The organism is Stenotrophomonas rhizophila, from assembly GCF_020857975.1.
Lineage (GTDB): Bacteria > Pseudomonadota > Gammaproteobacteria > Xanthomonadales > Xanthomonadaceae > Stenotrophomonas > Stenotrophomonas rhizophila_C.
Map to the genome: position 1 here is coordinate 339,956 of NZ_JACWUO010000001.1, position 57,671 is coordinate 397,626.

The following is a 57,671-nucleotide window of genomic DNA, read 5'->3' on the forward strand; positions in this document are numbered from 1 at the left end:
GGTGGGGTAGTCGGCAACGTGCACATCGGTGGCGGTCAACAGCCGCGCGTCGGCCGCGGCAACCCCGGCCGCGGGTGCGCACGCCGACAGCAGCGGCACGCCAAGCGCGCCCACACCGGTGGCAAGGAAACTTCTGCGGGTAATCATCTGCGCCCTCCCAAGCGTACTCGCCATGTCCGCCAGGCTTACCCGGCGGCGATGGCCTTGCAGGTAATGTCGCCGTAACCGGCGAAACGGATCAGTGCCTGTTGGCCTACGGCGATGTCGTGGATGCCGGTGGCGTTGCCGCTGGCGATCAGGTCGCCGGCCTTGAGCGGCCGGCCACGCTGCGCCGACCGGCCCAGGGCGAACGCGTAGGCGGTACGCAGACCGCCGGGCAGCGCGGTGGCGCCACCGGTGCCGACCACCGCGCCGTCGATGCGGGTTTCGGCCCGCAGCTGCGCATCGTCCAGCGCGGTCCAGCCGGGGATTTCCGCGCCCAGCACCAGGCCGTTGTTGTTGCCGAAATCGGACACCACCACGCGCGGGCCGAGCTGGTTGATCGTGGCCAGCGGGCTGCTGGCCACTTCCACGCCGATGAACAGCCTGGCCGGCAGGGCTTCGGCTTCTTCGGCGGTCCAGTGCAGCTTGTCGGCCGGCGCATCTTCGCTCAGCTGGATCACGAACTCGGCCTCGACCGCGCCGAAGCCGCCGACGAACACCGGAATGTCCACTGTTCCACCGGTAGCATTCCAGAGCCGGCGCGCGAAAATCGGGCCCAGCAGGCGGTCGTCGCCGGCGCTGTCGCGCTTCTCGGCGGCGATGTAACCGACCTTCCAGCCCACCACCTGGTCGTCCCACAGGCCGATGGCCTGATCCTGCACGCGGTAGGCGGTGACCAGGTCCGGCGGGATGATGCCGGGGAAATCAGGCAGCGCGCGGCCTTGCTGGCGGGCGCTGACGAAGGCGCGGGCGATCTCGCCCAATCCCTGGTCTGGCAGGTCCTGTATGCCGTGATCGTTGCTCAAGCGGATCTCCCGGAGAAATGTTGCACTGCCAATCGACAGCACGTGGATGAGCTGTATATGGTAAACCGGTGTCATTGGCAATGTGCAGCGCATCAGACCGCTGCGGCCGGGCACCATGACCCTCTGGATGACCCAAAGGACACCGCCGATGCCCCGTGCCGTCTCGTTGCTGTTGCTGGCCTGCCTGCTGGCCTGCCCCCCGTCGTTGTTGCAGGCCGCCGAACGCAGCGTGCCGGCGACCGAGCCCGGGCCGGGCGACCCGGACCGCATCGCGCTGTGGCCGGCCGGCCAGGTGCCGGGCCAGACCGGCGCCCCACGGGTGCCGCGGGTGATCGAGCGCAGCGATGACCCGGCCCTGCCGGACCGCTACATCGACGACGTCGACGCGCCCTACCTGGTCGCCTACCGGCCGCCGCATCCGGACGGCACCGCGTTGCTGGTGATTCCCGGCGGCGGCTACCAGCGCATCGTGCTGGACAAGGAGGGCACCGCCCTGGTGCCGGCCTTTGTCGACCGCGGCGCGGTGACCCTGTTCGTGCTGCGCTACCGGCTGCCCGCCGGGCGCAGCGACCGCCAGGCCGCCCTGGCCGATGCCCAGCGCGCGCTGCGGCTGATCCGCAGCCAGGCCGCGCGCTGGCAGCTGGACCCGGGCCGCATCGGGGTGATCGGCTTTTCCGCCGGCGGCCATGTCGCCGCCCGGCTGAGCACCGGTTTCGACCTGCCGGCCTATCCGGCAGGCGATGCCATCGACGCGCACAGCGCGCGGCCGGACTTCGCCCTGCTGCTGTATCCGGTGATCGACATGGGCGCCCATGCACACGGCGGTTCGCGCGCCCGCCTGCTCGGCGAGCATCCCGATGCGGCGCTGGCCCGGCAGTTCTCGATGCAGGACCAGGTCCGCGCGGACATGCCGCCCACCTTCCTGGTGCATGCGCAGGACGACAGCGTGGTGTCGGTGCACAACAGCCTGGTTTATTACCAGGCGCTGCTGCGCAGCGGCGTGGCCACCGAGATGCACCTGTTCGCGCACGGCGGGCACGGCTTCGGCGTGCGTATCGACCCTGCGCTGACCACCGCGCAATGGCCGGCGCTGGCACTGCGCTGGATCCACGCACAGGCCCCGGAGCCACGCCGATGAGCGGGGCACCGGCCGACCTGCAGCGCCGCCGCTTCCTGCAGGACAGCGCGCGTCATGCGCTGCTGCTGGGAGCGGCCAGCCTGCCGCTGCTGCCGGCCTGGGCCGGCGTGCCCGGGCCGCGGCATACCGCCGCGCCCCTGGCCAAGGTACGCAGCGGCCGCCTGCGCGGCCAGCGCGAGCAGGGCGTGAACGTGTTCCGCGGTATTCCCTACGGCGCCGACACGGCCACCCGCCGGTTCCAGCCGGCCCTGCCCGAAGCGGCCTGGCACGGCGTGCGCGACGCGCTGGAATACGGCAGCGCCGCCCCGCAGACCGGCACGGACGGACCGGGCAGCGAAGACTGCCTGTTCCTCAACGTGTGGACCCCGGCCCTGCGCGATGGCGGCAAGCGGCCGATCGTGTTCTACATCCACGGCGGCGCCTACAACAACGGCTCGGGCAGCGACCCGCTGTACGACGGCGGCGCGCTGTGCCGGCGTGGCGATGTGGTAGTGGTCACCGTCAACCACCGGCTCAACGTGTTCGGCTACCTGTACCTGGCACAGCTGGGCGATGCGCGCTTCGCCGATTCGGGCAACGTCGGCCAGCTCGACCTGGTCCAGGCCCTGCAGTGGGTGCGCCAGCACGCGGCCGAGTTCGGCGGCGATGCGCACAACATCACCGTGGTCGGCCAGTCCGGCGGCGGCGCCAAGATCGCCACGCTGATGGCGATGCCGGCCGCGCGCGGCCTGTTCCAGCGCGCCTGGACCATGAGCGGCCAGCAGGTCACCGCCGCCGGCCCGCGCGCGGCCACCCAGCGCGCGCAGATCGCGATGCAGGCCGTTGCCGCGGCCGACGTGCAGGCCCTGCTGGAGCTGCCGATGGAGGCGCTGCTGGCGGCAACGCGTGCGCGTGATCCGTCGCGGGTGGAAGACACCGGGCTGTATGTCGGCCCGGTACTGGACGGCGGCGTGTTGCCGGTGCATCCGTTCTGGCCGGAGGCCCCGGCGCAGTCGGCCGGGATCCCGATGGTGATCGGCAACACCCGCGACGAGACCCGTGCCTTCCTCGGCAACGACCCGGCCAACTTCGCGCTGAGCTGGGAGACCTTGCCGGCCAGGCTGGAGAAGCAGCAGTACGTGGACCTGCTGCCGGCGGTGGTGATCGCCGAATACCGCCGCCTGTACCCGCACTACACGCCCTCGGAGGTGTTCTTCGCGGCCACCACCGCCGGCCGCTCCTGGCGTGGCGCCGTGGAAGAGCTGGAGGCGCGGGCACGCCAGGGCGCACCGACCTGGGCCTACCAGCTGGATTGGGGCTCGCCATTGGATGGCGGCAAGTTCGGCGCCTTCCACACGCTGGACATTCCGCTGGTGCTGGACAACACCCGCCAGCCCGGTTCGCGCACCGGCGACGGCGAACAGGCCGGACGCGTCGCGGCGATGATGAGCGCGGCGCTGATCGCCTTCGCCCGCCACGGCGACCCCAACCATGCCGCGCTGCCGGCGTGGCAGACCTATTCGCTGGCGCGCCGCCAGACCCTGCTGTTCGATGCACAGCCGCGCCAGGCCGACGACCCGCGCGGCGGCGAGCGGCGCCTGTACCAGCAGGCACCGTTCATCCAGCGCGGCACGTTCTGAGTGGGATGGGCAGGGGCGTGGGCGCGCCTGCATTGATAGTTTTGATCAACTATTTCCGCGATTTTGATTGCTACTTCGCGGATCAGCTGGCGATCCACGTGAATCCCGTCAAACACGGTGTTCACCGCGATCGCCTAGACTGGGCGCATGCAAGAGCACTGCACTCCGTTTCCCCCGTTCCATGGCCGTGACCGACTGATCGCCGCGATCGACCATGCAGTCCAGCACGAGGACACCCACCAGATCGCCGCCACGCTGCGCACGGCGCTGCGCGAGGCGATCGCCGACAGCCGCATCCAGCTGCCGGCCTGCGTCCACCACCCGATCAGCGACCACTACGCGCGCCGCGAGCTGTACCGCAGCCCGGCCCATGGCTACAGCATCGTGGCGATGAGCTGGGGCCCGGGACAGGGCACCCCGCTGCACGACCACAGCGGCCTGTGGTGCGTGGAAGGGGTGTGGCTGGGCCAGCTGGAGATCACCCAGTACCAGTTGCTAGAGCGCGACGGCGAACGCTTCCGGTTCCGTGCCGAGCCCGCGATCGTGGGCGACTGCGGCAGCGCCGGCAGCCTGATCCCACCGCACGAGTACCACACCATCCGCAACACCAGCGATGAGGAGCTGGCCATCTCGGTGCATGTCTACCAGGGCGAGATGACCTGCAGCGCGGTGTTCGAGCCAGAGCAGGACGGCCACTGGTACCAGCGCCGCGTGCAGGCCTTGGAAACCGACGCGGCATAGCACCGCGCGCCGGCCGGTTGGCAGGCGCGTACGCAGGGCAGCCGCGCCACCGCGCGCGTTGGCGGCCGGGCACGTATCGACGCGATCCCGGCCGGCGCGCATCATACCGCCGATTGTCGGGAGACCCTTCGATGCCGCTTTACCCGTTCCTGCAGGTCAATGTGTTCAGCGCCGATCCCCTGCTCGGCAATCCGCTGGCGGTGGTGCTGGACGCGGCCGGCCTGGAGGACGCGCGCATGGCCGCGTTCGCGCGCTGGACCAACCTGAGCGAAACCACCTTCGTGCTGCCGCCGACCGACCCGCGCGCGGACTACCGGGTGCGCATCTTCACCACGCTGGAAGAGCTGCCGTTTGCCGGGCACCCGACCCTGGGCAGCTGCCATGCCTGGCTGGCCTGCGGTGGCGTGCCGCAGGGCGAAGAGATCGTGCAGGAATGCGGCATCGGCCTGGTGCGGATCCGGCGCAGCAATGCGGGGCTGGCGTTCCTAGCCCCGCCGCTGTTGCGCGGTGGGCCGCTGGATGCGCCGCTGCGCGAACGCGTGCTGCGTGGGCTGGGCCTGCCAGCGGAGGCGGTGGTGGATGCGCGCTGGGCCGACAACGGCACCGGCTGGCTGGCCGTGCGCCTGCGCGACCGCGCGGCGGTGTTGGCGGTGCAACCCGACTACGCGCAGCTGGAAGGGCTGAAGGTCGGCGTGTTCGGCCCTTGGCTGGCCAGCGACGGGACGGCGGCGCAGTTCGAGAGCCGCGCCTTCATCGCCGGCGATGGCACCCCGGAGGATCCGGCCACCGGCAGCCTCAATGCAGGCATCGCACGCTGGCTATTGGAAGAAGAGCAGGTGCCGGACCGCTATGTGATCAGCCAGGGCACCGTGCTGGGCCGCGCCGGGCGCTTGCAGGTGGAGCGGGTGGGGGAGGCGTTGTGGATCGGCGGCGACTGCGTCACCTGCATCGAGGGCGCGGTGCGCTTGTAGCCTGCGTCCGGACGCAGGCTGCGTTGGGGGGCCTGCCGGCATCGCGCGTTGTGGCGCTGTCGGCGGTCGATCGGGAGGCGCCCCACCCGGGATTCATTGCCGCCCGTTGGTAGGGTCGCATCCTGATCGACTGCACGCGGCGGCCGGCGGCACGAGGAGGCATGACCCGTGCCGCGAGTTGCGGCCCCTTCGCCGCGACCTCGGCTCAGTCCAGCGCCACCGTGTTGTTGCGTTGGGTCACCTCGCTGCCGCCATCGGCCAGCATCACCCGCACCCGCAGGCCGCGATGGTTGCCGGCCGGCAACGGCAGGGCCACGGTGGCGGTCTTGGGCAGCAGGTCGCGCGGCGCGGCCAGTGCGGATACCTCGATGCGCGCCAGCTCGCGCCCGGTGGCATCTTCCAGCACCGCCGTCCCCGGCCCGGTGCCGACATGGCCCAGGCTGTGCACGGTGACCTGCAGCTGCCGCCCGTCCACGCGCACGTCGCCGCGGCCGATGCCCAGGTCCGGGCGCTGTTCCACCGGCGGCCCGGCCCGCACCAGTTCGAACTCGTACACCTGGCGCCGCGCCGGGGCGAAGCGCAGCGTGGTGGCTGCACTGCGCTCCAGGGCCAGCTCACGCACGCTGGGCTTGCCGTCGATGCGGTCATCGCCATCGCGATCGATGCCGCTGGTCATCCGCCATTGCCCGGCGGTGACGTTCCACGTACTCATCTGCGCATCGACCGCCCGCTTGCCCAGGTTCCAGCCGATCACCTTGAAACGTTCCGGCGACGGCGCATGCACCAGCAGCGCCACCTGTTCGGCCGCCTCGGGCCGGTCGAAGCGCCAACTGACGGTATGCCCGGGCCAGCTCTGGTTGCGCTTGAGCGCAATGCCGCCCAGGCGCGCGCGCTGCAGGAATTCGCTGGGCGCTTCGACCCGGTCGGACCACCAGTGGCCCTCGGTGTTCATGTACTCGCGCTGCGCCTTGGCCTGGATGCCGTCGGCATGCAGGGCCTCAAGGTAGGTCTTGTCGCCGGTGGCCTGCCAGGCCATCAGGCTGGCAAAACCCGTGTTGCCGGCATCGGCGTCGGCAATCAGGCGTGGGTTCCACTGCGCGCCACGACCCAGCACCTCCACGAAGTTTTCGCCCAGGTTGGCCAGCGCGCCCGGGCCGCCACGTTCAACGCGGTAATCCAGCGCCTTGAGGTACCTGGCATCGCCGCTCCAGCGCCATGCGGCCCAGAAGGTGTGCATGACATCGCCAGCGCCGGAGCCCGTGTTGAGCTCGCCACCGCGGGTCTTGCCGGTGGCCCAGTGGATCTCGTTGGGCAGGGTCCAGCGGCCCTTGTCGTCGTTGTAGGCGTGGGCCAGGTAGCTGTCGGCCAGGCCGGTGACCAGCTTGCGGCTGGTGGCATCGGCGTTGTACTGGCCAATCAGGAAGGCCGGGTGCAGCGCCGGGAACGAGTACGGCTTCTGCCACTGCCAGTTGGGTTCGCGGTAGACCTTGTTGCCGCCGTACCAGTTGCTGGAGAACAGCAGCCGGCCCTGCGGGTTGGGCAGGATGATGCGCTCATCGAAGGCCTTCACCGTTTCCATCAGCCGCTCCAGGGTGAGCGGGTCGCCCCAGTTGAGGTAGAGCATGGCGCTGTTGGTGTTGATGCCCTCTTCGTAGGCATGCAGCTCATCGGTCTCGATGGTGCTCAGGCCATTGCTGAACATGCCATTGCGGTAGACCGCATCGGACAGCGCGGTGAGCGAGGCATTGAGCCGGTCCGGCTGCACGCCCATCAGCGCCAGCCCCGGCCACTGCTGGGTCAGGTCCGAATCGTCGGAGATGCCGCCGCCGAAGTCGCCATAGGCGATCTGCCGGTGGTCGATCCACCAGTCCACGAAGCGGCGCACGTACTTGAGGTCTTCGGTCTGGGCGAACGCCCACTGCGGCACGCCCTTGGGCGCGACCGGCCGGGTGAACGGCGGTTTGCCCTGGCTGTTGTAGCTGATGTAGTTCCAGTACAGCCGGCCCAGTTCGTGGTCCGGGTCGACCCGCAGCAGGTCGGTGAGGTCGGCATGTACGCGCGCATACAGGCGCTGGCGCTTGGAGGTGGTGTGTTCTTCGACCAGGAAGCCCCAGTTGTCGCGGGCCTGGTTGAAGCGGTCGGCCAAGTGTTCCTGCTTTGCCTGTTCGCGGTCCTTGTAGACCATGCGCAGCTCGGCGCCATCCAGCGAGGCGGCATTGAAGCCGGGCGCGGCCGAGGCGATGGACAGCCACAGGCTGTCGGCGGTGAGGATGCGGTCGCGCAGGTCCAGCCACAGGGTGCGCTTCTCGCCAGGCCTCACCGACACCGACACGTCGATCATGTCGCGCGCCGGCCAGATCGGGTCCTTGATGCGGATATTGAGCGGGATCACGCCGTCATGCGTGGCCGGCAGGTCCAGCGCGGGCAGGTCGATGGCCACGCCATCCAGCCCGTCATGCATGTTCTCCCAGCTGTAGGCCCAGCTGCGGATCAGCGGCTGGGCGGCCGGGGCGTCGCCCACGCCGGAGGGAATCAGCACGTGCACGATCGGCAGCGGATGGGCGGGCAAGGTGTCGGTGCCGCGCCTTCGCGAACCGGCGCCCTTCGGCAGCGCCATCACCGTGCTGCGCTCGGCCGCCGGGTAGCGGCCGTCGATGTAGTCGCGCAGCGTGGCGATGTTGACGTAGTCGGGCAGGGCCTGGCTGTCGATCAGGTAGCGCTGCTTGACCGTGCCGGCGGGTTCGGGGGCATCGCTGACCTGGTAGGCCCAGATTTCCTGGATCGGCGTTTCCTGTTCGGTATTGCGAAAGTGCAGCACGCCACCGCGCTGGGCCGGAATATCGTCGACGCTGCGCACCACGCCCTGCGCGCGCTGCAGCAGGGGCACCGCCGGCTGGCCGTCGCCGCTGGCGCTGAGCTGGCCGAACGCGGCGCCGCGTATTTCGATACGGTTGACCATCTGGCCATCGGGCACGGTCAGGTCCAGCTGCTGCCCGCCCTCCACATAGGTGTTCCAGTCCGGCAGTTGGAAGTAATCGTTGCGGCCGGGCAGGCGCGAGCGGTTGTAGACGCCGGGCCAGGTGGTCTCGGCGATGCCATCGGTGGCCTTCCACATCCACTGCTTGTGGTCGCGGGTATCGGCGAACTCGACCTTGCCGATGCTGGTGGTGGGCGTGGCCAGTACCGGCGGTGCGGCGCTGTCCCAGCCGAAGCGATGCCGCCACGCCCGCAACGGGTCTGCGGCAGCCACGGCGCTGGTGGGCGTTGCATTGCGCGCCAGCGCGGCCATGCCGGCCGGATCGAGCAGGCGGTCGTAGACGCGGATTTCGTCCAGGTCGCTGCCACGCAGGAAGTTGTAGCGGCTCTGCACCTGGTAGGGCGCCATTACCCGGCCGGCCAGGCCGAGCTGGTCCAGCGCGGCGTCATAGTCGGCCGTGGTGTCCTGGCGTGCCACCTCCTTGCCGTCCACGTACAGGCGCACGCCATGGTCTTCATCCCAGCCGAAGGCGATGTGCTGCCAGTGCTGCGGCGCGGGATTGCGGTCCAGCGCGAACGACACCCGCGTGCGCGCCAGGTTGGCGTCGGTGACGAAGGCGTCGAAGCCGTGGCCGTTCCAGTCGATGCGCAGCCAGGCCATGTCCCAGCTGCTGTGGTCGGCATAGCCCACGCGGAAGATCACGAACGGCGCTTCACCCACCGCGTAGCGCGGGCGCCAGAAGAAGCCCAGGGTGCCGCGCTGGGCCTGGATGTTGCCCGGTGCGTTCCAGGCGAGCACGCCATCGTCTTCCCACTGGATCGCCGCCCCACGCGCGCCATCGGGCACGCGTTTGACCTTGTCGAGGAAGTTGGGGACCGCATCGCCCTGCGCGGTCTCGGCGTTGAAGCCGGCGTCGGCGGATACGTGGAACAGCAGCTGCGGCGTGTCCGCTGCCCAGGCGCCGGCGCTGCCTCCCAGCAGCAACAGCAGGCTGGCCGAAAGGCGGGTGCGACGGGGCGAACGGACAACGTGCAGCGGCATGGCAGGTTCCTTCAACGGCTCAGCGGTGCAACGGTGGCGCGGGGAGCCGGAGCGAATGCGGTGCCGGTGCGCTGGGTGCAGGCACGCAGCCTCCCCGCCACGTGCCAGGCACGCAACGCACGCTAGCAAAGCCGCCGCTCCCCAACATCTTGCGACGCAACAGCGGCGGCACGGTTGCCCGCGCCGCCGCATGCGGGTGGCAGGTCAGAACTTGTAGCGCGCGCCGAGCATGAACTGCCGGCCGGTTTCGGTGTACTGCAGCGGCAGCCGACCGGTAGCCGGCGAGTACACCCACTCGTCGCTGGCTTCGTTGGTCAGGTTCATGCCTTCCAGGCTCAGCTCCAGCTTGTCGTTGATCGCGTAGCGGATCGAGGCATCGATGAAGGTGGTGCCGGTCATGCCGTGATAGCCGTCCAGGTTGAAGCCGGCTTCGGTACCGGTTACCTGGGTCAGGTAATCGTCGCGGTTGGTGGCCGACACGCGCCCGGAGAACACCTTGCCTTCATAGAACAGCGTCGCGTTCCAGGAATTGCGCGACAGGCCGGTGAGGTCGGCCTTCAGCACCGGCTGGCCGCTGGAGTTGATGTACTGGATCTGCGAGTCGACCCAGGTGTAGTTCAGCTGCACGCCCAGGTTGGACCAGTTGCCGGGCAGGAAGGTGAACGGCTGGGTGTAGTTGACCTCCACGCCCTTGAGCTTGCCACCCGGGGTGTTCACCGGCTTGGTATAGGTGAAGTCGCTGTCCGGGCTGGCGCCGGTACCGATCAGCAACGCATCGGGCAGGCCGCTGAAGCTGTACGGATGGGTCTCGCGCGTGGTCTGGATGAAGGTGTCGATGTCCTTGTAGAACAGCCCGACACCGGCCATGGCGCCTTCGGCGAAATACCATTCGAAGCCGAGGTCGACGTTGGTGGCGCGGATCGGGTCGAGGTCCGGGTTGCCGGTGGCGATGGTGCGCGCCGCGCCGGCCACGGCCACGGTGGAGCCCGGGGTCAGGTTGCCCAGGCCCGGACGGCTCATCACCTTGGCCGCGCCCAGGCGGATCAGGAAGTCCGGGGTGATTTCGGCCACCAGGTTGAACGAGGGCAGGGTGTCGTCGTAGGTGCGGCTGGCGGTGGTGGACACCGTGGTGGTGGTCAGCGTGGACAGGCCGGTGGCGGTCTGCTTGGTGCGCACATAGCGCACGCCGAAGTTGCCCGAGAGCGGGATGCTGCCCAGCTCGGTGGAGAACTCACCCATCAAATAGCCGCCGCGGTCCTCTTCTTCCACGCTGCGCACGTTGTTGGCGCGCGGGGCGACGGCGAAGGTGCCGGTGTTGCTGTAGATGTCGAACTGGTCGGCGATGGCGTCCAGGTTCGGCACCACCCAGTTGTTGGGGCTGCCGGTGATGCCCTTCAGGCCTTCCTGCTGGGTCATGTTCCCCGGCACGATCTTGCTGCCGTTGGGGAAGTTGGGCACGGCCAGTTCGCTGGCGCGGCGCAGCTCGACGGTCTTGAACGTGTAGTCCTTGGCCAGCACGCCACCCTTCAGGCGGAAGCCGGGGCTGATGTTCCAGTTGAAGTCGATCTGGCCGGTGTCGAAGTCGTTGTCCACGTACTGCGGGCGCAGGCGGATTTCGGCCAGCTCCCAGCCCGCCGGGTTGGTCGGATCGATGCCGTAGTTCAGCGTCGGCGCACGGCTGTTGCCGCGGTAGTCGTAGCTGTACCCGTCGACGTCGTACTTGTCCATGATGATGGTGGTCTGCACCGGGTTCTCGTGCTTGGAGCGCGAGATGCCGACCTTGCCGGACAGGGTGAACGCATCGCCGAAGCGGTGCTGGCCGTTCAGCGCGATCTGCTTGAACTCGGTGCTCCACTCGTCATGGCGGTTTTCGGTGCGGATGTCGACGTTGTCGAACTCGCCGTAGACCAGCGCGTTGTCTTCGATGACGCCGTTCCTGACGACCATCGCCGGCTTGCCGACCAGGCGCGGAGTGGTGCTGGTGCCGCGGCTGAAGGAGATCGCCTCGATGTAGTGCTCGTCGCGCTCGGCGTCGATCTTGGAATACAGCGCGTCCAGCGAGATCTCGGTGGCGTCGGTGGGCTTCCACTGCAGGGTGCCGGTCACGCCCAGGCGCTTCTGCTCGTGTTCCATCTGCACATAGCGCGGGAAGCGCGGGTGGTAGACGTTGGCGCCGCGCGCGGCGGCGAACGGCGAGGTGGCGCTGAAGTTGTTGTTGCTCGTACCGTTGGCCCAGCGCCCGGTGTTGGAGCCTTCTTCCAGCGCCTGGCGCTCGGAGTAGGCCACCGACAACAACGCACCGAAGGTGCCGTCGGCGAAGGTGTTGGAGATCAGCGCGGCCACGCGCGGGTCGGCCTTCTCGGCCATGGCGTTGTAGCTGGCCTGGCCGCTGGCGGCGAAGGTGAAGCCGTCGTAGTCGAACGGGCGCCCGGTGCGCAGGTCCACGGTGGCGCCCAGCGAGCCTTCCTCGACATCGGCCGAGGCGGTCTTGCGCACCAGCAGCTGCGAGAACAGGTCCGAGGCGAACACGTTGAAGTCGAAGCCACGGCCGCGGTTGGTGCCGCCGCTCTGGTCGCCGGCGCCCACGGTGGTCAGCGCCTCCATGCCATTGATGCGCACCCGGGTGAAATCCGGGCCCAGGCCGCGCACCGAGATGTTGCGGCCTTCGCCGGCTTCACGGGTGATCACCACGCCGGGGATGCGCTGCAGCGACTCGGCCAGGTTCAGGTCGGGGAATTTGCCGATATCCTCGGCGACAATGGCATCGACCACGCCGGCTTCGCCGCGCTTGATGTCCAGTGCCTTCTCCACGCTGGCGCGGTAGCCGGTGACGGTGACCGTATCCAGATCGGTGGCGGCAGTGGCCGGGGCGTCCTGGGCCAGCGCGGTACCGCTCAGCGCCAGGCCGATCGACAGGGCGAGCAAGGTAACCGGTGTCTTTTTCCGCATGTTTCGAGATTGCATGTTTTCCCTCTCCCAAGGTGCTACATGAAACAGCTATCCGGCGACATGTCAGTGCAATGACACCGCTGGTCAGGGCGGACGTTAACAGCCCCTTGGAAACGGAGCATCTTGCACCGCAGCAGATTTTCAATGTCCCGCAGACGCTTGCAGGACAATGGCTTCGACAATCGGGGCGGGTACATGGGAGGCCCTGCGGGGCTAGAATGACACCGCTGGTCAATAGATTCGGCCGTGACCACCCGGGACACGGCCTCCACAAGGATCCACCACCATGAGTCGTGTCGTCTGTTTCGGAGAATTGTTGCTGCGCATGAGCGCGCCGGGCCGCGAGCTGCTGCTGCAGACCCCTCAGCTGGCGGTGCATGCCGGTGGCGCGGAAGCCAATGTCGGGGTCTCGCTGGCCCATCTCGGGCACGCGGTGGCGATGGTCAGCACGCTGCCGGACAACCCGCTGGGCCGGTTCGTCGGCGGTCAGCTGCGCCAGCACGGCGTGGACACCACCCACGTGCAGGTGCGTCCGGGCCGGATGGGCCTGTACTTCCTCACCACCGGGGCGGTGCAGCGCGCCAGTGAAGTGGTCTACGACCGCGCCGATTCGGCCTTCGCCAGCGGCAGCGCGGCCGACTACGACTGGGACGCGCTGCTGGATGGTGCGCAGTGGCTGCACCTGTCCGGGGTCAGCCCGGCGCTCAACCCGGCGATGGCCGAGGCCACCCTGGTGGCGGCGCGCGCGGCCTGCGCGCGCGGAGTGAAGGTGTCCTTCGATGGCAACTTCCGTCCCTCGCTGTGGGCGCGCTGGCAGGGCGATGCCGCACGCATCCTGCGCGAATTGTTCGACTGCGCGCAGGTGCTGTTCGCGGACTACCGCGATATCGGCGTGGTGCTGGGCGGCAGCTTCGAGCAGGCCTCCTTGCACGAACGCGTCGATGCGGCCGCGGCACAGGCCTTCGCCGCGTTCCCGCGCCTGCAGTGGATGGCCTGCACCCAACGCACCCCGCACAGCGTGGACAACCATGCGCTGGGCGCGATGCTGCTGGGCCGCGACGGCACCCGCGCGCTGGCCCCCACCCGCGAGATGGTCGGCATCGTCGACCGCATCGGCGGCGGCGATGCCTTCGCCGCCGGCATCCTGCATGGCATGATGCGCGGCTTCGCACCGGAGGCGATCGTGCGCTTTGGCCTGGCCGCCGCCTGTCTCAAGCATTCGATTCCGGGCGACTTCAACCCTGTCGGCGAAGCCGACGTGATGGCCCTGACGGGCGAGGAGCGATTCGATGTCCGGCGCTGATCCGCGTGTACGCGCAGTCCTGAAACTGGCCCCGGTGATTCCGGTGTTCACCCCGGAGAGCGTGGAAGACGCGGTGCAGGTGGCGCGCGCGCTGTTCAACGGCGGCCTGCCGGTGATCGAAGTCACCCTGCGCACGCCGGTGGCGATGGACGCCATCGCCGCCATGGTCGAGGCGGTGCCCGATGCCGTGGTCGGTGCCGGCACCGTGCTGACCGCCGCGCAGATGGAACAGGTCAAGCAGGCCGGCGGGCGTTTTGCGGTGTCGCCCGGGGTCACCGCGCGGCTGTATGCCGCCGCGCGCGATACCGACCTGCCGTTCCTGCCCGGCGTGGCGACCTCCTCCGAGCTGATGGCCGGCCTGGAGCACGGCCTGGACACCTTCAAGTTCTTCCCGGCGGTACAGGCCGGCGGCACGGCGATGCTGTCGGCGTGGAACGGCCCGTTCGGCGATGTGCGGTTCTGCCCGACCGGCGGCATCAGCGCGCAGACCGCGCGCGATTTCCTGCACCTGCCCAACGTGCTGTGCGTGGGCGGCTCGTGGCTGACCACGCGCGCGCTGCTGCAGGCCCGCGACTGGGCCGGCATCGAGCAGCTGGCGCGCGCTTCGGCGGCTCTGGTCGGCTGAGCCGGCGCGGCCTGCCGCCTCAGTGGCGGCGGGCCGTGGCGCCGACGCGGCGATACAGCGTGCTACGGCTGATACCCAGCGCGCGCGCGGCCTGGGCGACATTGCCATTGCTGGCGCGCAGCGCCGAGCGCATCGCCGCTTCCTCCATCGCCTCCAGGCCTGCTGCGGTGGACGGCATGGCCGCGGCGGGCGGGGCCTGCAGATAGGCCGGCAGCATGCCGGGCCGGATCACCTCGCCAGGCTCACTGAGCGCCACCAGCGTGCGCAGGCACGAACACAGCTGGCGCACATTGCCCGGCCACCCGTACCCGGCCAATGCCGCCAACGCAGCGGCATCGAGTTGTCGGCCCTGGCCGAGCCGGTCCCACAGGCCCCGCACCAGCGCCGCACGGTCGGCATGCTCGCGCAACGCCGGCAGGCGCACGCCGTGATCGGCGATGCGGTAGTAAAGGTCGCTGCGGAATTCGCCGGCGGCCATGGCCTGGTCGAGATCGCGGTGGGTAGCGCAGATCAGGGCGAAATCCAGCTGTACCGGCCTGCCGCCGCCCAACGGTGACAGGGTGCGCTCCTGCAGCACGCGCAGCAGCCGCGGCTGCAGCGCCAACGGCATGTCGCCGATCTCATCCAGGAACAGCACCCCGCCCTGGGCCTGCCGCAACAGGCCGGTGTTGCCGCTCTTGCGCGCACCGGTGAAGGCGCCTTCTTCGTAGCCGAACAACTCCGCTTCGATCAGGCCTTCGGGCAGGGCGGCGCAGTTGACCGCGACGAAGGGCTTGTCGCCACGGGCGCTGCGCCGATGCAGCTCGCGTGCGAAGACCTCCTTGCCGGTGCCCGTCTCGCCCTGCAGCAACACCGGCAACTGCGCGTCCAGCACGCGGCAGGCACGCTCGAGCACCTGCTGCTGCGCCGCGTCGAACAGCGGCGTGGCATCGGCCCGCACGAGGGTCGGGCCGCGCGCCGGTGCCACTGCCGGGGGCCGCACCGCGGAGCGTACCGCGCCACCACCGGCCGCCCCCAGCTGCCCGTATAGCGCGCGCCCCTGGCGGTCGATCAGTGCGCCATCGTCGTGCAGCCGCGACAGCGGGCCATCGAACAGCGCCTCGTAGGCCGCCCGGCCGAGGTCGCCATGGTCCAGCCCGAACAACGCCAGCCCGGCCCGGTTGGCCGCGACCAGGCGGCCATTGCGGAAGCCCAGCACGCCCTCGCGCGCGGTACCGAGCAGGCCGGCGTCATGGTGCAGGCGGACCACCTCGCAATCGCCCAGCCCGGCCTCGAAGTAGCGGTGTTCGATATGCGCCACCGCCTGCCTGGCCAGCACGCGCGCGTGCAGGTGCTGCTGGCGCGCGTCGCCGGAGATGTCGAGCACGCCGACACGCTGGCCGTATGGATCGAAGATCGGTGTTGCCGAGCAGGTCAGGATTCCGTGCGGGGCGAAGTAGTGTTCGCCGCCGCGCACCTCCACCGAGCGGCCTTCGACGATCGCGGTGCCGATCGCATTGGTGCCCACGGTGGTTTCATCCCAGCGCACGCCCGGCATGAGCGCCACGCGCCCGGCCTTGTCGAGGAAGCCCGGGTTGCCTTCAGCATCGAGGATCCAGCCGGCTTCGTCGGTGAGCAGGACGATGCTGCCGGTGGCGGCGATGTCGGCCGCCAGGCCGTCCAGCTCCGGCCGCGCCAGCCGCCACAGCGTTTCCTGGCGCTGGCGCAGTTCGCGCAGGCGCGCATCCGGCAGCGGCTCGACCTCCGGTTGCGCGTCCACCGACAACCCGCCGCGCCGGCAGCGCTGCCAGGACTGCAGGATGGTGTCGGGGACAATGCCAACCGGCGCGGCGCCACGCTCGAAGAACGAGCGGCGCGCGTTGCCGACACGGTGCTGGAGCGGAAGCTGGGACACCTGATTCTCCAGTGTCGCAATCTGCGACAGTTGTAGCGGGGCCTGTTCCGATAAACAGCACACCCGGGACCGCCACGCAACGACCGGGCGTTGTGCGCCGCATCAGTTTGCGCGAGCGCACCCAATCCCCACGCCGGGCAAGGCCATGCGGCACTGCACCACGGCAAACTTGGCATCGTCCTTGCGGCAGGGAACAGACCTTAGGGGCTCGTCCCGCCATCCGGAGCTGCACACATGAATGCCGTCACGTCCGCCAAGCCGCACGCCACCGATCCTCGGTCCATCTTCAAGCCGCGCTACGGCAATTACATCGGCGGGGAGTGGGTGGCTCCGCGCAGCGGGCAGTACTTCGAGAACACCACACCGGTGACCGGCAGGGTATTCACCGAGGTGGCCCGCTCCAATGCCGAGGACATCGAGGCCGCCCTCGACGCCGCGCACGCCGCCCGGGCCGCCTGGGGCCAGACCTCCACCACCGAGCGCGCCAACATCCTCAACCGGATCGCCGACCGCATCGAAAAGAATCTGGAACTGCTCGCCCATGCCGAGACCTGGGACAACGGCAAACCGATCCGCGAAACGCTCAACGCCGACGTGCCGCTGATGGCCGACCACTTCCGCTATTTCGCCGGCGCGGTGCGCGCGCAGGAGGGCAGCCTGTCGGAGATCGACAAGGACACCATCGCCTACCACTTCCATGAACCGCTCGGCGTGGTCGGGCAGATCATCCCGTGGAACTTCCCGATGCTGATGGCGGCCTGGAAGCTGGCCCCGGCGCTGGCCGCCGGCAACTGCGTGGTGCTCAAGCCGGCCGAACAGACCCCGGCCTCGATCCTGGTGCTGATGGAAGTCATCGGCGACCTGCTGCCCAAGGGCGTACTCAACGTGGTCAACGGCTTCGGCGTGGAGGCCGGCAAGCCGCTGGCATCCAACCCGCGCATCGCCAAGATCGCCTTCACCGGCGAGACCACCACCGGCCGGCTGATCATGCAGTACGCCAGCCAGAACCTGATCCCGGTGACGCTGGAACTGGGCGGCAAGTCGCCCAACATCTTCTTCGCCGACGTGATGGCCGAGGACGACGACTTCCTCGACAAGGCGGTGGAGGGCTTCGTGCTGTTCGCCTTCAACCAGGGCGAGGTGTGCACCTGCCCGTCGCGCGCGCTGATCCAGGAATCGATCTACGAAGAATTCATGGCGCGCGCGCTCAAGCGCGTGGCCGCGATCAAGCAGGGCAACCCGCTGGATCCGGACACCATGATCGGCGCGCAGGCCTCTTCCGAGCAGCTGGAGAAGATCCTGTCCTACTTCGACATCGGCAGGCAGGAAGGCGCGCAGGTGCTGATCGGCGGCGAACAGGCCACGCTGGAGGGCGACCTGGCCGGCGGCTTCTACGTCAAGCCCACCGTGTTCAAGGGCCACAACAGGATGCGCGTGTTCCAGGAGGAAATCTTCGGGCCGGTGGTCTCGGTGACCACGTTCAAGACCGAGGAAGAAGCACTGGAGCTCGCCAACGACACGCTGTACGGCCTGGGTGCCGGCGTGTGGAGCCGCGACGCTTCGCGCCTGTACCGCATGGGCCGCGGCATCCAGGCCGGGCGGGTGTGGACCAACTGCTACCACGCCTATCCGGCGCATGCCGCCTTCGGGGGCTACAAGCAGTCGGGCATCGGCCGCGAGAACCACAAGATGATGCTCGACCACTACCAGCAGACCAAGAACCTGCTGGTCAGCTACTCGCCGAAGAAGCTGGGCTTTTTCTGAACGCCGGGTTTGATCCCGATCATGGCGCCGTCATGGGGCTGGCGCCACTGTGTCGTCATTGGTATTCCACGGAGATACACGCATGAACAAGACCATGAAGGCCGCGGTCGTCCGCGAGTTCGGCAAGCCGTTGCGCATCGAGGAGGTGGCGGTGCCGCGCCCCGGGCCGGGCGACATCCTGGTGAAGATCGAAGCCTGTGGCGTCTGCCACACCGACCTGCATGCGGTGGACGGTGACTGGCCGGTCAAGCCGAATCCGCCGTTCATCCCCGGCCACGAAGGCGTCGGCCACGTGGTGGCGGTGGGCGCGGGCGTCAGCCATATCCGCGAAGGCGACCGCGTCGGCATTCCGTGGCTGTATTCGGCGTGCGGCCACTGCGAACACTGCCTGGGCGGCTGGGAAACGCTGTGCGAAACCCAGCAGAACACCGGTTACTCGGTGAACGGCGGCTTTGCCGAGTACGCGCTGGCCAATGCCGACTATGTGGGCCTGCTGCCCAAGGGCGTGGGGTTCATCGAAATCGCGCCGATCCTGTGCGCCGGCGTCACCGTCTACAAAGGCCTGAAGGTCACCGATACCAAGCCCGGCCAATGGGTGGTGATTTCCGGCATCGGTGGGCTGGGCCACATGGCGGTGCAGTACGCCAAGGCGATGGGGTTGAACGTGGCGGCGGTGGATATCGACGATGGCAAGCTCGCCCTGGCCGAACGGCTCGGCGCGACGATCACCGTCAACGCGCGCAACACCGATCCGGCCGCGTTCCTGAAGAAGGAGATCGGCGGTGCGCATGGCGCGTTGGTCACTGCGGTCTCGCCGAAGGCCTTCGAACAGGCGCTGGGCATGGTCCGCCGCGGCGGTACGGTCTCGCTCAACGGCCTGCCGCCGGGCAACTTCCCGCTGGACATCTTCGGCATGGTGCTCAACGGCATCACCGTGCGCGGTTCGATCGTCGGCACCCGGCTGGACCTGCAGGAATCGCTGGAGTTCGCCGAACAGGGCAAGGTGGCCGCCACGGTCACCCGCGATTCGCTGGAGAACATCAACGAGATCTTCGCGCGCATGCAGGCCGGCAAGATCGAAGGCCGGGTGGTGCTGGATATGAGCGCGTAAACAGACGGCGCGCTGCCGATGTGCATCGGCAGCGCCTGTTTCACGGTAGTGTCGGCCGCTGGCCGGCTCCCCGGAGATCCCCGGCATGACCGACATCCCGCTCCAGGTAATGGCCACCCTGCCGGCGCTGCAGCTGATCGAGAAGCTGCAGGCCCGCCATGGCGACCTGCTGTTCCACCAGTCCGGCGGCTGCTGCGACGGTTCCTCGCCAATGTGTTTCGCGCAGGGCGACTTCATCATTGGCGACCGCGACGTGCGGCTGGGCGAGATCGGCGGCGCGCCGTTCTACATCAGTCCTTCGCAGTTCCAGTACTGGAAGCACACCCAGCTGATCATCGACCTGGTGCCCGGGCGCGGCGGCATGTTCTCGCTGGAGAACGGCGAGGGCGTGCGCTTCCTGGTGCGCTCGCGGCTGTTCAGCGAGGCCGAGTTCGCCCAGCTCAAGGATGCCGGCAAGGTCTGAACCGCCGCAAGCGTCCATAATGGCACCGTCCCGTTGCCCAGGATCGCCATGTCCGCGTTGTCGCTTGTCAAGACCGTCGTGTTGTCCGTGCTGTGCGTGGTGGTGGCGTTGTTCGTGCTCGGCATGGTCAGCGGCGCCGCCGGATGGATCGCGCCGTGGCTCGGGCTGGGCGGCGACGGCCAGGCAAGGTTGGCCTGGGACCTGGGCTGGACCATCGCCGGCGGCGTGGCCGCCACCGCCTTTGCCGCCCGCTATGCGCCGGCCTGGCCGTACCTGCACGGCGGCGTGGTGTGGGCGGTGATCGCGGCCGCCTCGGTCTACGCGGCCTGGGACCTGGGCAGCGACTTCCCGTTCTGGTTCGTGGTGGTGCTGCTGGTATCGCTGCCGTTGCAAGCGGCGGGCATCTGGCTGGGAGCGCGGTACCGGCCAAGCTGATCAGCTGCCGGGCAGCACCTGCCGCACCTGGTCGATGCCCTCCCATGGATCCTGCTTCAACCGCTGCGCACGCTGCAGTGCCTTGGCCAGCGGGAATGCGTCGGCGGCGCGGATCCGCGCCAGCTCTTCCCAGCGCAGCGGTACCGCCACGCCGGCACCGGGCCGCGCACGCAGCGACCACGAGCACACGCTGGTGGCGCCACGCGCGTTGCGCAGCCAGTCGATGAAGATCACCCCGTTGCGTTTGGCCTTGCTCATCGTGGCCACGTAGCGCTGCGGCGCCTGTTCGGCCATCGCCTGGGCGAAGGCTTCGCAGAAGTCCTTGGCCTGCGCCCAGTCGGCCTTGGGCTGCAACGGCACCACCACGTGGATGCCCTTGCCGCCGGACAGCCGCACGAAGCTGCGCAATCCGGTTTCCAGCAGCCGGTCGCGCACATCGCGCGCGGCCGTCTTGACCTGCGCCCAGCTGACGCCCGGCCCAGGATCCAGATCGAACACCAGCCGGTCCGGATGCTCGGGGTCGGCTACCGTGGCGCCCCACGGATGCAGCTCCAGGGCGTTCATCTGCACCAGCTGTAGCAGGCCTTCGGCGTCGTCGATATACAGGTAGTCCTCGCGCCCGCTCTTCTGCTCCAGCGGTATCGCCTTCACCGCATCGCCCAGACCGTTGCCGTGGTGCTTCTGGAAGAAGCAGGGCTTGTCCACGCCGTCGGGGCAGCGCAGCAGCGACAACGGCCGGCGCGCCACTTCGGGCAGGATCCAACGCGCCATCTGCCGGTAGTAGTCGGCCACATCGCCCTTGGTGAGCTTGGCCTTGGCGAACACCACCCGCTCGGGATGGCTGATGGCCACAGCCTTGTCTTCCTGCGCAGCAGCCGCCTTGTTCCGGCCGCCCGGCTTGGCCGGCGCGGCCACGGCGGCCGCGCCCAGATCCCCCGGCTGCTTGTCCACGCGCAGGCGCTTGAAGCTGGCCTGGCGTAGCAGGCCTTCTTTCGCCCAGCCGCGGAAGGCAACCTCGGCCACCAGCACTGGCTTTACCCAGTGCACGCTGCGCGCGTTGAACGGCACGTGCGACGGCAGCGCAACGACGGCATCCTTCACCATCAACGGGGCGAGCTGCCTGCTCAGCGCGTCCAACGCGGCGTCATCGAATCCGGTGCCGACGCGGCCGACATAGCGCAACCCGCCCTTGTCCGGCGTGGCCATCAGCAGCGAGCCGAAGCCGCTGCGCGATCCCTTGGGATCGGTATGGCCGACGATCAGGAACTCATCGGTGTTCTCGTGCTTGACCTTGACCCAGTCGCGGGAGCGTGCATTGACGTAGGCGGCGTCCACGCGTTTGCTGATGATGCCTTCAAAGCCCGCCCCACCACTGGCGGCGAACACCTCCGGGCCGTGGTCGCGTACGTGGTCGCTGTAGGCCAGGGTACCCACCGTGCTGCCCAGCAACTCCTTGAGCAATGCCTTGCGTTCCAGCAGCGGGGCACGGCTGATGTCCACCCCGGCGATGCCCGGCATGTCGAATACCACATAGCGCAGCGGTTGTTTGGCGGTGCCGTCGATCACCTTCTGCAACGCGGTGAAATCGCTGTGGCCCTGCGCGTCCAGCACCACCAGCTCGCCGTCCAGGCGCAGGTCGCGCACCGGCAGCCGCTGGATGGCCTGGACAACTTCGGGAAAGTCCGCCGTCCAGTTCAAGCCACCGCGCGAGCGCAGCCCAACCTGGCCATCGGTGACGTCGGCCAGCAGGCGGTAGCCGTCCCATTTGATCTCGTGCAGCCATCGGTCGCCGTCGGGCGCGGTGGCCCGGTGGTCGGTCAGTTGCGGCTTGAAGGCCGGGGGGTAGGGCCGGTCCCGTGCATCCTGCAGTGCCAGCGCGCGTTTGCGCCAGCGCGCGTCGGCCTTGCGCGCGGCCGCCGCCTTGGGGGCCGTCGCCTTCTTGCCGGTGCCGGTACGGACGGCCGCGGTAGTGCCACGCTTGCCTGCCTTGGGCTTGGTGGACGCTGCATCGAGCAGGTCGTCGGCCTCGGCATCGCGCGCGTCCTCGTCATCGCGCTTGATCAGCAGCCACTGGCGCTGTTTGCCCTTCATCGCGGTGCGCACCAGCTTCCAGCCTCCCTTGAGCCGTTCGCCGTGCAGGACCAGGTCGAGCTTGCCGGCAGCGATCGCTTCCAGCGGATCGCCGTCGCAGGCCCAGGTGCCGTGGTCGTAGACATCGACGTGGCCGGCGCCGTAGTGCCCCTCGGGAATGTCGCCGGCGAAGGTCGCATAGGACAGCGGATGGTCTTCCACCTCCACCGCCAGGCGTTTCTCGCCGACGCGCAGCGACGGCCCCTTCGGCACGGCCCAGCTCTTGAGCACGCCATCGGCTTCCAGGCGGAAATCGTAATGGCGCGAACTGGCATGGTGCAGCTGCACCACGAAGATCGGGCGGCGCGCCGGTGCGCCAGCACGCTCGGCGTCGGGTTCGGGGGTGCCGTCGAAACGGCGTTTGCGGCGGTATTCCTGCAGCGACATCGGCGCCTACCCCGCCTTGCGCGTGGCGGCGGCACGCTTGGTGGTCTTCTTGGCCGCCTTCTTGCCGGCCTTCTTTGCCGCAGCCGGCCTGGCCTTGCGGTCGGCGTTTTTCCCGGCCGGCGTACGCTTCTTGGCATCCAGGCTCTTCTGCAGCAGGGACATGAAATCGACCACGTTGGTGGCGTCGTTCTCGCGTGGCGCAGGTTCCTCGTCCACCTTGGTGGTGCCGCCCTTGGCCTTGATCCGCTTCTTCAGCAGGGCCTGCAGGCGTTCGCGGAACTCGTCGTGATAATCCTCCGGCGTCCACGTGCCGGACATCGAGTCGATCAGCTGTTCGGCCATCGCCGTTTCCTTGCTGCTGATGCGGTACTGCGCCAGCGTGCCGGTGGGCAGCTTGTAGTCTTCCGGGTCCACCAGTTCCTGCGGGTAGCGCAGGATCATCAGCACCAGGGCATCGCCGTGGGGCATCACCGCGCACAGGTATTCGCGCGTGCGCACCACCACCCGCGCGATGCCGACCTTGCCGGTCTTGCGCAACGTCTCGCGCAGCAGGACGTAGCCCTTCTCGGCCTTCTTGGCCGGTACCAGCAGATAGGGTTTTTCGTAGTAGCGCGGATCGATGCTGGCCGCATCGACGAAGGTCTCCACCTCGACCGCTTCATGGCTTTCCGGCGCGGCCGAGCGGATGTCGTCTTCTTCCAGCACGACATAGCTGCCCTTGTCGTACTCGTAGGCCTTGACGATCTCCTTCCAGGGCACTTCCTCGCCGGTATCGGCGTTGACCCGTTCGAAGCGGATCGGCTTGCGGTCGCGCGAATCGAGCATGCGGAACTGCAGGTCCACCTTGCGTTCGCCGGACATCAGCGAGACCGGGACATTGAGCAGTCCGAATGACAGGGTACCGGTCCAGATCGGTCGGGCCATGGTCGGGCCACTCCAACGCAGAAGGGAGGGCAGCTGTACCGCGGAGTACGTGAAACAGCCGTGTCCAGCCTGTGCAGACGCTCTTTACACGCTACTGCAGCAGCCCGTGCACGGCTGCGGCCGGCATGTGGTCCAGCGCCAGCCAGGCGTCCTCGACGACGCTGCGCGCCTGCGGCCAGCCCAGCCGTGACTGCCCGCGCATCTGCTCCCAGTGTTCGGCCAACTCGCCATCGGTGTCATCGTTGCCGCGCGGCCAGTCCGCGTAGTGGGTGGTCAGCGCGAACGCATAGGCCGGGTACAGATCGCGCCAGCTATGCCGGCTGTGGCTGCGGCGTTGCTCATAGTCGCTGCGCATGTACTGCAGGTAGTCCTGTGCCACCGCCTGCGGTTCGGCGGCGCGGTCGCGCCGGGCGCTGCGGCCGCTGCGTTCGGGCTGCAGGTAGGCGTTGAACAGCGCCGGTACGGCGCGGCGGTCCAGGCGGGGCATGGCATGACTCCGGCAGCAGCAGGGGCAGGCAGGAATAGCCCCGCTGCCGTTAGCCAACCGTGACAGATCCGTTCAGTGGCCGGGATTCGCGGCGACTTCACCGGCGGCGCGCTGTAGTGGTCTCCCCCAACTGGAGTGGACCATCATGCAACGCGACCCGCTGCGCGAAGCCGCGCCCCCGCTGCCGGGCGAGCAACGCGCCAAACACGACCTGCAGGACGCCGAAGACCGCGGTGCCGGGATGTCCCCGCCCGAGCCGCCGGCGCCCGCCAGCCCCTCCCGCGACCGCAAGGATCTGGCCCCCGGCGCCGGTGGCCCGGCCGGCCATCACCGCCGCGAGGATGAACACCAGCGGCAGCAGCGCAAGCAGCACGCCAGCGACAACCAGGACGAAGCCCTGCAGGAAACCTTCCCGGCCAGCGACCCGACCTCGCCGTTCGTGCCGGCCAAGCCGCCGCGGTAGGCGGCCCTTCGCCAACAACCCGCCGGTCAGCGTTGCACCGGCCTGCCGCTCACGGCAGCCACTGCCATTGCAGGCCCACGCTGAGCCGGCGGTCCGGGCCGGGCTCGAAATAGCGCTGGTTGCCGTCGTTGACGATCACCGAGCCGATGTAACGCTGGTCCAATACGTTGTCCAGCCGCGCAAAGGCGCGCAGGGTGCCCTGCGCGGTACGCCAGCGGCGCGCCGCCTCCAGGTTGAGCAGGGCGTAGCCCGGGGCCGTTTCGGTGGCCAGGTCGTTGACCACGGTATCGCTGCTGCCCACCAGTTCGGCCGCCCACTGCCAGGGCCCCGGCCGGTACTGCAAGCGGGCGTTCCACTGCTGCTGCGGTACCCCGGGCAGGCGGGCGCCGGCGCGCACGCTGCCGCCGGGCAGCGGGTAGTCATCGCGCACGGTGGCCTCGATCCGGGTATAGGCCAAGGCCAGCTCGGCCTGTGCGCCCAGTGGTTGCAGGTAGCTGGCTTCCAGGCCCTGGCGGCGGGTGCGGCCGATATTGCGATAGGTGGCGCGCCCGCCGCTGTTGCTGGCCACCGCCAGTTCGTCATCGGTGTCGGCGCGGAACAGCGCGGCCTCGATCCGCGCGCCGCCGGCCTGCCATTTGCTGCCCAGCTCCAGGCTGCGGCTACGTGCGGCCGACAGGTCCAGCGCCAGCCCGGCCTGGCCATCGGCGCGGTAGCCCAGCTCGTTCAGCGTGGGGGTCTCGAAGCCGCGCCCGGCCGAGGCATACAGCCGCCAGGCCTCGCTGGCGCGGAACACCACCCCGGCCACCGGGGTGGTGGCATCAAAGCGGCGCGCGCCGCTGTCATCGGGGTTGCGCGCGGTGAGGTAGTGGTCGTTGGAGCGGAACCGCACCGTGCTGTGGCGCAGCCCGAGCAGCAGCGACCAGCGCGGCGCCCATTGCCACCAGGCCTGGGCGAACTGGTCCAGGTTCTCGACCCGGTCGCGCTGATCGCGCCGCAGCCGACCGCGGACGCCCAGCGCATCGCCGGCGAAATTCTCGTAACCACGGCGATCCTGCTGCTGTCGGTCGGCATTGGCGCCGATCGTCAGCTCCAGCGGTCGCCCGGCCCAGTCCCCTTGCCAAGCCCAGCGCGCGTCCACCCCGCCATAGCCGCCATCCAGATCGATCACCCCGCCGGCATGCAGCGGGTTGGCCTGCGGCGCCAGCGGGATCGCCAGGTACTGCTCCACGCTGCGCTGGCCGGCGTAGCCCATCGCGCGCCAGGTCTGCGCGCCGTCGGTGCGGGTGAACACCAGCCCGGCCTGGGCCTGGCGCACCGATTTGCGGGTGTTGTACTGGCTGGCCACGGCGGTGGCCTGGCGCGGGTTGTCGCGCACCTGGGCGCGGGTCAGGCCAAGCGGATCCTGCGCATCGGGCGCATCCAGGTAGTTCAGCACCAGATCCAGCTGGCCACCGCCCAGATCGGTGCCCAGCCGCGCGTTGACCGACTCGCGGCGCGCGCGGCTGTGCGCTCGCCAGCCGTCGGTGCGGAAATGGTTGGCGGCCAGGTTGTAGCGCAGCGGCCCCTGCTGGCCGCGCAGCTGCGCGCCGGCGGTGAGCGTGCCGTCAGCGCCAGTATCCAGCCGCAACCGCCACGGGTCGCCCGCGGCGCCGTCGGCGCTCCATACCTGCACCACCCCGCCGGAGGAATTGCCGTACAGCGCCGAGAACGGCCCGCGCAGCACTTCCACCCGCTGCGCGGCGAGCAGGCTGGCGTGCGACAGCTGGCCCTGGCCGTCGGGCATGGTCGCCGGCACCCCGTCGACCAGCACCCGCACCCCGCGCACGCCAAAGGTGGACCGCGCGCCGAAGCCGCGGATCGACAGCTGGGTGTCCTGGGCGTAATTCTGCCGGTCGCGCGCCACCACCCCGGCAATGCCCGACAGCGCCTCGGCGATCTGCGCCTGCCGGCCATTGCCTTCATCGTCCAGCCAGACCGTGGTGATGGAGGCGGGCAGATCCGCGTCGGCCAGCTGCCGTACCCGCGCGGCCTGTACCTGCACCGCCGGCAACCGCGCCACCGCCGCCGGTGCAGCGGCAGCGTCCTGGGCCTGTGCCAGGTTCGGCAGCAACACGGCCGAAAACAGCGCACTGCGGCGGGCCAAGCGGGTCAGGCAACGCATGCGGGCAGGGGTCCTTGGGCGGAAGTGGGCCGGACGCCATGGTACGGAGGCGAACGTGACGGCGGGCGCCACGCGCGCGGCGTGGCTTTGTTAGGATGGCTTGGTTTTGGCTGATTCTGCCGCAACCTGCGTCGCGCCATCCTCCCCCCCTTCCGTCATCCGAATGAGTACCGCCGTGTCCTTCTTTGCAAATGTGGAACTGGTCCCAGGCGACCCGATCCTGGGCCTGACCGAGGCGTACAACGCCGACAGCCGCTCGACCAAGGTCAACCTGGGCGTGGGCATCTACTACGACGAAAGCGGCCGCATTCCGCTGCTGGCCGCCGTCAAGCAGATCGAACAGCAGCTGGCCAACGAAGCCAAACCGCGCGGCTACCTGCCGATCGACGGCCTGCCGGCCTACACCCAGGCCACCCGCGAGCTGGTGTTCGGCAAGGATTCGCCGCTGCTGGCCGCCGGCCGCGTGGCCACCTCGCAGACCATCGGCGGCAGCGGTGCGCTGCGCGTGGGCGCGGACCTGCTGCACAGGCTGCTGCCGCACGCCACCATCGCCATCAGCAACCCGAGCTGGGAAAACCACCGCGCGGTGTTCGGCGCGGCCGGCTTTGAGGTGGTGGAATACAGCTACTTCGACCCGGCCACGCACGGCGTGGACTTCGCGGCGATGCTGGCCGACCTGGGCAAGCTGCAGCCGGGCACCGTGGTGCTGCTGCACGCCTGCTGCCACAACCCCACCGGCGCGGACCTGACCGTTGCTCAGTGGAAGCAGGTGGCCGAGCTGTTGAAGGACCGCCAGCTGTTCCCGTTCATCGACATGGCCTACCAGGGCTTCGACAAGGGCATCGACGAAGACGGCGCGGCGGTGCGCATCATCGCCGAGGCCGGCATCGACAGCTTCGTGGTCGCCAACTCGTACTCCAAGTCGTTCTCGCTGTACGGCGAGCGCGTCGGCGCACTGTCGGTGGTGGCCCCCGATGCCAACGCCGCCAAGGCCGTGCAGTCGCAGGTCAAGCGCATCATCCGCACCATCTACTCCAGCCCGTCCAACCACGGCGCTGCGCTGGTGGCCGGCGTGCTCAACAGCACCGAGCTGCGCCAGGTGTGGGAAGCCGAGCTGGCCCAGATGCGCGAGCGCATCCACGCCCTGCGCCATGGCCTGGTGGAGAACCTGGTCGCCGCCGGCGCACCGCAGTTCGCCTTCATCAACAACCAGGCCGGCATGTTCTCGTACTCCGGCCTGAGCCGTGCGCAGGTGGACCGCCTGCGCGACGAGTACGGCATCTACGCGGTCGGCACCGGCCGCATCTGCGTGGCCGCGTTGAACCAGGGCAACCTGGAATACGTGGCCAAGGCCGTGGCGACCGTCGCCAAGGGCTGATCGTCGCAACCGCAACACCCGGGACGGCCGCACTTGTGCGGCCGTCCTGCTTTTTGGCGACAATACCGCCCTCAAATGTCCCTGGCAGCCCCTCCATGTCCCGTTCGTCGCTTACCCGCTACCTGATCGAAGAGCAGCACGCCGGTCGCATCAATGCCGACCTGCGCCAGTTGATCGCCGTCGTCGCCCGCGCCTGCACCAGCATCTCCATCGCCGTCAGCAAGGGCGCACTGGGTGGCGTGCTGGGCGAAGCCGGCACCGGCAATGTGCAGGGCGAAGCGCAGAAGAAGCTGGATGTGATCAGCAACGAGATCCTGCTCGAAGCCAACGCCTGGGGCGGCCACCTGGCCGCCTGCGCCTCCGAAGAAATGGACCACTGCCAGCCGGTGCCGGACACCTACCCGCGCGGCGACTTCCTGCTGCTGTTCGATCCCCTCGACGGCAGCTCCAACATCGACGTCAACGTTTCGGTCGGCACCATCTTCTCGGTGCTGCGCTGCCCGCCGGGCACCGAACAACCCAACGACGCCAGCTTCCTGCAGCCGGGCACCGCCCAGGTCGCGGCCGGCTACTGCATCTACGGCCCCAGCACGCAGATGGTGCTCACCGTCGGCCACGGCACCCACGCCTTCACCCTGGACCGCGAGAAGGGCGAGTTCGTGCTGACCACCCCGGACATGCAGATCCCGGCCGACACCCAGGAGTTCGCCATCAACATGTCCAACCAGCGCCATTGGGAAACCCCGATGCAGGGCTACGTGCAGGACCTGCTGGCCGGCAAGGAAGGCGCGCGCGGCAAGAACTTCAACATGCGCTGGATCGCCAGCATGGTCGCCGACGTGCACCGCATCCTGACCCGCGGCGGCATCTTCATCTATCCGTGGGACAAGAAGGATCCGTCCAAGGCCGGCAAGCTGCGCCTGATGTACGAAGCCAACCCGATGGGGCTGCTGGTCGAACAGGCCGGCGGCGCGGCCACCACCGGCCGCGAACGCATCCTGGACATCCAGCCGGACCAGCTGCACCAGCGCGTGCCGGTATTCCTCGGCTCGCGCAACGAAGTGGAGCAGGCCACCCGCTACCACCGCGAGCACGACGCCGCGCAGGGCTGACACAGGTCACGGGACCGGTGCGATGCCGGTCCCGTTTCGCTGCACCGGAACGCTAACGTGGCAACGGCGTGACAGCGGCCACAACAGCAGTCACCATCGGGGCCAGATGCCCACGGATGCCCCCATGACAGCCGACCCGCAGCGCGACTTCATCGAAGTAATCCACAACGCCATCCCCGCTGAAACCTGTGCCGCCATCCAGGCCAAGATGCGATCGAGCGCACAACTGCTACCGGGCGAAGTAGGCAGTGGTGTGTTCCCGGAACTCAAGCACAGCAAGGATCTCCGGATCAGCGGCCAGCCCGAATGGCGCCAGGTGGAAACCCAGCTGCAGCAGGCGGTTTTCAGCGGCATTCTGAGTTATCTACGTCGTTATCCACAGGCACTGATCTCGCCGCTGATGTTGCAGGTGCAAGACAGCGACGGTAGGCCACGTCGATTGGCTGCAGAGGATTTCGCAGGCATGGACGATGCATCCCTGTCCGAACTGGCCCGTACCTGCCTCCGCCCCGGTGCCATCAATCTGCAATGGTATGCCGCCGGCGAAGGCGGCTACCCGTACTGGCACTGCGAACTGTATCCGCGCGATCCCGCCGGCGAGACCCTGCATCGCCACCTGCTGTGGACGCTCTACCTCAACGATGATTTCGCCGAAGGCGAAACCGAGTTCCTGTTCCAGCAGCGCAAGATCGCCCCGCGCACCGGCAGCCTGCTGATCGCCCCGACGGCATTCACCCACACCCACCGCGGCAACCGCCCGGTCGGCGGCGACAAGTTCATCGCCACCAGCTGGGTGTTGTTCCAGAACGCGCAGACGTTGTTTGGGAGCAACTGACGTGGACATTCCGCTGCGCCGGGCAGCGCACAGGTAGTGCCGGCCGCTGGCCGGCTCCCGATACATGCCGTGCTCAGCGTGGCGCGCTGGTCCCACAGCATCATGGTCTTCATGGCGCGACCCAGCACCATCGCGATCACGAACGAGCATCAGCGCGACCGGCCTCCGTCGCTTCCGCGAACGCCACGCTTTGCGAGCTGTGCCCTATACAGCACGGTTGCTGCTATGAGACCAAACATCCCCACTGCAAAACCAATAATGTCTTGCTCGACCATGCGCTCGCCATGCCAAATTTTCCCTGCCATCACAATCAGAAAATTCAGCGGAAGTAGGGATAATCCAAGCACGCCAAGCCAGTATATTGGTCTCATAGATATCGTTTTTTCCTTCATGCTGAGCAAGCCAGGAGTGACCCGCTGGTCCAAGTACCGTTGCTCTTGCTCACGAGATTCGTTCCCCGAAATAGAGCTACGAATGTGTTCGGAATGGGTCGCGGGCACCTTTCCGGGAGCCAACTACCCGCTTCCTTCTCAGTACACCTGCACCATCGCACGCAGATAGTCGTCCACCGTCTCGATTGTGGTGTCGACGACCTTGCCGCGCTGCCTGGCCATTGCTGCAAGGTCACTAATCAGCATTGCGTGGCCGGAGTCGTAGGTATTCCATCTGCCCGGCGACAGCTCCACGGCGAAACGATCCTCCGGACGCAGCTTGTCCACAGGCAGCCGCAGCTCTGCCGCTACATGTTCAAGCAATTCGATCACCCGTTCGCGGTCCAGACCCGACCCCGCGTAGTAGTGTTCGAAGCACGCGTGTGGGGACAGGCTCTGCCGCTCGTGCAGCGCAGCGACCATTGCCGGCGCCGGCCGCGTTCGGGCCAACAACCATGCCAGCGGGTTCACCGCATGTCCCTGGATCGTGTGAGCGCAGCACCGATCGCGGCTTCGTCTTCAAGTCAGGACCAATGCTCACGGCTTTTCGATTCCGTTGCTGGTCCGTGATTCGTGCGGAAGCGCATGCTGGTGAAATCGACGTCGCTTTTATGTTCCCGCACACACTTTTTCACCATTTTCTCGATCTCATCAACATTTCCCTGTTGAAACAACACCTTTCGCTTACCGTCAACGTCGGTGATCATCACTACCCCGCGCTCCAGCACGAGAACCTCGGTAGATCCAAGTGTGACTCTGTATTTTGGCGCGAATGTAACACGTGACGCCGCGCGCCATCCCGCAGGGTATATCCGTTTCAACTCTCCGATGAAGGCCATCGAATCGCCCATGCTGGACGCGGTGCAGTTGAAGCCATTTGTTTGGGCGGATTCACCTACTATCTTTAGTAACCCTTCTGGCCGAACTTCCGGAAAGGAATTTGCGGAATTTCCTCCAATAGCGCATCCAGACGCCCAGAGTGAACTTATCAAAACTGGAAGGTATGATGCCAATTTAATCCATGCCATGGCATTTTTATTCCTGAACCGTTGAGTGCCATTTTTGCACTCTGATATGCGTCTTGAGAGTAACAACAGGCCAAAGCCGGCTCATATCGACTTCAGCCATAGGAACCTGAACATTCACCAGCCCATGCGGCGTTCAACAGGAAGCCGCCTTGGAGGCCGCTAGCATAATGGATCTATTTTGTCCTGGTGCTTCTCACGCGCATGTTTGAAAGCAACCGAAGAAGAAGCCAACGGCCAAAGCCCCTTAGTTATGCTTCGTCCCGTCGGGAACTCCGCCAAACCACTCCCCACAGAGCCTCAGGGCTTCCCTACGGGTTTCCTCACTACTTTGTGGCAGCAATGCGTACCTAGATAGGATTGCTGCTCGGCTTTCCCCATCCCCTGCGTTCGCAAGACTCCTCTGCCACTTCTGTGCTTCGGCGACTTCGCCAGAAATGAACTCATGATAGATATATAGTTTTCGCATAGCTGCAAGGTCACCGCCTGTCGCAAGAACTTCCAGCTCCAATCGCTGACTTTCGTTGAGCTCATTGCGTGGGGAGGTCGACGCATCTTGGGCCGATTCGGCAGAATTGTCATTGTGGAAAAGACTCTTCGACGTTATTGCACCTACCATAAAAGAGAATATCGCCAAAACGGACGCATATAGATAAAATTTCACCAGACCTCCTAGTACGACATGAATACACCGGGGTTATTTATATCCTTTGCGCCACCTTCAGTTTTACCCCATATTCCAGAGACCCCCTTGGCATTGAACCACATGTAGTTTGTGGCGCCCGTAGTTGGCGTGTTGTATGCCTTGGAAAATCTCTCCGCAATTGAGTTCTCTCCTTGCGCAGAGCGGCACCCCATAAAGTCTACAGGTTGGCCTGGAACCCATCCGGCATTCTTCAACATTTCTGCAATATCCTCAACATTCATCCTTTCCCCTCCCTTCTTATCATTCTGGACAACGTTGGGGCTCATATGCGCGTAAATTGCCCATCGCCCTGATACGTCAGGCATTGCGGCTGCGCCATCGTAAAAATTTCCGTCCCCCTTGCTAAACAGGTTTAGCTTTTCAAGCCCCAATGGATCTACATTGGAGATCGGGTTATTTCCTGCATATGCGTAAGTATTGATACCACCGTATATTCCAATTGGATCGCTTTGCGCAAATCGACCAATACTAGCGTCGTAGTCCCGGAACCCGTTGTGCCAGAGACTACTCTCCACATCGTAGTATTGCCCTGGGAACCCAATGTTCAATCCACCGATATCGTCCTGAAGCACGCTTCGCCCATACGCATAGTTGTATGCTTTCCAGACAGTCTGTTGGTTTTCGTTGGTCGCGAACTCTGGACGACCTAGGTGGTCCGTATGAACATAGCTAAGCTCACCGTTGCGGGCCAACGCTATCAACTCACCGGCGAACCAAAGGTAACTGGTCCAAGTTCCATTTGTCTGCTCTGCCACGAGTTGATTCTGACCAACATAATAGTACCGGCTTGTACTGCCATTGACCTTGCCCACGCGCTGCCCTTGCGCATTGAGCACATAGTCGGTGACCAGCCCGTTGACGTTGCTCTGGCTCATCCGGTTGAACGCGTTGTAGGCATAGGTCTGGATACGCGATCCACTGACCTCACTGATACGGTTGCCGACGCCGTCATACTGATACTGGCGGCTACCGTCCTGGTTGGTGTAATCCAGGACCCGGTTGCTGCCTGGATCGATGCTGTACTGGGTCAGCTGGTTGCCGGCCTGGTAGCGATCATGATTGCCGCCGGCATCGTAGGAAAGCTGGTTGGTGATGCCGTAACGGGTCAATGAGGTCAAGCGGCTCAGCGCGTCGTAGCCGATCGTCTGGGTCATGTTCGGGGCCACCGAATCGACAATGCTGGTAATCTTGTTGTCGGCGCTGTGCTGATAGTCCCAGTAGCTCAATTTCTGGGAATTTGGCCCCCATACCGACATGGCGGTCAAACGTCCGTCCGCGTCATGATTGTAGCCGCGCGCCAGACCGTTGCCGTACACGATGTAGCCCTTGGCACCTGTCGCTTTCCAGCTTGCCTGGCTCACTACCGGCGTGGTGACACCGCCAATGGTGGCCGACATCGAACCGAGCCGTCCCTCTGCGCCGTATCCATAGCTGACGCTATTTCCATCCGGATAGGCGATGGCATTCAGGCGACCAATCGAATCGTATCCATAGCTGGTGCTGTGGTCGGTTTGAACACCACCGGCAGTTATCCAGTCGCGGCGTGCGAGCAGCTGGCCGTTTGGGTTGTACGCGAATTCGCTGGACGTGCCCGGAGCCGACAAGCCACACAGGCGCCCTTTGCCAGAATTGCATGTATCGTAAGTATAGCCCTGCTGATGGCCGTCGCTGGTGGCCGTGTTCATTCGGCCAAGGCCATCGTATCCATACGACACAACACTGCCGTCGTTTCGGGTCATTGTAGTGGTCAGGCCTGCGGCGTCGTACTGAAGCAGCGTGGTACCGGTGTCTGGGCTTGTCTGTTTCCAGAGCTGTCCGAAGCCGTCGTACTCGTAGCTCGTGGTCAGGCCCCGCGGATCAACTACCTGCGTAACCTGGTCGCCAATATTGTAGGCAAAGACAGTTGTTCCGCCTGCAGCATCTGTCTGCTTGAGCAGGCGACCGCGTGGATCGTACTCAAGATGCGTCACACGGTTCTGCGAATCGGTGATCTGCGTGACTCGGTCTTCCGCATCGTAGGCATAGCGCACGTTCTGTCCGTTGTTGCCCTTGATGGCAATCTGGCGGCCAAGCTCGTCGTATTCATAGCTCACGCTGAAAGTCAAAGCGTTGAGCGCCATGAGAGAGAGTGCGAGGGTCGACATCAGTTCGCTCCTTCCGTGGCAGTCAGCGGCACGCTGGGCCCGATTCGGATCGGCTCGTGGCAGGGTCCGCCATTGGGGGGGCAGTAGCCATTCTGATTCTCCACCGTGATGGACAGGCTTGCTTGTGGCCCCCAGGCGCCAGCGCCGTCAGCCATACTAGCCACGAATGGGTAGCGTCCGGTGGCCGGGCCTCGATGTGTCGGTGCCACCCGCCACTGAAGGGTGGCTACCTGACCAGGGGCCACCGCAGACGGAAGCCCGATGGCCTGAGTGAGCGACCCTGGTCCCCATGCCAGATGGATGCTGCCATTCCACACGTAGTTGCCGGTGTTTCTGACCTGGGCCGTGATGGTGCTCTGCTCGCCGTTGAGGATCCAGTTGGGGCTGGCGCTGAACTGGACGAACTCAGCGGTCTTTGTGAGCGGCGGAATGGCGAAGGTGCCGGACCTGCTGAGCAAGAGGTGCTCCTGACCGGCAGGTGAGATGCCATGCACGTAGATGGGCTTACCGCCATGTGCAGCACGGATGTCATGTGTAAGTTGAAGCACGAACCAGTACGCACCCTGGCCTTGGCATGCCGCCTTTACATCCTCATTCGGGATTAGTGAACCGGTTACCTCGCCGATGTAGGTGCCAGCACCTGCCGCGCCGCCGGCATAGACGTGAACGGTGGTAGGTGCGTTGACACCTACCGAGCAGGCCCAACCCTGTACTGCAAAGTTCCAGTTGTCGTTGGAGACGGTCGCCACGTCGCCGATGATCGTGGCCCTGGGTATGGCGAAGACGCCCGTGTTTCCCAACGCCTGATTGGACGCCGCGCCTCGAGGCGAGACACCGTAGACCTGGAGGGCTTTTCCACCTAGCTGCTGACGTTGAGCCAAGCTGATAGGCAACTGGAACCTGTATGCCGAGCCATTGGCCTGACAGGCAGCAGCAACTTGTGATTCGCTCGCCAGGTTGGCCTGCACCGTTCCGAGATGGTGCCCGCCTTCCGCGTATCCAATAACCTGAATCGAGGTGTTGGAGCCGGTTGAACAGGCCCAGCCTGTGGCATACCAGTTCCACTGCGCATCATGCGCGATTGCTTCAATTACTCCGGTGACTGTGCTGTCTCCCGGATAGTCGGTCAGCGACAGTTCGGTCCTGGTAATGTTTGAGGCAGCGTCGTAGCTGTGCTGCGTCCACGCAAAGTTACCGTTTCCGAGGGGCCTGGTCTCTGCGAGGAGACGTCGGGCGGCGTCGTATTGATAGCGTACGGTTATGCCGTCCGGTGCAGTCATGCTGACTACATTGCCTGCCCCATCGTACGTCACGGATGTGGTGGCCCAACCGCTACCAGCGGACCGTTTTTGCGATAGCAGCCTGCCCCTCTCGTCACGGGTGAATTCGGTGATATCGCCGTTCGGCCCGGTCACACGGCCTGGCCGCCCCATTCCGTCGTAATTGGTGTAAGTGGTTGTGTGACCCACTCCGTTGCTGACGTTGGTCAGGTCACCCAGTGTGTTGTACGTGTAGGTCACGCTGTCCTGAGCCAGTGGACCATCAACCGTAACTGTGGCCTTCAGCCCGTTGAGGTGATAGGTGTAGGTGTAGCTCGTCGTGCGGGACTGGTTGCTGACACCAAAGGCGGTGAGATTGCGCACAGTCGTCGATGCGAGGTTTCCTCTGCTGTCGTACGCGAGCAGGGTTTCGTGGTCTCCCAAGACAGTCGTTTTGATCGGGCGCCGGCTGGCTTGGTCCCATTCGTAGGTTGTGGAGCGCTGGGCAGTACTACCAACCGCTTCGATCGTTTTTAGAAGCAGGCCGCCGGCGCTGTAGTCGAAGTCAGTTAAATTGTCGGCGAAGTCACCGAAGACATCGGGATTGCCCTGTGCATCGTAGCTTCGCTCCTTGTAGCTGGCGGGACACAAGGCGGACGCAACGCCCGAAACAGCTATCTGCTTTCCATCGTGATAGTCATAGATGGTTTTGCGTCCCAGCGGTCCGGTTTCCGTAACGCGCATGTCTACGGCGCGGTCCGTCGTGGTCGGCATCGACGTTGAGCTTGCTCGTGCAGCACCGCTCAACTGGACGGAGCCGCCTGGAAGCGAGTTGGGCTCGAAGCAGATTTGACCGCTCGGGCGGTACTCGCACCAGCCGTGCTCTCCGTCATTCCTGAATCCGCCAGGGCGCACGGGCGCCGGCGGTGGTACTACCTGCTCAACCACGCTAGCTTGGTAACTGAACATGTATCTCTCCACGCCCCCGGCATGCTCGGACAGGACGGCTCGTCTGTTCCCGTCATACGCAAATGTCGAGTAGCGAACGCCGTTGAAGGATTTCCCGGTGAGACCGCCTGGGTATCTCACGTCCTCGTAGTGATAGGCAATCGTCGTTTGCGGGCTACCTGGGAGTGTTGCAGTTGCCAAACGCGGTTTCCCGCTCCCGAATGCATTGGCCGTGTATGTGTAGCGGTAGATTCCGCCGGAGGGATCAGTCACTTGAACTAGTTGATCCCCGCTCCACGTAAGCTGCATCCTGCGACCGCTAGAGTGCTCGACACTCGCCAAGTACTTGTTTGCGTAGGAGAAGTTCCATGCAACGCCCTGCTCGTTGCGTAGCTGTGTTACGTAGCCTTCGGCGTTGTAGGTTTCTGCACCCTTCTCTTCGTTGATAAGCGTGTAGGAGCCATCTCCGTTTTTTGCGATGTGGGCGGCATTACGGCTGTCCTCTTCCCACAGTCCGGGGAAGCATTCCAGTTGAACTTGATTCGACTTCCGTCGGGACGCTGCGCCCACGCAACCGACGTCCCGCTAGAGAAGGCTAGGGAGTAATCAAGGTTGCTGATCCAGTGTTGACCGAAGAGGCCGACGGCACCCCAGTGATGGTTGTAAGTGCGCTCGAGGAAGAGTGGCATTTCTCCGGCGGCAGCAAAGTCGAGCTCTGGCTCGATTTTATTTCCCGTATAGAGGACGATCGGATTTGCTTTGCTTTCTCCGCAGCCTCCCTTGCGGTCGTCTTTTTCCTGTTCTTTTGCCGTGTCTGCGCGAAGTGACACTCGTCCCAAGGGGCGCACGGTGTTCTTGACGCCTGCTCCAGCGAGACCGCTGGCGGGTAGAAGATCGACCGATGGTGTGGGCCTGACCGTGATGCGGTCGAGATCGGTAGGTTTTTCTGGTCCACCCGGCGGAACCGCATGTGCTTGAAGTATCAGCCCCACCGCCGGAAGAATCAGAAGCATCCAGCGAATTCGGCGAACGGGCTTTGCAGGTGTTGGGGACTTCATGTTCCTTGAGCCTCTATCCTTGAGTCAGGTGATGGTGATGTATTTTTTATGTGAACATAGTATTAACACAGTATGAGCAGCGACTGATAGCTCCAACGTGAGACCTCCATCCAACTATGGCAGGCAGTCCTTGGCTGTGGCGTCTTGGTCTGGTCCGCGTACATCGCCAAGTCGCTGACGACACGCACCGTGAATGGGGGCGCGCACGACCACGGACCCTGGGCTCGTTCGACCTTTCTGGACCCGTCGGGTGTCGATGCCGGCGCGTATCATGGGTGCGATCAGTCCAGCATCTTGACGCTGGGCTTTTGGCGATATCAGAACAACGCCCCCTGCGGCGAATCCACCCGCGGCGGCAGCGGCCGCAGGAACCGGGTGCAGTCCAGCTTGGGCCAGTGGCTGTTCTGCGCGTCGAAGCCCAGCCGCCGGCGGGCCAGCTTGAAGCGGTTGGAGAGCAGGTCGGCGTAGACGCCTTCGCCGCGCATGCGGCTGCCGAATTCGCTGTTGTAGTCCTTGCCGCCGCGCAGCTGGTTGATGGTGCTCATCACGTGCGCGGCGCGGTCGGGGTGGTGGGTGTCCAGCCAGTCGCGGAACAGCGGGGCTACCTCCAGCGGCAGGCGCAGCAGCACGTAGCCGGCACTGGATGCGCCGGCATCACGCGCCGCTTCGAGCACCGCTTCCAGTTCGGCGTCGTTGATCCACGGGATCACCGGCGCGACCATCACCCCGACCGGGATGCCGGCATCGCGCAGGCGGCGCATCGCGCGCAGCCGGGCGTGCGGGGCCGAGGCGCGCGGTTCCAGGCGGGCCGACAGGTGCGGGTCCAGCGAGGTCACCGAGAAGTGCACGCTGACCAGGTTCTGTTCGGCCAGTGGCGCGAGCAGGTCGATGTCGCGCTCGACCAGCGCATTCTTGGTGATCAGCGAAAACGGGTGACGGGTTTCCAGCATCACTTCGATCAGCTGGCGGGTCAGCTTGAGCTTGCGCTCGATCGGCTGGTAGGCGTCGGTGTTGATGCCCAGCGCGATCGGCTGCGGCACGTAGCCGGGGCGCGAGAATTCCTTGCGCAGCAGCTGCGGCGCGTTGGTCTTGGCGAACAGCTTGGTTTCGAAGTCCAGCCCCGGCGACAGGTTGAGGTAGGCGTGCGAGGGGCGGGCGAAGCAGTACGAACAGCCGTGCTCGCAACCGCGATACGGGTTCACCGATTGGCTGAAGCCCACGTCGGGCGACTTGTTGCGGCTGATGATGCTGCGCGCGGTTTCGACCCGCACTTCGGTGCGCAGGCGCGGGGCGGCGAATTCCTCGCCGTCGTCGGCTTCCCAGCCATCGTCCACCGCTTCGCTGACGGTGACCTCGAAACGGCCCGCCAGATGCGTGGTGGAACCCCGGCCTTTGATTGCGGTACCCATGATCAAAGGCTAGTGGGGCGGTGTCGCAGGGATCGCGACGTCCGGCTGGCGCAGGGGGTTGGGGAGGGCGTGTGCATGGTTAGTAGTATTACTAACCACAAGCGGCAAGGGAAGCGGAATCGAGGCTATCACTGGCTTTGCGGGGCCGGCGGGCGGTTTGGCCCCCAGAGTTGTCCACAGGCTGGGTTGGCGTGGGATGGCGGCCGCCATCGAGATCATGGGGAGCCGGCCAGCGGCCGGCACTACCCTTGGCGCGCTGTGGGGCGAACCGACCAACTGTCGGTTCCTACCGGGGCTTTTGGCCGCCGGCCGGCGCAGAGCGGGGGCGGCGCCAGGGCCTCGGTGGTGGGCATCGACCGTGGGGTCGATGCACTGTCCCCGGTAGGCATCGGCCGTTGGTCGATGCACGCCCTACAGCAGGCGCAGGTAGCCCTTCACGGTGGCGTCCAGGCCGGCATACAGCGCTTCGCTGATCAGGGCGTGGCCGATGGAGACTTCCAGCACCTGCGGTACGGCGGCCAGGAACTGGCGCAGATTGTCCTGCGACAGGTCGTGCCCGGCATTGACCCCCAATCCGGCGGCCTGGGCGCGGCGGGCGGCATCGGCGAACAGCGCCAGCATCGCCCCTGCGTCACCGGCGGCGTGCGCCTCGGCATAAGGGCCGGTGTAGAGCTCGATGCGGTCGGCCCCGATCGCCGCTGCCTGGGCCAGGTCCGGGTTGCCGGCGTCGACGAACAGGCTGACCCGGCAGCCATGCGCTTTCAGTTCGGCGATCAGCGGGCGCAGCCGTTCGGCGTCGCGGGCGAAGTCGAAACCGTGGTCGGAGGTGAGCTGGCCGTCGCCGTCTGGCACCAGCGTGGCCTGTGCGGGGCGGGTCTGCGCGCACAGCGGCAGCAGGCCAGGATAGCCCTGCCGCGGCGGCGCGAACGGGTTGCCCTCGATATTGAACTCGACACCGCGCGCAGCAGTCAGCGCCGCCAGCGCCAGCACATCCTCGGCATGGATATGCCGGCGGTCCGGGCGCGGGTGCACGGTGATGCCATGCGCACCGGCATCCAGGCAGGCATGCGCGGCCTGCAGCACATCCGGGTCGGTACCGCCGCGCGAGTTGCGCAGCACGGCAATCTTGTTGACGTTGACGCTGAGCTGGGTCATGGGATTACGGCGTGTCGGAGTCGTCTTGGGCCAGTTGCTGGCGGGCCTGCGCCTGCTCGCGCAGGCGGCGCAGCTCGGCCGGGTCGATCACGCTGGAGATATCGCGCTGCAGGTTGCCAAAGCGCGCCACGTACAGGCCACGCACCCAGACCAGCAGGAACACCAGCGTGCCCAGCAGCGACAGCAACATCAGCCCCATGTGCGGGGTCTTCATCGCCAGGCCGAAACAGCCCAGCGCCAGCAGCAGGAACAGCCAGTACATTGTCTTTCTCCCCGTGGACCGGGGCAGTGTAGCGCCGCAGCCCCTGCCGGTTCCACGTGGGCGCCGGGCTACAGCAGCGGCGAGGCCAGCCGCGCGAACGCCTCGGGTACGCGGTGCCGCCACAGCGACCGCTGGCGCTCGTTGTGCACCCGCACCGAGGCATCGAACTCGGCCGCCAGGATCTGCTCCAGCGCGGCCACCCGGTCGGCATCGACCAGCATCATCGACAGCTCGAAATTGAGGCGGAAGCTTCGGTGGTCGAAGTTGGCGCTGCCGACGATGCAGACCTCGCGGTCGGCGATGAAGGCCTTGGTATGCAGCATGCGCGGGCCGTATTCGTAGATCTTGACCCCCGCCTGCAGCAGCTCGTCGAAGTAGGAACGCGCGGCCTGGGTGACGAACCAGGAATCGCTCATCTTCGGCACCAGCAGGCGCACGTCCAGCCCACCCAGGGCGGCCGAGGTCAGCGCCATGCGCGCCGCTTCGCCGGGAACGAAGTAGGGCGTGACCAGCCAGACCCGTTCGCGTGCTTCGTGGATGGCGGCCACCTGCAGGCGGTGGATGGTCTCCCAGGAGGAATCCGGCCCGGATACCAGCACCTGCGCATGGATGCGGCCTTCCTGGCGGCTGGGTACGTCGTGCGGCCACAGCGGGGCGATCTCCAGGCGCGCCGGTTCCTGCCCGGTGGCGTAGATCCAGTCTTCGACGAATACCAGCTGCAGGCTGCGCACCACGTGCCCGGTCAGGCGCATGTGCAGGTCGCGGTAGGCGTCGGGGCGGCGGCTCTCGTCTTCCTCGTCGGTGATGTTGATCCCGCCGGTGAAGGCCACGCGGCCGTCGACGACCACCAGCTTGCGGTGGGTGCGCATGTTCATCCACGGGCGCTTGAACGGCTTGAGCAGCTGCCGCGGATGGAACCACGCCACTTCGCCGCCAGCCTCCAGCAAGGGTTGCAGGAAGCGTTTGCGGATCAGCGACGAACCCACCGCGTCCAGCAGCAGGCGCACCCGCACGCCGGCGCGGGCGCGCTCGACCAGTGCATCGCGCAGCGCGGTGCCGGCGTGGTCGGGGTTGAAGATGTAGTACTCCACGTGCACGTGGTCGCGCGCCTGCGCGATCGCGGCGAGCAGGGCGCGGTAGGTGGCCGCGCCGTCCACCAGCCACTCCACCTCGGTGGCCGAGGACGGGGCCAGCCCGGTGGTGGCCTGGGCGATCTTGGCCAGTTCGGTGCAGTCGGCATCGGGCGGGCAGACGCTGCTGTAGTGCTCCATGCCCGAACGCGCGCGGCCACGACGCAGGCGCTGCCGTTTCACCTTCTGCGGGCCGAGCAGGTAGTAGATGAAGAGGCCGAGGTAGGGCAGGGCGGCCAGCGACAGGATCCAGCTCAGCGTGGCCACCGGTTCGCGCTTCTGCAGCATGATCCAGCCGGTCAGCCACAGCAGGTAGAGCAGGTAGGCGATGACCAGCAGCGGGCGCAGGTGCGGCACGGCGTCCAGCCAGTCGGTCAGGGCGAAGTAGGTGGTGGGCATGCGCCGATGATAGCGGTCCGGCTGGGTCGGGGTGGGCGTCGGGCAGCAGGCAAAAAAAAACGCCCCTGTCTCCAGGGGCGTTTTCCAGTCGCGTCATGACTGCAGTCTTGCTGATTACTGCTGTACGAAGCCGATCTTCTTCATCTGGGCGTTCTTCGCGGCGGCCAATACCTTGGCCATCACGTCGTACTCCGAGTCCGGGCTGGCGTCGATGCGCAGTTCCGGCTGGTTGGTCGGGTCCTTCTGGACCTCCTGCTCCATCCGCTGCTGCAACTCGGCGGTTGCAACCGGGCTGTTGTTCCACGAGACCTGGTTGCTGGCGTCGATCTTGAGTTCGATCGGCGGCGGCGGCTCGACCAGCTGCGGCGGTGGGTTGAGCACGCGCTGCGGCAGGTCCACGGCGATCGGGTAGGTCATGATCGGCGCGGTGACGATGAAGATGATCAGCAGCACCAGCATCACGTCCACGAGGGGCGTGACGTTGATGTCGGCCATGGGGCCTTTGTTACCACCGGTACTGAACGCCATGGCTTACTGCCCCTTCTCTTTGGTGGCAACGAAGCCAACGTCGAGCATGCCCTGTTCCTGCGCAATCTTGGTCATCTCGTTGATGACGCGCATCTTGGTGGTGCGGTCACCACGCAGATTGAGCGGCGGCTGCGGGGTCTGCTGGGCGGCGGTCGCCAAGCGCGACTCGAGCGTCTGCTTGTTGATTTCCTCGTCGTTCCAGTAGATCGAGCCGTCTTCCTTGACTGCCAGGGTGATCGGGCCCGAACGCTTCTCAGCGTCTTCCGGGCTCTGCACCAGGTTGGCCTCCGGCAGATCCACCTTGACCTTGTGGGACATCAGAGGCGCCGTGATGATGAAGATGATCAGCAGCACCAGCATCACGTCCACGAGGGGCGTAACGTTGATGTCGGCCATGGGGCCGCCGCTGTTACCACTACTGAAAGCCATAACGGGCTCCGTCTAGATCGTGTTGACTACGTTCTCGCTGGGTAAAGCGCGTCGCAATTAGCGGACGCGCGAACCGGTGGCGAAGAAGTCGTGCAGGTCGTGAGCGAACGTATCGAACTTGCTGATCGTGGCGCTGTTGATCTTGCTGAAGAAGTTGAAGGCGAACACGGCCGGGATAGCCACGAACAGACCGATGGCGGTCATGATCAGTGCTTCACCCACCGGGCCTGCAACGGCGTCGATCGAGGCGGAACCGGTGGCACCGATCTTGATCAGCGCGCCGTAGATGCCCCACACGGTACCCAGCAGACCGACGAACGGAGCGGTTGCACCGACGGTGGCCAGCAGGGTCATGCCCGACTGCAGGTTGTTGCTTTCGCGGGTCACGGCCTGACGCAGGGCGCGGTCGACGAACTCCGAACGGCTCAGGTTCTCACCCAGGCCACCACCGGTGGCGCCGCCTTCGGCACGCTGGTGGTGGGCAGCTGCCTGGGCAGCGTCCAGGGCGATCTTGGAGAACGGCTCGGAAGCGGGCTGTTCTTCCATGGCGCGGATGGCGTCCTGGGCGTTCGGGGTATCCCAGAACAGGCTCACGACCTTGTCGGCAGCGCTCTTCAGGCGGGTAGCACGGAAGATGTTGATGACGGTCCAGTACCAGGACATGGCCGACATGATGATCAGGGTCAGCAGCACGACCCAGGAGACGGCGAAATCACCCGGCTTGGTGGTCATTTCGTGGATCAAGTGCTCGAAGCCCATCTGCGAGAGGGCGTTCGACGGGTTGCCCCCAGCAGCAGCGGCGATGAAGAGTTCCTGCAGCATGACGCTTACCTTTGTTGTGTGTGGTGATGAATGGTGTTGCTTGAAATAACCGATGGAACGGTGGCCGGCGGGCCACCGACGACCATCAGTTCAGCGCAAAGTTGACCGGGACGCGAACGCGACCTGCGACCTTCTTCCCGCCCGACTCCGCAGAACGGAAGCTCCACTTGCGAGCTGCTTCCATTGCGGCGCGGTCGAGGTCACGGTTACGGCTGGACCGTTCGACCGACACATTGGTGACGTTGCCATTGGCATCGACATCAATGATCAGGATCACTTCACCCTGGATACCTGCGCGGAATGCTGCCGGCGGGTAACGCGGGGGGTTCATGTTCTTCGAGGAAATGTCGACGCTGGCCTCGATCTGGCTCGGCGGAGCCGGCGGTGAGGGCGGCGACGGCGGCGTAACGATGTCGTTGGCACGCGGCTGCGGCACATCGACGATCGGCGGCTGCGGCGGCGGTGGTACCGGCGACGGCTTCGGCGGCGACAGATTCTTCACCGGCGGAGGCGGCGTATCGGTCGGCGGCGGCGGCGGCGGCGGCGGTGGGGGCGGCGGCGGAGCGTCGACCAGGGTCACCATGATGTTGCGTTCCTTCTCCGCAGCGGCCTTGGGGGCCACGGCCGGGATCAGAAGCATCATGAAGGCGGCGAGATGCAGTGCGATTACAAAAGCGATACCCACGATTCGCGGCCAGCTGAAGCCGGTGTCATCGCGTTGTTCGTACCTGTGAACGACTAGTTGTTCCGTCATGCGCCAAGAGCTCATTAGTGGGGCCGGGATACCCGGGGACAGGTAGCCCATGATCAGCGGTGCATGACACCGCAGGAACCTCCAAGCTTATACCAATCCTGAGCGCCTGCGCATCACTGTGGCAGGCGTTCAGGCGTTATTCCTACTTACTTCAGGTTGATGATTTTCTTGGCATCGGCCTGGTTCTTCACACCCTTCGCCAGCGCCTGCTGGGCGGCCTGCTTGGCCTCCGGGATGCGACCTTCGGCATGCAAAACGCGTGCCAAATTCAAGTAGGTTTCACCGTCCTTGGAGAGCGGGGCGGCCTTCTGCCACGCTTCGACTGCCTTCGGTACCTGGTCGGAGTAGTAGTAGGACTGGGCCAGCGCCAGGTAAACCTGGTAGTCCGGCTTCAGGATGCCCTTCTCCAACCCTTCGTTGATGACCGCGATGACGTCCTTTTCCTTGTTCTCGGTATTGGCGTAGATCGAGTACAGCTGCTTGTACTCGCGCTCTTCGCTGAGCTGGCCTGCCGCACGCAGCTTGTCCATCACCGCGGCGGCCTTGTCCATCTGGTCGGCCTGCATGTACATGCTGGCCAGGTTCAGCTGGGCTTTCTTGTCGTTGGGGGTGCGCGCCACGATCGCTTCGGCCTGCTTGACCGCTTCACCGGTCTGGCCGGCTTCGGCCATGGCGGCCATCAGCAGCTGGTTCCAGCTGTCCTTGGGCTCGGCGGCGCCGGCGATGGCCTGCTGCAGCACCGGGATGGCGTCGGCATAGCGCTGGGTCTGGTACAGGGCCTGGCCCTTGATCACCAGTTCTTCGGGCTTGGACGACTTGGTTTCGGCGAAGTACTTGTCCAGGGTGGCAAGGCCGGGGGCGGTCTCGTCATCCTGCAGCTGCAGCTGGGCCAGCATCAGCATCGACTGGTAGTGGCCGTTGTTGTCCAGGCCGTTGAACTCCAGCACCTGCTGCAGGTACTTCTTGGCAGCGGCGTTGTCTTCGGTCTGGTAGGCGGCCTGCGAGGCCAGCTGGGCGGCCAGCGACTTGTCGTAGGTGTTGGCGGCGCTGTTGGCCAGGATCTCGTCGCCCAGGGCGCGGGTCTCCGGGAACTTCTGCTCGTTGTAGCTGTCAATCAGCTTCTGCAGCTTGCTGCCGAGCTTGGGCGAGGCCTTGACGCTGGGCTCCTGGCGGGTCGCGTTGGGGTACAAGGCTTCGGCCTTGGCCTGCTGCTTGCCACCGCGGTTGCCACGTTCGGCCGAGCGCGAGGACTGGGCGAATGCATCGGTGACCATGGCGCCACCGACTGCGGTCGCGATGAGGACGGAAAGGACGGCTTGCTTGTGGTTGCTGAAAATCATCTTTCACCTCGATCGAACCGCCGCGGCGGCATCAAAACGGACTGTCAGAAAAATCTGAGCCGCCAAACGTATCAGAAACTCATGGCGTGAGAAATCGTTTCCGATGCTGCAATACAGCATACTTTGGTCGCATCAGCCGCACCTGGGCTTGCGTCCGGCGGCCTGGGCCTGCTGGTAGACCCCACTCAGCGCAGGCGCGTCGCGCTGCAGCTCGCGGATCCGGTTGGCCGGGTCGGGGTGGGTGGACAGCCATTGCGGGGACCGGCCGCCACTGGCGGCCATCATGTTCTGCCACAGGTTGACCGCCTGGGCCGGGTCGAATCCGGCTTCGGCCATCAACCGCTGCCCGACCACATCGGCCTCGCTTTCCTGGGTACGCGAACCAGGCAGCAGGAAGGCGGTCTGCGCGGTCATGCCGCCGAGCTGGTTGACCGTGCCGGCGGCGCCATCGCCATAGGCGGCGCCGGCCAGTGCGCCCAGCACGGCCAGGCCGGTCTGCGCGCCCATCTGGCGGGTCAGGCGTTCCTCGTGGTGGCGCGAGATCACATGGCCGATTTCATGGCCGATCACCGCCGCCAGCTGGTCCTGGTTCTTGGCCACGGTGAGGATCCCGGTGTTGACCCCGACCTTGCCGCCAGGCAGCGCAAAGGCATTGGGTTCCTTGTCGACGAACACCGCCGTTTCCCACCGTACGCCACGGTACTGCGGTGGCAGCTGCGCGACCAGCGCATTGACCACGCACTGCACATAGCCGTTCTGGCGGCCGTCGGTACTGACTTTTTCCTTCTGCTTGGTCTGGGCGAAGGCCTGCGCGCCCAGCTGGTCCAGCTCGGCCTGCGACACGCCGCCGACCATCTGCCGGCGCCCGGTGGGCGAGGTGGTGGTGGCGCAGGCACTGACCAGCAGCGCAATGGCAACGCCCAACAGAACCGGTTTCATCGCAAGTCCCCCTTGTTCATATCTGCAGTGTGGAACGACGGTACGTAAAATTTTGTTGTCGTTGCCGTCAACAATGGGCGACGTTCAGGCACGTGCGTGGCAGGTGATGGCCCACGCGCGTCCGCTCAATGCAGGCCCAGGAATACCAGCGCCCCCAGGGCGATGGCATTGTTCAGCGCGTGCGCAACGATCGGCGCCCACAGGGTGCCGGTGCGCTGGTACAACCAGGCGAACGCCGCCCCCATGCTGCCGTAGACCAGCCACAACTGGGCGATTTCCCAGGGGCCGTTGGCGCTGGTGCCGGGAATTTCATGGACCAGGGCGAAGGCCAGGCTGCTCAGCAGCATGCCCAGCAACGGCCGGCCGGCCTGCCACAGGCGCCCGAACAGGACGCGGCGGAACAGCAGTTCCTCGTAGGCCGGGGCCAGCACGATGGCGAACACGGCCAGGAACCACGGGAAGCGGGCCAGGGCCTGTTCCATCAGGGCCAGGTTGGTCGGGACCGGTTCGATGCCGGCCTGCTTGGCCAGGAAGGCGATCAGGTTGCTGCCGATCACCACGCAGGTGGCCACCAGCAGGGTCCAGCCCCAGGTGGAGCTGCGCCGGAGCGCCTGCAATGACGTGCTGCGTTCGCCGGGCGTGGCGCGCCGGCGCAGGAAGTACAGCAACAGCGCGGCACCGCCGGTGGCGACGATGGCCATCAGGATCTGCGCCAGTGCGCCGGGTTGGCCCAGTTGCTGGGCGAGGGTGGACGCATCCACCGTGCCGCCGGCGCGCTTGGCTGCGGTGGCAACCACTGCGCCGCGGTAGGCGCCCCAGACCAGGCCGCTGGCCAGGCTGAGCCCGAACAGGGTGACGATGGCGATGCCCAGGTCGATGAAGAACCCGGCCACTGCCGAGCGTGGCCGGGGGCCGGGCGCAGCAGGCGACAACGGGGGCAGCGGAGGCGTCAGGGACGCCGGAGCGGTTGCGGACATCGGATTCCTGGCATCGGCGGACGAATGCCGGCCAGGTTGCAGGTCGCAACCGGCCGGCCCTGACCCGATTGTGTCAGATATCCAGGTTGGCGACCTTCAGCGCGTTGTCCTCGATGAAATCGCGGCGCGGTTCCACCACATCGCCCATCAAGGTGCTGAAGATCTCATCGGCCGCCACCGCATCTTCGATGCGGACCTGCAGCAGGCGGCGGGTATCGGGGTTCACCGTGGTATCCCACAGCTGTTCCGGGTTCATTTCACCCAGGCCCTTGAAGCGCTGGATCTGGCGGCCCTTCTTGGCTTCCTCCAGCAACCAGTTGCGCGCTTCGGCGAAGGTGCCGATCTCCACCGACTTGGCGCCACGGCTGATCTTGGCACCGGCGCGGACCAGGCCATACAGCAGCAGCGAGGACTGGTGCAGGGCACGCAGTTCGCCACTTTCGAAGGCCGACAGCGGCAACACCTGGATCATCTCTTCGCCCATGTGACGACGGGTGACCAGCAACGCGGCCGGGCGCTGCTCGGTGGGCTCCTGCAGTTCCAGGCTGAAACGCGGGGAGCCCAGGCTGCCCTGGTTCAACCGCTTGGCCAACGCGGCCAGGCCCTCGTCGGCACCGGCGCGACGCAGGTGCTCCAGGTCCATCGGGGTGAAATCGACCAGCGCTTCGAGCACCTGGCGGTCGTAGCGGTGGCCGTTGCGGGCGATGGTTTCCTGCGCCGAGGCATAGGAGAGCAGCAGTTTTTCCAGGGCGACGCCTTCGATGCCCGGCTCGCCATCGGCCGGAATCAGCGAGGCGTTTTCCACCGCGCTGCTGGCCAGGTAGGCGTCCAGCGCCGGGTCGTCCTTCAGGTACAGCTCCTGCTTGCCCTGCTTGATCTTGTACAGCGGCGGCAGGCCGATGTAGATATGGCCGCGTTCGATCAGTTCGGGCATCTGCCGGTAGAAGAAGGTCAACAGCAGCGTACGGATGTGCGCGCCGTCGACGTCGGCGTCGGTCATGATGATGATGCGGTGGTAGCGCAGCTTGTCCGGGTTGTATTCATCGCGGCCGATGCCGGTGCCCAGCGCGGTGATCAGCGTGCCGACCTGGTCCGAGGCCAGCATGCGGTCGAAGCGGGCACGTTCCACGTTGAGGATCTTGCCGCGCAGCGGCAGCACCGCCTGGTTCTTGCGGTTGCGGCCCTGCTTGGCCGAGCCGCCTGCCGAGTCACCCTCGACGATGAACAGTTCGGACAGTGCCGGGTCTTTTTCCTGGCAGTCGGCCAGCTTGCCGGGCAGGCCGGCGATGTCCAGCGCGCCCTTGCGGCGGGTCAGGTCGCGGGCCTTGCGCGCTGCTTCGCGCGCACGCGCGGCGTCGACGATCTTGCCGGCGATCGCCTTGGCTTCGTTCGGGTTTTCCTGCAGGAATTCTTCCAGGCGCTGGCCAAAGGCGCTTTCCACCGCCGGGCGCACGTCCGAGCTGACCAGCTTTTCCTTGGTCTGGCTGGAGAAGCTGGGGTCGGGCACCTTGACCGACAGCACCGCGATCATGCCTTCACGCATGTCATCGCCGGTCAGGTTGATCTTGGCCTGCTTGGCGATGCCGTTCTGTTCGATGTAGTTGTTCAGCACGCGGGTCAGCGCGCCGCGGAAGCCGGCCAGGTGGGTGCCGCCGTCCTTCTGCGGGATGTTGTTGGTGAAGCAGTACATCGTTTCCTGGTAGGAATCGGTCCACTGCAGCGCCACTTCCACGGTAATGCCGTTGGACTCGCCGGTCACCGAGATCACGTTGGGATGCAGCGGGGTCTTCAGCTGGGCCAGATGCTCGACGAAGCTGCGGATGCCGCCTTCGTAATGGAAGTCGTCGCGGCGGCCATCGCCGCGCTCGTCGACCAGCGCGATCTTGACCCCGGAGTTGAGGAAGGACAGCTCGCGCAGGCGGCGTGCCAGGATCTCGTAATGGAATTCGACGTTGTCGTGGAAGGCCTTCACCGACGGCCAGAAGCGCAGGGTGGTGCCGCGCTTGGTGCTGGCTTCGACCTGCTTCAGCGGGTATACGGCCGCGCCGTCGGCGTATTCCTGCTGGTAGTGGAAACCGCCCTGGTAGATGTCCAGCACCAGCTTCTGCGACAGCGCGTTGACCACGCTGACGCCCACGCCGTGCAGGCCACCGGAGACCTTGTAGCTGTTGTCATCGAACTTGCCGCCGGCGTGCAGGACGGTCATCACCACTTCGGCAGCGGAGACCTCGCGGTCGAGCTTCTTGCTCATCTGCTCGTGCTTGCCGGTGGGGATGCCGCGGCCGTTGTCCGACACCGACACCGAGCCATCGGCGTGGATCATGACCGACACATTGTCGGCATGGCCAGCCAAGGCTTCGTCGATGGAGTTGTCGACCACCTCGAACACCATGTGGTGCAGACCGGTGCCGTCATGGACGTCGCCGATGTACATGCCAGGACGCTTGCGGACCGCCTCCAGGCCTTCCAGGGCCGTGATGCTGTTGGCGTCGTAGTTGCCGTTGTTTGCCGGGGTGTTCAGTTCTTCAGTCATTGCGCTTGCCATAGGCTCCGCAGGTCGGGCCACCGCGTTGCGGCGGGGCGCCGAGTAATAAGGGGTTGCGACCGCAATTATACCAGTCGGGCATGGTCAGCCCCTGGGGGACCACTATGGCACAGGCTGGACCTGCCCATGTTCCACGTGGAACCGGGTGATGTCGGTAGCCGCGCCGAGTGCTGCCGGAATTTCGGTGGCGGTGATGAAGATCTGCGCCGGGCCGGCCTTCAGCCGCTCCAGCACCCGCGCCTGATGGTTGCGGTCCAGTTCCGAGGACAGATCGTCCAGGGCGATCACCGGCCATTCCCCGCGCTGCTCGGCATAGTCCTCGGCCTGGGCCAGCAGGCAGGTAAGCGCGGTGAGCTTGGCCTGCCCGCGCGACAGCGCATCGCGGCCGGGAATGCTGGCAAAGCCCACGCTCCAGTCGGCGCGATGCGGGCCCACCGAGGTATAGCCGGCCATGCGGTCGCGGTCGCGCGCCAGCAGCAGGGCGTCGGACAGCGAGAGTTCCTGTTTGCGCCAGCCCGGGCTGAGCGTCAGTGCCTGGATGCCCAGATTCGGTGCGAGCACATCGGCCAGGTCGATGGTGCGCTGCTGCAGCCGCTCCAGGTAGTGTTGGCGCCGGGTTGTCAGCGGCTCACCGGCCTCGGCCAGCTCGTGGTCCCAGGCATCCAGTGCCTGCGGATGCCCGCCCTGCTTGAGCAGCGCATTGCGCTGCTTCAGCGCCCGCGAATACCGCCGCCACAACGCCAGGAAGTCTGGTTCCACGTGGAACAAGCCCCAGTCGAGGAAGCGCCGGCGCGGTTCGCCGCCGCCACTGACCAGGGCGTGGCTGCCCGGCTCGAAGGTCACCACGGCCAGGGCCGCACACAGGTTACCCAGCTGGGCGACATCTTCTCCGTCCAGCCGGCCCTTCCATTCCTGGCCGCTGTGACGAAGCCCGGCCTTGCGCCGCGTGGAACTGACCGCACCTTCGCGCTGTTCGTCCCACTCCACGAATACTTCCAGCGCCTCCCGGCCCTGCCGTACCAGGCCATCGCGCACCCGGCCGCGGAAACTGCGCCCATAGGCCATTACGTGCAGGGCCTCCAGTACGCTGGTCTTGCCAGCACCATTGTCACCGGTGATCAGGTTGATGCCCGGTTGTGGCGCAAGTTCGACGCTGTCGAAACGACGGACCTGGTGCAGGGACAGACGGCGGATATGCATGCGGACGATCACGGCCGCACTGGGCGGCAGACGGGTAGGGGCAATCGATCAGCTTACTGCATCGCGCTGGTTTCACGGACGTGGTGCGTAAACACCGCCGCTGCTAGCGGTAGCGTCGTCATCGGGATGAGCGCAGCCTGATCGATGGATTCCAGCCGCCGGGACACCTACGAATTCCTTGGAATCTGCGGGCCCGCGCAGGACAGTAGCCCTGCAGATTTCAAGGAAAAACGGGCGAATTCACCGGCAACCAGACGCGTTCACAGTCGATGGGCGGAAAATTCTTGAAATCTGCGCAGCCGGGCAGGGTATCTGCTTTCAGATCTTGCGAAATCCAAGGCAGCCACATTCCGCTATCCACAGGGGGTCTGTATGACTTATGCACAACTCATGTACTGACTGTGGATAAAAAGCCCGAAATTTCTGGCCAGAAAGATATCCACAGGATCACCCCCAGGCCCAGGGCCGCTTCTACAGGGGGTTTCGACCCATATTTATCCTTATATTTCAATAACATAAGCTACTTTTCAACCGATTCTGGCTCTACCACCACCACCTAGCTTTAGATTTATATACAGTTTTTAAAGCATAGAGCTGTGATCCAGAGGCCGAATGAAGCCGCATTCCAGTCGTGCACTTGGCATCTGATTGGGACTGTTCATACCGTGCGTTCCACGCTGTTCGCACGGCACGACTGCTGGAAACAGATCCCGGCCAGACCTCACGGTAGGGCAGCAGAAAACCGAGGATCGACGAAGTGGAATTACGAATGGCGCGGCACCAGCAATCATCGCGATTGCCGACAGGCAATGCTCCACGTGGAACACCGGCTCAGGAAAAGAAAACCCGGCACAAGGCCGGGTCTTCTGAACACTGCGGTTCCACGTGGAACCACCGCAAACCGTCACAGCCGCAGCGGCATCACCACATGACGCGACTTCTCGCTGCTGGCTTCACGCACCAGGGCCGAGGAGTTCGAATCGCGCAGCTGGATTACCACGTACTCATCGCGCAATGCCGACAGCGCGTCCAGCAGGTAGTTCACGTTGAAGCCGATGGCCAGATCGCTGACCGTGGTATCGGCCTCGATCTCTTCCTGGGCTTCTTCCTGCTCGGGGTTGTGCGCGCTGATCTTCAGGTTGCCCGGCGAGACTTCCACGCGGATGCCGCGGTACTTCTCGTTGGACAGGATCGCGGCGCGCTGCAGCGAGGCACGCAGCGCTTCGCGATCAACCTTCACTTCGCGGTCGGCGCCAATCGGGATCACCGCTTCGTAATCCGGGAAACGGCCGTCGATCAGCTTGGAGGTGAAGGTCACATCGTCGCGCTTGACCCGCACGTGGCTGCGGCCGACTTCCAGCTCGATCTCACGATCGCCGCTTTCCAGCAGACGCTGCAGTTCGGTCACGCCCTTGCGCGGCACGATGATCTGGCGCTTGGCGCCGCTGGCCTTTTCCAGCTCGGTCTCGCACAGCGCCAGGCGGTGGCCATCGGTGGCCACGGTCCGCAGGGCATCGCCGCGCAGATCGAACAGCAGGCCGTTGAGGTAATAGCGCACGTCCTGCTGGGCCATCGCGAACGCGGTGCGTTCGATCAGTTCCTTCAGCGTGGCTTCGCCGATCGCCACGCGTTCGGTGGCTTCGACCTCGTCCACCGACGGGAAGTCGTTGGCCGGCAGGGTTGCCAGGGTGAAACGGCTACGCCCGGCCTGCACGGTGATCTTGTCACCGGTCTGCGAGACGGTGATCCGGCTGCCGTCGGGCAGGGCACGGATGATCTCGAACAGTTTGCGGGCGGGGATGGTGGTCTCGCCGTCCTGGGCATCTTCCACCGCGATCCGCGACACCATTTCCACTTCCAGGTCGGTGCCGGTCAGCGAAAGCTGCCCGTTCTGGACCTGGACCAGGAAATTAGCCAGAACCGGCAGGGTCTGGCGGCGTTCGACCACGTTGACGACTTGTGCCAACGGCTTGAGAAAGGCTTCGCGCTGCAGTGTGAAACGCATGTGGTTCCGTGCCCCTATGCTTTAAAAAAATGTGGAATAAATCAAAAGCCTGGTGGTGCTGGTAGCGCCAGAATCGCTGGAAAACACAGCTAAGTCTTTGTAAATAAAAGGATTTCAACCCTCGAAACCCTCTGCATTACTAGCCCCGAGAGGGTGGGGAAACGTGTGGATAACTTTACCGCCAAATCGGCCGGGTTTCTTATCCACACCCTGTCCCCTGTTTGCTACCGGATTCTGCACCGTTTTATGCGATGACGCCTTAGCGGCGTACATGCATCATTCGCTCAACTTCCGGATCAGCTTGTCCCAGTCTTCCCGCAACTTGCCGTCGGCTTCCATCAACGTCCGGATCTGCCGGCAGGCGTGCAGCACCGTGGTGTGGTCCCGGCCGGCAAAGGCGTCGCCGATTTCCGGCAGGCTGTGCTCGGTCAGTTCTTTGGTCAGCGCCATGGCTACCTGGCGCGGACGGGCCAGCGACCGGGTCCGACGCTTGGACAGCAGATCCTTGATCTGCAGCCCGTAGTAGTCGGCCACGGTTTTCTGGATGTTGGGAATGCTGATCGCCTGCTGCTGGGCGCGCAGCAGGTCGCGCAGGGTTTCCTGGGCGAAATCGGTGGTGATCGCACGGCCGGTGAAGTTGGCGCGTGCGGCCAGGGTATTCAACGCACCTTCGAGGTCGCGGACATTGGAGCGCATCTTCTTGGCAATCAGGAACGCCACATCGTCGGGGATATCGGTGCCACGCTCACGCGCCTTGGCCAGCACGATCGCGGCGCGGGTCTCGAAGTCCGGCGGCTCGATCGCCACCGACAGGCCCCAGGCCAGCCGCGACTTCAGCCGTGCTTCCAGGCCCTCGACTTCGCGCGGGTACCGGTCGCAGGTGAGGATGATCTGCTGCTTGCCGTCGAACAGGGCGTTGAAGGTATGGAAGAACTCTTCCTGGGTACGGTCTTTGCCGGCGAAGAACTGGATGTCATCGATCAGCAGCGCGTCCACCTGCTGGAACTGGCGCTTGAACTGATCCATGGTCTTTTCCTGCAACGCACGGATCATCGCGCTGAAGAACTGCTCCGAGCGCAGGTACAGCACCTTGGCGGCCGGGTTGGCCTGGCGCATCGCATTGCCGGCGGCAAACATCAGGTGGGTCTTGCCCAGGCCGGTGCCGCCGTACAGCAGCAACGGGTTGTGGGCACGGTCGCCGGGCTTCTGCGCCGCCTGGAACGCCGCGGCCAGGCCCAGCTGGTTGCTGCGGCCTTCCACGAAGTTGGCGAAGGTGTAGTGCGAATCCAGGTTGCCGGCGAACGGCACCAGTGGCTCGGCCGCTGCCGCCGGGGTGGAAAAGCCCGAAATCGGCGTGATCTGGGCCTCCACCGGGCGCGGACGCGAGCCGATTTCAAGGAAAACATCGCCGAAACCGGCGAAATGCGCCAGCAGCTCCTTGATGCGCGGCAGGTACAGCTCGCGCACCTGGTCGACGATGAAGGCATTTGGCGCATACAGCACCAGGCTGTCCGCGCGCAGATCTGCCTGCAGCGGCTTCAACCAGGTGTGAACATCCTCGGGCGGAAACTCCGCCTCAAGGCGTTCGAGACAACGGGACCAGGCATCCATCGGCAATAATCGTCTGGGGCCAGTGGACAGGCGTGGGAAACCGCCGCACCACAGGCCGGAAGGGGGAAGAATGGATGGCGCAGACTACCACCGACGAGGGGGGCCGGGAATGGTTGTCCCGAAGTTATTCACAAAATGATCCACAGCTATTGCACAGCCCGGTGAAATCCCGTAGTGCCCAGCACTTGACGGCACCTTGATCAGGTCTATAGAATTTCCGGTTCTTTCCGTCCCCTTCATATAGAGGCCCGCATGGCCACCAAGCGCACTTTCCAACCCAGCAACCTCAAGCGTAAGCGCGACCATGGCTTCCGTGCCCGTATGAAGACCGCTGACGGCCGCAAGATCCTGTCGCGTCGCCGCGCCAAGGGCCGTAAAGTCCTGAGCGCTTGATTGCAATGCCGCTTCCCGCGGCAGACGCAATCCTGACTATGAGCAGTTCCGACCTGCGCAAGCGATTTCCTCGCTCTGCGCGGGTTCGTACGCGTGCCGAATATACAACGGTCTTCAACGGTGCCCGCCGTGTGTCCGATCCGCTGATGACCCTGCACTGGCTGAACAGCGAAACGCCAGCCAGGCTGGGTCTTGCGGTGTCGCGCAAAGTCGACCCCCGAGCCGTGGGTCGCAACCGAGTCAAGCGTGTGCTGCGCGATGCCACACGCCACCTACGGCCGTGGATGAGTGCCGGCGATTACGTCGTTGTCGCCCGCAGTGCCGCCCGTACCGCCAGCAATTCCGACCTCCGCCAGGCGTTTGAACGCCTGCTGCGCCGCCTTGGCGCATTGCCCATGCCGGGCGCGGACGGCACAATGCCGCCGCCCCTGGGCGTTGCCCCCCTTTCCCAGTCCGAGCCGGCATCACCTGCCGGCCCCGCCGAGCCTGCCCGCTGATGAACCAGACCCGCGTTTTCCTGATTTTTGCCTGGCTGATGGTGGCCGTGTTGCTGTGGATGGAGTGGGGCCGCGACAAGGCCGCACCGGCCACGCCGCCGGTTGCCGCGCAGACCCAGGCGACCGTGCCGGGCGCGGCAGGCGCCATTCCCGGCGCGTCGGTACCGCAGGCCCCCGGCAGCGCCCCGGCGACCCAGCCCAGCGCTGCGGCCAGCGCCGGCGCCGCCCGCGTGACGGTCACCACCGACGTGCTGCGCCTGGTGCTGGACGGCGGCACCGTGCTGGATGCCGAGCTGCTGCACTTCCCGCAGACCAAGGATGCCGGCAGCCCGCCGGTGCGCCTGCTGACCGAAGACCCGACCCAGCCGTACCGCGCCGTCAGTGGCTGGACCAGCCAGGACAAGAGCATGCCGGTGCCCGAAGCCAACGGCTTCACCCTGGTCGGCGACAACCGCGCGTTCGTGCTGGCCAAGGGCCAGAAGGAACTGCAGATCCCGTTCGTGTGGAACGGCCCCAACGGCGTCAGCATCCGCCGTACCTATACGCTGGGCCGCAACGAGTACGCGATCAAGGTCAAGGATGAAGTGGTCAACGGCAGCGCCGCGCCGTGGAACGGCTACGTGTTCCGCACCCTGGACCGCCACCCGACCATCCTCTCGCGCAGCATGACCAACCCGGACTCGTTCAGCTTCAACGGCGCGACCTGGTTCAGCCCGAAGGATGGCTACGAGCGCCGCGCGTTCAAGGACTACCTGGAGGACGGCAACCTCAACCGCACCATCACCGGCGGCTGGCTGGCGATGCTGCAGCACCACTTCTTCACCGCCTGGATTCCGCAGGCCGACCAGGCCGCCAACTACGTGCTGTCCCAGCATGATGGCCGCGACCAGATCCAGGCCACCGGCCCGGCCTTCACCGTCGCGCCCGGCCAGCAGGTCAGCACCGAGGCGCGCCTGTGGGTGGGCCCGAAGCTGGTCAACCTGATCGCCAAGGAAGACGTGAAGGGGCTGGACCGCGTGGTCGACTACAGCCGCTTCTCGCTGATGGCGATCATCGGCCAGGGCCTGTTCTGGGTGTTGAACCAGGTCCACAAGGTGGTCAACAACTGGGGCTGGGCAATTGTCGGCCTGGTGGTGCTGCTCAAGCTGGTGCTGTACCCGCTGTCGGCGGTGCAGTACAAGAGCGGGGCCAAGATGCGTCGCTTCCAGCCGCGCATCGCGCAGCTGAAGGAACGCTATGGCGATGACCGCCAGAAGTTCCAGACCGCGATGATGGAGCTGTACAAGAAGGAAAAGATCAACCCGATGGGCGGCTGCCTGCCGATCCTGATCCAGATGCCGATCTTCTTCGCGCTGTACTGGGTGCTGGTGGAATCGGTGGAACTGCGCCAGGCGCCGTGGCTGGGCTGGATCCAGGACCTGACCGCGCGCGACCCGTACTTCATCCTGCCGGTGATCAACGTGGCGGTGATGTGGGCCACCCAGAAGCTGACCCCGGCCCCGGGCATGGACCCGATGCAGGCCAAGATGATGCAGATGATGCCGCTGGTGTTCGGCGTCATGATGGCCTTCATGCCGTCCGGCCTGGTCCTGTACTGGGTGGTCAACGGCGGCCTGGGTCTGCTGCAGCAGTGGTGGATGACCAAGCGCCACGGCAGCGAGCCGTTGCCGGTGGTCGCCACCCCCGCCAAAAAGAAATAACCGGGAGCAGACGACCGTTGGTCGTCTGGCCGTAGCGCCGGCCATTGGTCGGCTGCGCTGAAAAACCCGCCGCCCGGCGGGTTTTTCTTT

46 protein-coding genes (1 of these 46 cut by a window edge) are annotated in these 57,671 nt (G+C 65.9%); 17 read left to right on the top strand and 29 right to left on the bottom strand.

The window, feature by feature from the left end; genetic code table 11:
• Both IC535_RS01485 and IC535_RS01490 read right to left on the bottom strand, forming a co-directional pair.
• Positions 1-147, bottom strand: the 5' portion of a protein-coding gene (locus IC535_RS01485; protein WP_228884790.1) for a TRAP transporter substrate-binding protein. It extends 858 nt beyond the left edge of the window; 147 of the gene's 1,005 nt are visible here — the first part of the coding sequence; its start codon is at positions 145-147; its stop codon lies beyond the left edge, outside the window.
• 38 nt (positions 148-185) lie between these two features.
• The gene (locus IC535_RS01490) at positions 186-1,007 is read right to left on the bottom strand and encodes a 2-keto-4-pentenoate hydratase (protein WP_228884791.1); all 822 of its coding nucleotides are present in this window, start codon (positions 1,005-1,007) and stop codon (positions 186-188) included.
• 148 nt (positions 1,008-1,155) lie between these two features.
• On the opposite strand from IC535_RS01490, the gene IC535_RS01495 reads away from it, so the two are divergent.
• The 4 genes from IC535_RS01495 (at position 1,156) to IC535_RS01510 (ending at position 5,476) form a co-directional block, all read left to right on the top strand.
• Positions 1,156-2,145 (top strand): alpha/beta hydrolase, encoded by a 990-nt coding sequence (locus tag IC535_RS01495; RefSeq protein ID WP_228884792.1) that lies wholly within the window; start codon positions 1,156-1,158, stop codon positions 2,143-2,145.
• Positions 2,142-3,764, top strand: coding sequence for a carboxylesterase/lipase family protein (locus tag IC535_RS01500; RefSeq protein ID WP_228884793.1), 1,623 nt, complete (start codon positions 2,142-2,144; stop codon positions 3,762-3,764). Before IC535_RS01495 ends, IC535_RS01500 begins: the two co-directional genes overlap by 4 nt.
• Positions 3,765-3,911: 147 nt before the next feature.
• Positions 3,912-4,505, top strand: a complete 594-nt coding sequence (locus tag IC535_RS01505; RefSeq protein ID WP_228884794.1) for a cysteine dioxygenase family protein — start codon at positions 3,912-3,914, stop codon at positions 4,503-4,505.
• A gap of 131 nt (positions 4,506-4,636) precedes the next feature.
• Positions 4,637-5,476, top strand: a complete 840-nt coding sequence (locus tag IC535_RS01510) for a PhzF family phenazine biosynthesis protein (RefSeq protein WP_228884795.1) — start codon at positions 4,637-4,639, stop codon at positions 5,474-5,476.
• Between the two features lie 205 nt (positions 5,477-5,681).
• Here IC535_RS01510 and IC535_RS01515 read toward each other — a convergent pair whose 3' ends face one another.
• On the bottom strand, positions 5,682-9,494 hold the full coding sequence (locus IC535_RS01515; protein WP_228884796.1) for a LamG domain-containing protein: 3,813 nt from the start codon (positions 9,492-9,494) through the stop codon (positions 5,682-5,684).
• A 204-nt stretch (positions 9,495-9,698) separates the two neighbouring features.
• Positions 9,699-12,458: a TonB-dependent receptor gene (locus IC535_RS01520; protein ID WP_228884797.1), complete on the bottom strand. Its 2,760-nt coding sequence runs from the start codon at positions 12,456-12,458 to the stop codon at positions 9,699-9,701.
• 271 nt (positions 12,459-12,729) lie between these two features.
• Between IC535_RS01520 and IC535_RS01525 the strand changes: the two genes are divergently transcribed.
• On the top strand, positions 12,730-13,746 hold the full coding sequence (locus IC535_RS01525) for a sugar kinase (RefSeq protein ID WP_228884798.1): 1,017 nt from the start codon (positions 12,730-12,732) through the stop codon (positions 13,744-13,746).
• Entirely contained in the window at positions 13,733-14,371 is a 639-nt protein-coding gene (gene eda / locus IC535_RS01530; RefSeq protein ID WP_228884799.1) for a bifunctional 4-hydroxy-2-oxoglutarate aldolase/2-dehydro-3-deoxy-phosphogluconate aldolase, read from the top strand. The genes IC535_RS01525 and eda overlap by 14 nt, the downstream gene beginning before the upstream one ends.
• A gap of 19 nt (positions 14,372-14,390) precedes the next feature.
• Here eda and IC535_RS01535 read toward each other — a convergent pair whose 3' ends face one another.
• Positions 14,391-16,265: a sigma-54-dependent Fis family transcriptional regulator gene (locus IC535_RS01535; RefSeq protein ID WP_228884800.1), complete on the bottom strand. Its 1,875-nt coding sequence runs from the start codon at positions 16,263-16,265 to the stop codon at positions 14,391-14,393.
• 234 nt (positions 16,266-16,499) lie between these two features.
• Here IC535_RS01535 and adh point away from each other — a divergent pair, with 234 nt between their 5' ends.
• From adh to IC535_RS01555, 4 genes are all read left to right on the top strand, one after another.
• On the top strand, positions 16,500-18,029 hold the full coding sequence (gene adh, locus IC535_RS01540) for an aldehyde dehydrogenase (protein ID WP_228884801.1): 1,530 nt from the start codon (positions 16,500-16,502) through the stop codon (positions 18,027-18,029).
• Positions 18,030-18,111: 82 nt separating this feature from the next.
• A complete protein-coding gene (gene adhP / locus IC535_RS01545) occupies positions 18,112-19,140 on the top strand; it encodes an alcohol dehydrogenase AdhP (RefSeq protein ID WP_228884802.1) in 1,029 nt (342 codons plus the stop codon).
• A gap of 85 nt (positions 19,141-19,225) precedes the next feature.
• Positions 19,226-19,603, top strand: a complete 378-nt coding sequence (locus IC535_RS01550) for a DUF779 domain-containing protein (RefSeq protein WP_228884803.1) — start codon at positions 19,226-19,228, stop codon at positions 19,601-19,603.
• A gap of 48 nt (positions 19,604-19,651) precedes the next feature.
• A complete protein-coding gene (locus IC535_RS01555) occupies positions 19,652-20,038 on the top strand; it encodes a hypothetical protein (protein WP_228884804.1) in 387 nt (128 codons plus the stop codon).
• Here IC535_RS01555 and ligD read toward each other — a convergent pair whose 3' ends face one another.
• From ligD to IC535_RS01570, 3 genes are all read right to left on the bottom strand, one after another.
• Positions 20,039-22,555 carry a DNA ligase D gene (ligD, locus tag IC535_RS01560; RefSeq protein ID WP_228884805.1) on the bottom strand — a complete coding sequence of 839 codons (2,517 nt, stop codon included), beginning with the start codon at positions 22,553-22,555 and terminating at the stop codon, positions 20,039-20,041. It lies immediately after the preceding gene.
• A 6-nt stretch (positions 22,556-22,561) separates the two neighbouring features.
• Entirely contained in the window at positions 22,562-23,479 is a 918-nt protein-coding gene (locus IC535_RS01565) for a Ku protein (protein WP_228884806.1), read from the bottom strand.
• Positions 23,480-23,570: 91 nt separating this feature from the next.
• Positions 23,571-23,966 carry a hypothetical protein gene (locus IC535_RS01570; protein ID WP_228884807.1) on the bottom strand — a complete coding sequence of 132 codons (396 nt, stop codon included), beginning with the start codon at positions 23,964-23,966 and terminating at the stop codon, positions 23,571-23,573.
• Between the two features lie 145 nt (positions 23,967-24,111).
• Here IC535_RS01570 and IC535_RS01575 point away from each other — a divergent pair, with 145 nt between their 5' ends.
• Positions 24,112-24,429, top strand: a complete 318-nt coding sequence (locus IC535_RS01575) for a hypothetical protein (protein WP_228884808.1) — start codon at positions 24,112-24,114, stop codon at positions 24,427-24,429.
• A gap of 49 nt (positions 24,430-24,478) precedes the next feature.
• Here IC535_RS01575 and IC535_RS01580 read toward each other — a convergent pair whose 3' ends face one another.
• The gene (locus IC535_RS01580; protein WP_228884809.1) at positions 24,479-26,590 is read right to left on the bottom strand and encodes a TonB-dependent receptor family protein; all 2,112 of its coding nucleotides are present in this window, start codon (positions 26,588-26,590) and stop codon (positions 24,479-24,481) included.
• A 175-nt stretch (positions 26,591-26,765) separates the two neighbouring features.
• Here IC535_RS01580 and IC535_RS01585 point away from each other — a divergent pair, with 175 nt between their 5' ends.
• From IC535_RS01585 to IC535_RS01595, 3 genes are all read left to right on the top strand, one after another.
• Positions 26,766-27,968 (top strand): aromatic amino acid transaminase, encoded by a 1,203-nt coding sequence (locus IC535_RS01585; RefSeq protein ID WP_228884810.1) that lies wholly within the window; start codon positions 26,766-26,768, stop codon positions 27,966-27,968.
• A 95-nt stretch (positions 27,969-28,063) separates the two neighbouring features.
• Complete coding sequence (locus IC535_RS01590; RefSeq protein WP_228884811.1) at positions 28,064-29,080, top strand: class 1 fructose-bisphosphatase; 1,017 nt, start codon at positions 28,064-28,066, stop codon at positions 29,078-29,080.
• A gap of 124 nt (positions 29,081-29,204) precedes the next feature.
• Complete coding sequence (locus IC535_RS01595; protein WP_228884812.1) at positions 29,205-29,915, top strand: 2OG-Fe(II) oxygenase; 711 nt, start codon at positions 29,205-29,207, stop codon at positions 29,913-29,915.
• A 530-nt stretch (positions 29,916-30,445) separates the two neighbouring features.
• Here IC535_RS01595 and IC535_RS01600 read toward each other — a convergent pair.
• From IC535_RS01600 to dnaA, 20 genes are all read right to left on the bottom strand, one after another.
• Positions 30,446-30,769 carry a hypothetical protein gene (locus IC535_RS01600; RefSeq protein WP_228884813.1) on the bottom strand — a complete coding sequence of 108 codons (324 nt, stop codon included), beginning with the start codon at positions 30,767-30,769 and terminating at the stop codon, positions 30,446-30,448.
• Positions 30,770-30,870: 101 nt separating this feature from the next.
• Complete coding sequence (locus tag IC535_RS01605; RefSeq protein ID WP_228884814.1) at positions 30,871-31,374, bottom strand: hypothetical protein; 504 nt, start codon at positions 31,372-31,374, stop codon at positions 30,871-30,873.
• Between the two features lie 669 nt (positions 31,375-32,043).
• On the bottom strand, positions 32,044-34,221 hold the full coding sequence (locus tag IC535_RS01610) for an RHS repeat-associated core domain-containing protein (RefSeq protein ID WP_228884815.1): 2,178 nt from the start codon (positions 34,219-34,221) through the stop codon (positions 32,044-32,046).
• Positions 34,221-36,254, bottom strand: a complete 2,034-nt coding sequence (locus IC535_RS01615; protein ID WP_228884816.1) for a hypothetical protein — start codon at positions 36,252-36,254, stop codon at positions 34,221-34,223. Before IC535_RS01615 ends, IC535_RS01610 begins: the two co-directional genes overlap by 1 nt.
• Before the next feature lie 572 nt (positions 36,255-36,826).
• Entirely contained in the window at positions 36,827-37,441 is a 615-nt protein-coding gene (locus tag IC535_RS01620; RefSeq protein WP_228884817.1) for a DUF6531 domain-containing protein, read from the bottom strand.
• A gap of 362 nt (positions 37,442-37,803) precedes the next feature.
• On the bottom strand, positions 37,804-38,895 hold the full coding sequence (locus IC535_RS01625; protein WP_228884818.1) for a PA0069 family radical SAM protein: 1,092 nt from the start codon (positions 38,893-38,895) through the stop codon (positions 37,804-37,806).
• Between the two features lie 411 nt (positions 38,896-39,306).
• Entirely contained in the window at positions 39,307-40,050 is a 744-nt protein-coding gene (locus IC535_RS01630; protein ID WP_228884819.1) for a pyridoxine 5'-phosphate synthase, read from the bottom strand.
• Positions 40,051-40,054: 4 nt separating this feature from the next.
• A complete protein-coding gene (locus IC535_RS01635) occupies positions 40,055-40,312 on the bottom strand; it encodes a hypothetical protein (protein WP_228884820.1) in 258 nt (85 codons plus the stop codon).
• Between the two features lie 68 nt (positions 40,313-40,380).
• Positions 40,381-41,841, bottom strand: coding sequence for a cardiolipin synthase (cls, locus tag IC535_RS01640; protein ID WP_228884821.1), 1,461 nt, complete (start codon positions 41,839-41,841; stop codon positions 40,381-40,383).
• Positions 41,842-41,955: 114 nt separating this feature from the next.
• Entirely contained in the window at positions 41,956-42,369 is a 414-nt protein-coding gene (locus tag IC535_RS01645; protein ID WP_228884822.1) for an ExbD/TolR family protein, read from the bottom strand.
• A gap of 3 nt (positions 42,370-42,372) precedes the next feature.
• The gene (locus IC535_RS01650; protein WP_228884823.1) at positions 42,373-42,798 is read right to left on the bottom strand and encodes an ExbD/TolR family protein; all 426 of its coding nucleotides are present in this window, start codon (positions 42,796-42,798) and stop codon (positions 42,373-42,375) included.
• Positions 42,799-42,855: 57 nt separating this feature from the next.
• On the bottom strand, positions 42,856-43,620 hold the full coding sequence (gene exbB / locus IC535_RS01655; protein ID WP_228884824.1) for a TonB-system energizer ExbB: 765 nt from the start codon (positions 43,618-43,620) through the stop codon (positions 42,856-42,858).
• An 85-nt stretch (positions 43,621-43,705) separates the two neighbouring features.
• Entirely contained in the window at positions 43,706-44,374 is a 669-nt protein-coding gene (locus IC535_RS01660) for an energy transducer TonB (RefSeq protein ID WP_429000319.1), read from the bottom strand.
• 146 nt (positions 44,375-44,520) lie between these two features.
• Positions 44,521-45,714, bottom strand: coding sequence for a tetratricopeptide repeat protein (locus tag IC535_RS01665; protein WP_228884825.1), 1,194 nt, complete (start codon positions 45,712-45,714; stop codon positions 44,521-44,523).
• A gap of 132 nt (positions 45,715-45,846) precedes the next feature.
• Complete coding sequence (locus IC535_RS01670) at positions 45,847-46,653, bottom strand: M48 family metallopeptidase (protein WP_228884826.1); 807 nt, start codon at positions 46,651-46,653, stop codon at positions 45,847-45,849.
• A gap of 125 nt (positions 46,654-46,778) precedes the next feature.
• Complete coding sequence (locus tag IC535_RS01675; RefSeq protein WP_228884827.1) at positions 46,779-47,630, bottom strand: CPBP family intramembrane glutamic endopeptidase; 852 nt, start codon at positions 47,628-47,630, stop codon at positions 46,779-46,781.
• A gap of 73 nt (positions 47,631-47,703) precedes the next feature.
• Entirely contained in the window at positions 47,704-50,163 is a 2,460-nt protein-coding gene (gene gyrB / locus IC535_RS01680; RefSeq protein WP_228884828.1) for a DNA topoisomerase (ATP-hydrolyzing) subunit B, read from the bottom strand.
• Positions 50,164-50,277: 114 nt separating this feature from the next.
• Positions 50,278-51,375 carry a DNA replication/repair protein RecF gene (recF, locus tag IC535_RS01685; RefSeq protein WP_228884829.1) on the bottom strand — a complete coding sequence of 366 codons (1,098 nt, stop codon included), beginning with the start codon at positions 51,373-51,375 and terminating at the stop codon, positions 50,278-50,280.
• 904 nt (positions 51,376-52,279) lie between these two features.
• A complete protein-coding gene (gene dnaN / locus IC535_RS01690; protein ID WP_228884830.1) occupies positions 52,280-53,380 on the bottom strand; it encodes a DNA polymerase III subunit beta in 1,101 nt (366 codons plus the stop codon).
• A gap of 276 nt (positions 53,381-53,656) precedes the next feature.
• Positions 53,657-54,991 (bottom strand): chromosomal replication initiator protein DnaA, encoded by a 1,335-nt coding sequence (gene dnaA, locus IC535_RS01695; protein ID WP_228884831.1) that lies wholly within the window; start codon positions 54,989-54,991, stop codon positions 53,657-53,659.
• Between the two features lie 252 nt (positions 54,992-55,243).
• Here dnaA and rpmH point away from each other — a divergent pair, with 252 nt between their 5' ends.
• Genes rpmH through yidC form a run of 3 tightly spaced genes read left to right on the top strand, consistent with a single transcriptional unit; the run spans position 55,244 to position 57,581 of the window.
• Positions 55,244-55,384, top strand: coding sequence for a 50S ribosomal protein L34 (gene rpmH, locus IC535_RS01700; RefSeq protein ID WP_006404565.1), 141 nt, complete (start codon positions 55,244-55,246; stop codon positions 55,382-55,384).
• 5 nt (positions 55,385-55,389) lie between these two features.
• Positions 55,390-55,881 (top strand): ribonuclease P protein component, encoded by a 492-nt coding sequence (gene rnpA, locus IC535_RS01705; RefSeq protein ID WP_429000320.1) that lies wholly within the window; start codon positions 55,390-55,392, stop codon positions 55,879-55,881.
• The gene (gene yidC, locus IC535_RS01710; protein ID WP_228884833.1) at positions 55,881-57,581 is read left to right on the top strand and encodes a membrane protein insertase YidC; all 1,701 of its coding nucleotides are present in this window, start codon (positions 55,881-55,883) and stop codon (positions 57,579-57,581) included. Before rnpA ends, yidC begins: the two co-directional genes overlap by 1 nt.
• The last annotated feature ends 90 nt before the right edge of the window (positions 57,582-57,671 follow it).

What these genes read in the sequence shown, in the direction of transcription:
- rpmH (WP_006404565.1), top strand. Translation starts at nt 55,244, where the DNA reads ATGGCCACCAAGCGCACTTTCCAACCCAGCAACCTCAAGCGTAAGCGC.
- IC535_RS01645 (WP_228884822.1), bottom strand. Translation starts at nt 42,369, where the DNA reads ATGGCGTTCAGTACCGGTGGTAACAAAGGCCCCATGGCCGACATCAAC.
- IC535_RS01520 (WP_228884797.1), bottom strand. Translation starts at nt 12,458, where the DNA reads ATGCAATCTCGAAACATGCGGAAAAAGACACCGGTTACCTTGCTCGCC.
- IC535_RS01660 (WP_429000319.1), bottom strand. Translation starts at nt 44,374, where the DNA reads ATGACGGAACAACTAGTCGTTCACAGGTACGAACAACGCGATGACACC.
- rnpA (WP_429000320.1), top strand. Translation starts at nt 55,390, where the DNA reads ATGCCGCTTCCCGCGGCAGACGCAATCCTGACTATGAGCAGTTCCGAC.
- IC535_RS01565 (WP_228884806.1), bottom strand. Translation starts at nt 23,479, where the DNA reads ATGGCCCGACCGATCTGGACCGGTACCCTGTCATTCGGACTGCTCAAT.
- IC535_RS01580 (WP_228884809.1), bottom strand. Translation starts at nt 26,590, where the DNA reads ATGCGTTGCCTGACCCGCTTGGCCCGCCGCAGTGCGCTGTTTTCGGCC.
- cls (WP_228884821.1), bottom strand. Translation starts at nt 41,841, where the DNA reads ATGCCCACCACCTACTTCGCCCTGACCGACTGGCTGGACGCCGTGCCG.
- IC535_RS01625 (WP_228884818.1), bottom strand. Translation starts at nt 38,895, where the DNA reads ATGGGTACCGCAATCAAAGGCCGGGGTTCCACCACGCATCTGGCGGGC.
- IC535_RS01595 (WP_228884812.1), top strand. Translation starts at nt 29,205, where the DNA reads ATGACAGCCGACCCGCAGCGCGACTTCATCGAAGTAATCCACAACGCC.
- recF (WP_228884829.1), bottom strand. Translation starts at nt 51,375, where the DNA reads ATGCATATCCGCCGTCTGTCCCTGCACCAGGTCCGTCGTTTCGACAGC.
- IC535_RS01600 (WP_228884813.1), bottom strand. Translation starts at nt 30,769, where the DNA reads ATGGTCGCTGCGCTGCACGAGCGGCAGAGCCTGTCCCCACACGCGTGC.
- IC535_RS01495 (WP_228884792.1), top strand. Translation starts at nt 1,156, where the DNA reads ATGCCCCGTGCCGTCTCGTTGCTGTTGCTGGCCTGCCTGCTGGCCTGC.
- IC535_RS01550 (WP_228884803.1), top strand. Translation starts at nt 19,226, where the DNA reads ATGACCGACATCCCGCTCCAGGTAATGGCCACCCTGCCGGCGCTGCAG.
- IC535_RS01630 (WP_228884819.1), bottom strand. Translation starts at nt 40,050, where the DNA reads ATGACCCAGCTCAGCGTCAACGTCAACAAGATTGCCGTGCTGCGCAAC.
- adh (WP_228884801.1), top strand. Translation starts at nt 16,500, where the DNA reads ATGAATGCCGTCACGTCCGCCAAGCCGCACGCCACCGATCCTCGGTCC.
- IC535_RS01665 (WP_228884825.1), bottom strand. Translation starts at nt 45,714, where the DNA reads ATGATTTTCAGCAACCACAAGCAAGCCGTCCTTTCCGTCCTCATCGCG.
- IC535_RS01570 (WP_228884807.1), bottom strand. Translation starts at nt 23,966, where the DNA reads ATGCCCCGCCTGGACCGCCGCGCCGTACCGGCGCTGTTCAACGCCTAC.
- IC535_RS01590 (WP_228884811.1), top strand. Translation starts at nt 28,064, where the DNA reads ATGTCCCGTTCGTCGCTTACCCGCTACCTGATCGAAGAGCAGCACGCC.
- exbB (WP_228884824.1), bottom strand. Translation starts at nt 43,620, where the DNA reads ATGCTGCAGGAACTCTTCATCGCCGCTGCTGCTGGGGGCAACCCGTCG.
- IC535_RS01500 (WP_228884793.1), top strand. Translation starts at nt 2,142, where the DNA reads ATGAGCGGGGCACCGGCCGACCTGCAGCGCCGCCGCTTCCTGCAGGAC.
- IC535_RS01635 (WP_228884820.1), bottom strand. Translation starts at nt 40,312, where the DNA reads ATGTACTGGCTGTTCCTGCTGCTGGCGCTGGGCTGTTTCGGCCTGGCG.
- eda (WP_228884799.1), top strand. Translation starts at nt 13,733, where the DNA reads ATGTCCGGCGCTGATCCGCGTGTACGCGCAGTCCTGAAACTGGCCCCG.
- dnaA (WP_228884831.1), bottom strand. Translation starts at nt 54,991, where the DNA reads ATGGATGCCTGGTCCCGTTGTCTCGAACGCCTTGAGGCGGAGTTTCCG.
- IC535_RS01610 (WP_228884815.1), bottom strand. Translation starts at nt 34,221, where the DNA reads ATGTCGACCCTCGCACTCTCTCTCATGGCGCTCAACGCTTTGACTTTC.
- dnaN (WP_228884830.1), bottom strand. Translation starts at nt 53,380, where the DNA reads ATGCGTTTCACACTGCAGCGCGAAGCCTTTCTCAAGCCGTTGGCACAA.
- IC535_RS01525 (WP_228884798.1), top strand. Translation starts at nt 12,730, where the DNA reads ATGAGTCGTGTCGTCTGTTTCGGAGAATTGTTGCTGCGCATGAGCGCG.
- adhP (WP_228884802.1), top strand. Translation starts at nt 18,112, where the DNA reads ATGAACAAGACCATGAAGGCCGCGGTCGTCCGCGAGTTCGGCAAGCCG.
- yidC (WP_228884833.1), top strand. Translation starts at nt 55,881, where the DNA reads ATGAACCAGACCCGCGTTTTCCTGATTTTTGCCTGGCTGATGGTGGCC.
- IC535_RS01555 (WP_228884804.1), top strand. Translation starts at nt 19,652, where the DNA reads ATGTCCGCGTTGTCGCTTGTCAAGACCGTCGTGTTGTCCGTGCTGTGC.
- IC535_RS01615 (WP_228884816.1), bottom strand. Translation starts at nt 36,254, where the DNA reads ATGCCGACCACGACGGACCGCGCCGTAGACATGCGCGTTACGGAAACC.
- IC535_RS01510 (WP_228884795.1), top strand. Translation starts at nt 4,637, where the DNA reads ATGCCGCTTTACCCGTTCCTGCAGGTCAATGTGTTCAGCGCCGATCCC.
- IC535_RS01575 (WP_228884808.1), top strand. Translation starts at nt 24,112, where the DNA reads ATGCAACGCGACCCGCTGCGCGAAGCCGCGCCCCCGCTGCCGGGCGAG.
- ligD (WP_228884805.1), bottom strand. Translation starts at nt 22,555, where the DNA reads ATGTCGCTGCAGGAATACCGCCGCAAACGCCGTTTCGACGGCACCCCC.
- IC535_RS01515 (WP_228884796.1), bottom strand. Translation starts at nt 9,494, where the DNA reads ATGCCGCTGCACGTTGTCCGTTCGCCCCGTCGCACCCGCCTTTCGGCC.
- IC535_RS01620 (WP_228884817.1), bottom strand. Translation starts at nt 37,441, where the DNA reads ATGCTTCTGATTCTTCCGGCGGTGGGGCTGATACTTCAAGCACATGCG.
- IC535_RS01605 (WP_228884814.1), bottom strand. Translation starts at nt 31,374, where the DNA reads ATGGCATGGATTAAATTGGCATCATACCTTCCAGTTTTGATAAGTTCA.
- IC535_RS01650 (WP_228884823.1), bottom strand. Translation starts at nt 42,798, where the DNA reads ATGGCTTTCAGTAGTGGTAACAGCGGCGGCCCCATGGCCGACATCAAC.
- IC535_RS01675 (WP_228884827.1), bottom strand. Translation starts at nt 47,630, where the DNA reads ATGTCCGCAACCGCTCCGGCGTCCCTGACGCCTCCGCTGCCCCCGTTG.
- gyrB (WP_228884828.1), bottom strand. Translation starts at nt 50,163, where the DNA reads ATGACTGAAGAACTGAACACCCCGGCAAACAACGGCAACTACGACGCC.
- IC535_RS01505 (WP_228884794.1), top strand. Translation starts at nt 3,912, where the DNA reads ATGCAAGAGCACTGCACTCCGTTTCCCCCGTTCCATGGCCGTGACCGA.
- IC535_RS01670 (WP_228884826.1), bottom strand. Translation starts at nt 46,653, where the DNA reads ATGAAACCGGTTCTGTTGGGCGTTGCCATTGCGCTGCTGGTCAGTGCC.